The 56,938-nt window shown below is 66.5% G+C and carries 50 protein-coding genes and 1 pseudogene (2 of these 51 cut by a window edge); 31 read left to right on the top strand and 20 right to left on the bottom strand.

What is annotated here, in order from left to right; translation table 11 throughout:
• From BRADO_RS08330 to BRADO_RS08300, 7 genes are all read left to right on the top strand, one after another.
• Window positions 1-426 carry the 3' portion of an amidase family protein gene (locus BRADO_RS08330; RefSeq protein WP_011924871.1) on the top strand. 1,134 nt of this gene lie to the left of the window's left edge, so 426 of the gene's 1,560 nt are visible here — the last part of the coding sequence; its start codon lies beyond the left edge, outside the window; it ends in the stop codon at window positions 424-426.
• A gap of 492 nt (window positions 427-918) precedes the next feature.
• Window positions 919-1,686 (top strand): molybdate ABC transporter substrate-binding protein, encoded by a 768-nt coding sequence (gene modA, locus BRADO_RS08325; protein WP_011924870.1) that lies wholly within the window; start codon window positions 919-921, stop codon window positions 1,684-1,686.
• A 29-nt stretch (window positions 1,687-1,715) separates the two neighbouring features.
• Complete coding sequence (modB, locus tag BRADO_RS08320) at window positions 1,716-2,405, top strand: molybdate ABC transporter permease subunit (protein WP_011924869.1); 690 nt, start codon at window positions 1,716-1,718, stop codon at window positions 2,403-2,405.
• Window positions 2,402-3,490 (top strand): molybdenum ABC transporter ATP-binding protein, encoded by a 1,089-nt coding sequence (gene modC, locus BRADO_RS08315; RefSeq protein WP_011924868.1) that lies wholly within the window; start codon window positions 2,402-2,404, stop codon window positions 3,488-3,490. The genes modB and modC overlap by 4 nt, the downstream gene beginning before the upstream one ends.
• 208 nt (window positions 3,491-3,698) lie before the next feature.
• On the top strand, window positions 3,699-4,562 hold the full coding sequence (locus tag BRADO_RS08310; protein ID WP_011924867.1) for a xanthine dehydrogenase: 864 nt from the start codon (window positions 3,699-3,701) through the stop codon (window positions 4,560-4,562).
• 11 nt (window positions 4,563-4,573) lie between these two features.
• Complete coding sequence (locus BRADO_RS08305) at window positions 4,574-5,164, top strand: DUF2478 domain-containing protein (protein ID WP_011924866.1); 591 nt, start codon at window positions 4,574-4,576, stop codon at window positions 5,162-5,164.
• Complete coding sequence (locus tag BRADO_RS08300) at window positions 5,161-5,583, top strand: winged helix-turn-helix domain-containing protein (protein WP_011924865.1); 423 nt, start codon at window positions 5,161-5,163, stop codon at window positions 5,581-5,583. The genes BRADO_RS08305 and BRADO_RS08300 overlap by 4 nt, the downstream gene beginning before the upstream one ends.
• Here the strand turns inward: BRADO_RS08300 and BRADO_RS08295 are convergent.
• Genes BRADO_RS08295 through BRADO_RS34930 form a run of 3 tightly spaced genes read right to left on the bottom strand, consistent with a single transcriptional unit; the run spans window position 5,492 to window position 7,484 of the window.
• On the bottom strand, window positions 5,492-5,971 hold the full coding sequence (locus BRADO_RS08295; protein WP_011924864.1) for a TOBE domain-containing protein: 480 nt from the start codon (window positions 5,969-5,971) through the stop codon (window positions 5,492-5,494). The two genes, BRADO_RS08300 and BRADO_RS08295, sit on opposite strands and share 92 nt — an antisense overlap.
• Before the next feature lie 19 nt (window positions 5,972-5,990).
• A complete protein-coding gene (gene serA, locus BRADO_RS08290) occupies window positions 5,991-7,238 on the bottom strand; it encodes a phosphoglycerate dehydrogenase (RefSeq protein WP_011924863.1) in 1,248 nt (415 codons plus the stop codon).
• A 45-nt stretch (window positions 7,239-7,283) separates the two neighbouring features.
• Window positions 7,284-7,484 carry a hypothetical protein gene (locus BRADO_RS34930; protein ID WP_157872533.1) on the bottom strand — a complete coding sequence of 67 codons (201 nt, stop codon included), beginning with the start codon at window positions 7,482-7,484 and terminating at the stop codon, window positions 7,284-7,286.
• 41 nt (window positions 7,485-7,525) lie between these two features.
• Between BRADO_RS34930 and BRADO_RS08285 the strand changes: the two genes are divergently transcribed.
• Window positions 7,526-10,180 (top strand): alpha/beta hydrolase fold domain-containing protein, encoded by a 2,655-nt coding sequence (locus BRADO_RS08285; protein ID WP_011924862.1) that lies wholly within the window; start codon window positions 7,526-7,528, stop codon window positions 10,178-10,180.
• A gap of 1 nt (window position 10,181) precedes the next feature.
• Here BRADO_RS08285 and BRADO_RS35710 read toward each other — a convergent pair.
• The 4 genes and pseudogenes from BRADO_RS35710 to BRADO_RS08265 all read right to left on the bottom strand — a co-directional run bounded on the left by BRADO_RS35710 (window position 10,182) and on the right by BRADO_RS08265 (window position 14,316).
• Window positions 10,182-12,007, bottom strand: a pseudogene (locus BRADO_RS35710) (FUSC family protein).
• Between the two features lie 65 nt (window positions 12,008-12,072).
• Entirely contained in the window at window positions 12,073-12,525 is a 453-nt protein-coding gene (locus tag BRADO_RS08275) for a MarR family winged helix-turn-helix transcriptional regulator (protein ID WP_041756249.1), read from the bottom strand.
• A gap of 224 nt (window positions 12,526-12,749) precedes the next feature.
• On the bottom strand, window positions 12,750-13,388 hold the full coding sequence (locus BRADO_RS08270) for a 2-dehydro-3-deoxy-6-phosphogalactonate aldolase (RefSeq protein ID WP_011924859.1): 639 nt from the start codon (window positions 13,386-13,388) through the stop codon (window positions 12,750-12,752).
• A 1-nt stretch (window position 13,389) separates the two neighbouring features.
• Entirely contained in the window at window positions 13,390-14,316 is a 927-nt protein-coding gene (locus tag BRADO_RS08265) for a 2-dehydro-3-deoxygalactonokinase (protein WP_041756248.1), read from the bottom strand.
• 213 nt (window positions 14,317-14,529) lie between these two features.
• Here BRADO_RS08265 and BRADO_RS08260 point away from each other — a divergent pair, with 213 nt between their 5' ends.
• Both BRADO_RS08260 and BRADO_RS08255 read left to right on the top strand, forming a co-directional pair.
• Complete coding sequence (locus BRADO_RS08260) at window positions 14,530-15,669, top strand: MFS transporter (protein WP_011924857.1); 1,140 nt, start codon at window positions 14,530-14,532, stop codon at window positions 15,667-15,669.
• Between the two features lie 61 nt (window positions 15,670-15,730).
• Window positions 15,731-15,970, top strand: a complete 240-nt coding sequence (locus BRADO_RS08255; RefSeq protein ID WP_011924856.1) for a DUF378 domain-containing protein — start codon at window positions 15,731-15,733, stop codon at window positions 15,968-15,970.
• A 7-nt stretch (window positions 15,971-15,977) separates the two neighbouring features.
• On the opposite strand, the gene BRADO_RS08250 is transcribed toward BRADO_RS08255, so the two are convergent.
• Window positions 15,978-16,937: a cation diffusion facilitator family transporter gene (locus BRADO_RS08250; protein WP_011924855.1), complete on the bottom strand. Its 960-nt coding sequence runs from the start codon at window positions 16,935-16,937 to the stop codon at window positions 15,978-15,980.
• A 112-nt stretch (window positions 16,938-17,049) separates the two neighbouring features.
• Here BRADO_RS08250 and BRADO_RS08245 point away from each other — a divergent pair, with 112 nt between their 5' ends.
• Complete coding sequence (locus tag BRADO_RS08245) at window positions 17,050-17,571, top strand: nucleoside deaminase (RefSeq protein ID WP_083794837.1); 522 nt, start codon at window positions 17,050-17,052, stop codon at window positions 17,569-17,571.
• Window positions 17,572-17,632: 61 nt separating this feature from the next.
• Here BRADO_RS08245 and BRADO_RS08240 read toward each other — a convergent pair whose 3' ends face one another.
• Window positions 17,633-18,754, bottom strand: a complete 1,122-nt coding sequence (locus BRADO_RS08240; protein ID WP_041756247.1) for a hypothetical protein — start codon at window positions 18,752-18,754, stop codon at window positions 17,633-17,635.
• A gap of 576 nt (window positions 18,755-19,330) precedes the next feature.
• On the opposite strand from BRADO_RS08240, the gene BRADO_RS08235 reads away from it, so the two are divergent.
• From BRADO_RS08235 to BRADO_RS08195, 9 genes are all read left to right on the top strand, one after another.
• Window positions 19,331-20,899 carry an ABC transporter ATP-binding protein gene (locus BRADO_RS08235; RefSeq protein WP_011924852.1) on the top strand — a complete coding sequence of 523 codons (1,569 nt, stop codon included), beginning with the start codon at window positions 19,331-19,333 and terminating at the stop codon, window positions 20,897-20,899.
• Window positions 20,883-21,971: an ABC transporter permease gene (locus BRADO_RS08230; RefSeq protein ID WP_011924851.1), complete on the top strand. Its 1,089-nt coding sequence runs from the start codon at window positions 20,883-20,885 to the stop codon at window positions 21,969-21,971. The genes BRADO_RS08235 and BRADO_RS08230 overlap by 17 nt, the downstream gene beginning before the upstream one ends.
• Window positions 21,961-22,875, top strand: coding sequence for an ABC transporter permease (locus BRADO_RS08225; protein WP_011924850.1), 915 nt, complete (start codon window positions 21,961-21,963; stop codon window positions 22,873-22,875). Before BRADO_RS08230 ends, BRADO_RS08225 begins: the two co-directional genes overlap by 11 nt.
• A gap of 81 nt (window positions 22,876-22,956) precedes the next feature.
• Window positions 22,957-24,036, top strand: a complete 1,080-nt coding sequence (locus tag BRADO_RS08220; protein WP_011924849.1) for a BMP family ABC transporter substrate-binding protein — start codon at window positions 22,957-22,959, stop codon at window positions 24,034-24,036.
• Between the two features lie 284 nt (window positions 24,037-24,320).
• Window positions 24,321-25,919: an ABC transporter substrate-binding protein gene (locus BRADO_RS08215; protein WP_011924848.1), complete on the top strand. Its 1,599-nt coding sequence runs from the start codon at window positions 24,321-24,323 to the stop codon at window positions 25,917-25,919.
• A gap of 124 nt (window positions 25,920-26,043) precedes the next feature.
• Window positions 26,044-27,054 (top strand): ABC transporter permease subunit, encoded by a 1,011-nt coding sequence (locus BRADO_RS08210; protein ID WP_011924847.1) that lies wholly within the window; start codon window positions 26,044-26,046, stop codon window positions 27,052-27,054.
• Complete coding sequence (locus tag BRADO_RS08205; protein ID WP_011924846.1) at window positions 27,051-27,962, top strand: ABC transporter permease subunit; 912 nt, start codon at window positions 27,051-27,053, stop codon at window positions 27,960-27,962. Before BRADO_RS08210 ends, BRADO_RS08205 begins: the two co-directional genes overlap by 4 nt.
• Window positions 27,963-27,989: 27 nt before the next feature.
• On the top strand, window positions 27,990-29,024 hold the full coding sequence (locus BRADO_RS08200; RefSeq protein ID WP_011924845.1) for an ABC transporter ATP-binding protein: 1,035 nt from the start codon (window positions 27,990-27,992) through the stop codon (window positions 29,022-29,024).
• On the top strand, window positions 29,021-29,998 hold the full coding sequence (locus BRADO_RS08195) for a peptide ABC transporter ATP-binding protein (protein WP_011924844.1): 978 nt from the start codon (window positions 29,021-29,023) through the stop codon (window positions 29,996-29,998). The genes BRADO_RS08200 and BRADO_RS08195 overlap by 4 nt, the downstream gene beginning before the upstream one ends.
• A gap of 6 nt (window positions 29,999-30,004) precedes the next feature.
• Here BRADO_RS08195 and BRADO_RS08190 read toward each other — a convergent pair whose 3' ends face one another.
• Window positions 30,005-31,354, bottom strand: coding sequence for an 8-oxoguanine deaminase (locus BRADO_RS08190; protein WP_011924843.1), 1,350 nt, complete (start codon window positions 31,352-31,354; stop codon window positions 30,005-30,007).
• A gap of 140 nt (window positions 31,355-31,494) precedes the next feature.
• Between BRADO_RS08190 and BRADO_RS08185 the strand changes: the two genes are divergently transcribed.
• The 3 genes from BRADO_RS08185 to BRADO_RS08175 are packed head-to-tail and all read left to right on the top strand — an operon-like array spanning window position 31,495 to window position 36,465.
• Window positions 31,495-32,322 (top strand): FAD binding domain-containing protein, encoded by an 828-nt coding sequence (locus BRADO_RS08185; RefSeq protein WP_041756246.1) that lies wholly within the window; start codon window positions 31,495-31,497, stop codon window positions 32,320-32,322.
• Window positions 32,319-35,033: a molybdopterin-dependent oxidoreductase gene (locus tag BRADO_RS08180; protein ID WP_011924841.1), complete on the top strand. Its 2,715-nt coding sequence runs from the start codon at window positions 32,319-32,321 to the stop codon at window positions 35,031-35,033. Before BRADO_RS08185 ends, BRADO_RS08180 begins: the two co-directional genes overlap by 4 nt.
• A 34-nt stretch (window positions 35,034-35,067) precedes the next feature.
• Window positions 35,068-36,465: a nucleobase:cation symporter-2 family protein gene (locus tag BRADO_RS08175; RefSeq protein WP_011924840.1), complete on the top strand. Its 1,398-nt coding sequence runs from the start codon at window positions 35,068-35,070 to the stop codon at window positions 36,463-36,465.
• A gap of 17 nt (window positions 36,466-36,482) precedes the next feature.
• On the opposite strand, the gene BRADO_RS08170 is transcribed toward BRADO_RS08175, so the two are convergent.
• Window positions 36,483-36,794 carry a hypothetical protein gene (locus BRADO_RS08170; RefSeq protein WP_083794836.1) on the bottom strand — a complete coding sequence of 104 codons (312 nt, stop codon included), beginning with the start codon at window positions 36,792-36,794 and terminating at the stop codon, window positions 36,483-36,485.
• A gap of 424 nt (window positions 36,795-37,218) precedes the next feature.
• Between BRADO_RS08170 and BRADO_RS08165 the strand changes: the two genes are divergently transcribed.
• From BRADO_RS08165 to BRADO_RS08155, 3 genes are all read left to right on the top strand, one after another.
• The gene (locus BRADO_RS08165; protein WP_011924838.1) at window positions 37,219-38,406 is read left to right on the top strand and encodes a urate hydroxylase PuuD; all 1,188 of its coding nucleotides are present in this window, start codon (window positions 37,219-37,221) and stop codon (window positions 38,404-38,406) included.
• Window positions 38,407-39,618: 1,212 nt separating this feature from the next.
• Entirely contained in the window at window positions 39,619-39,915 is a 297-nt protein-coding gene (locus tag BRADO_RS08160) for a hypothetical protein (protein WP_011924837.1), read from the top strand.
• A complete protein-coding gene (locus tag BRADO_RS08155; RefSeq protein ID WP_041756244.1) occupies window positions 39,915-40,613 on the top strand; it encodes a hypothetical protein in 699 nt (232 codons plus the stop codon). The genes BRADO_RS08160 and BRADO_RS08155 overlap by 1 nt, the downstream gene beginning before the upstream one ends.
• Window positions 40,614-40,646: 33 nt before the next feature.
• On the opposite strand, the gene BRADO_RS08150 is transcribed toward BRADO_RS08155, so the two are convergent.
• On the bottom strand, window positions 40,647-41,282 hold the full coding sequence (locus BRADO_RS08150) for a TetR/AcrR family transcriptional regulator (protein ID WP_011924835.1): 636 nt from the start codon (window positions 41,280-41,282) through the stop codon (window positions 40,647-40,649).
• 318 nt (window positions 41,283-41,600) lie between these two features.
• Between BRADO_RS08150 and BRADO_RS08145 the strand changes: the two genes are divergently transcribed.
• From BRADO_RS08145 to BRADO_RS08130, 4 genes are all read left to right on the top strand, one after another.
• Window positions 41,601-42,722 carry an efflux RND transporter periplasmic adaptor subunit gene (locus tag BRADO_RS08145; RefSeq protein WP_011924834.1) on the top strand — a complete coding sequence of 374 codons (1,122 nt, stop codon included), beginning with the start codon at window positions 41,601-41,603 and terminating at the stop codon, window positions 42,720-42,722.
• The gene (locus BRADO_RS08140; protein ID WP_011924833.1) at window positions 42,719-43,795 is read left to right on the top strand and encodes an efflux RND transporter periplasmic adaptor subunit; all 1,077 of its coding nucleotides are present in this window, start codon (window positions 42,719-42,721) and stop codon (window positions 43,793-43,795) included. The genes BRADO_RS08145 and BRADO_RS08140 overlap by 4 nt, the downstream gene beginning before the upstream one ends.
• A complete protein-coding gene (locus BRADO_RS08135; RefSeq protein WP_011924832.1) occupies window positions 43,792-46,869 on the top strand; it encodes an efflux RND transporter permease subunit in 3,078 nt (1,025 codons plus the stop codon). The genes BRADO_RS08140 and BRADO_RS08135 overlap by 4 nt, the downstream gene beginning before the upstream one ends.
• 92 nt (window positions 46,870-46,961) lie before the next feature.
• Window positions 46,962-48,236, top strand: coding sequence for a DUF2130 domain-containing protein (locus tag BRADO_RS08130; RefSeq protein ID WP_011924831.1), 1,275 nt, complete (start codon window positions 46,962-46,964; stop codon window positions 48,234-48,236).
• 12 nt (window positions 48,237-48,248) lie between these two features.
• Here the strand turns inward: BRADO_RS08130 and BRADO_RS08125 are convergent, their stop codons facing one another.
• Genes BRADO_RS08125 through cyoA form a run of 7 tightly spaced genes read right to left on the bottom strand, consistent with a single transcriptional unit; the run spans window position 48,249 to window position 55,196 of the window.
• Complete coding sequence (locus tag BRADO_RS08125; RefSeq protein ID WP_011924830.1) at window positions 48,249-48,782, bottom strand: response regulator transcription factor; 534 nt, start codon at window positions 48,780-48,782, stop codon at window positions 48,249-48,251.
• Window positions 48,772-50,124 carry an ATP-binding protein gene (locus tag BRADO_RS08120; RefSeq protein ID WP_041757370.1) on the bottom strand — a complete coding sequence of 451 codons (1,353 nt, stop codon included), beginning with the start codon at window positions 50,122-50,124 and terminating at the stop codon, window positions 48,772-48,774. The genes BRADO_RS08125 and BRADO_RS08120 overlap by 11 nt, the downstream gene beginning before the upstream one ends.
• A gap of 46 nt (window positions 50,125-50,170) precedes the next feature.
• Window positions 50,171-51,007 (bottom strand): SURF1 family protein, encoded by an 837-nt coding sequence (locus BRADO_RS08115; RefSeq protein ID WP_011924828.1) that lies wholly within the window; start codon window positions 51,005-51,007, stop codon window positions 50,171-50,173.
• Window positions 51,007-51,378, bottom strand: a complete 372-nt coding sequence (gene cyoD / locus BRADO_RS08110) for a cytochrome o ubiquinol oxidase subunit IV (protein ID WP_011924827.1) — start codon at window positions 51,376-51,378, stop codon at window positions 51,007-51,009. Before cyoD ends, BRADO_RS08115 begins: the two co-directional genes overlap by 1 nt.
• On the bottom strand, window positions 51,375-52,004 hold the full coding sequence (cyoC, locus tag BRADO_RS08105; RefSeq protein WP_011924826.1) for a cytochrome o ubiquinol oxidase subunit III: 630 nt from the start codon (window positions 52,002-52,004) through the stop codon (window positions 51,375-51,377). The genes cyoD and cyoC overlap by 4 nt, the downstream gene beginning before the upstream one ends.
• Window positions 52,001-54,010 (bottom strand): cytochrome o ubiquinol oxidase subunit I, encoded by a 2,010-nt coding sequence (cyoB, locus tag BRADO_RS08100; protein WP_011924825.1) that lies wholly within the window; start codon window positions 54,008-54,010, stop codon window positions 52,001-52,003. Before cyoB ends, cyoC begins: the two co-directional genes overlap by 4 nt.
• A 10-nt stretch (window positions 54,011-54,020) precedes the next feature.
• Window positions 54,021-55,196 carry a ubiquinol oxidase subunit II gene (gene cyoA / locus BRADO_RS08095; protein WP_011924824.1) on the bottom strand — a complete coding sequence of 392 codons (1,176 nt, stop codon included), beginning with the start codon at window positions 55,194-55,196 and terminating at the stop codon, window positions 54,021-54,023.
• Between the two features lie 150 nt (window positions 55,197-55,346).
• Here cyoA and BRADO_RS08090 point away from each other — a divergent pair, with 150 nt between their 5' ends.
• Entirely contained in the window at window positions 55,347-56,654 is a 1,308-nt protein-coding gene (locus tag BRADO_RS08090; protein ID WP_011924823.1) for an MFS transporter, read from the top strand.
• Window positions 56,655-56,667: 13 nt separating this feature from the next.
• Here the strand turns inward: BRADO_RS08090 and BRADO_RS08085 are convergent, their stop codons facing one another.
• Window positions 56,668-56,938, bottom strand: partial view of a thiamine pyrophosphate-binding protein gene (locus BRADO_RS08085; RefSeq protein ID WP_011924822.1) — the 3' end only. It continues 1,442 nt past the right edge of the window; only the last 271 of its 1,713 coding nucleotides appear in the window; its start codon lies beyond the right edge, outside the window — the gene reads right to left on this strand; it ends in the stop codon at window positions 56,668-56,670.

The following is a 56,938-nucleotide window of genomic DNA, read 5'->3' as shown; positions in this document are numbered from 1 at the left end:
ACATCGGAGGACTTCCACAAGGCGTGGGGCGGGATGCGGGCGAAGGCGGAGATCCTCGATCTCGCCGGCTGGATGAACGCGACGGCGCAGCGCTCGACGCATATCCGCGCGTGGCAGCTGTTCTTCGAGGACTATCCGGTCGTGCTGGCGCCGACGACGGTGAAGCCGACGCCGGGTCCGCGCGACGACACCGTCAGCCCGGAGCGCGTGCAGGAGATCTTCTTCAACGAGATCCGCTTCATCTCCGCGATCAACGTGCTCGGCCTGCCGGGCGCCGTCGTCCCAGTCGCCGTTCACGATGGCCATCCGATCGGCGTGCAGCTGATCGCCGGCCGCTACCGCGAGGACCTCGCGCTCGATGCCGCCGCGGCGATCGAGAAGCGGGCAGGGATGCTGGTCAAGCAGCTCTGGCAGAAGATCGGCTAGGCGACCCGGTCCCGGGTCCTGTTGGTGGCCACGAAGACAATTGACCCTCGCTGTTATCGTCGGTCAAGCCGGGCGTTGGCAGCGAGGGTATGGCGCTATCATCCCCCCGCTGTCGTCCCGGACGAGCGCGCATCGCGCGCGAAGATCCGGGATCCATAACCACAGGAAGACGTGCGGGGGCACGGCCTTTTCACCCTTCCTCATACCTCTGCCGGTGGCTATGGGTCCCGGCTCAAGGCCGGGACGACACCGAATGTGTCGTGGGGCCGTCGTGTTTGCGACACGCCGCCGCAGCCCCTTGTCGTAAGTTGTACAGGGACGCGCACCGCGTCGGCACGAGGTTGCCCTCGTGTTGACGGAAACCGATCGAGATGTCTATTCTGATATATACAAGTGGATACAGCACGGCATCGGCGCTGGCCGTTGCGCCGGAACGAGACTTGCAATTTCGCCGCAGCGACCCGTCTTGGTGAATACGACAAGGACAAAATGATGAGATCGATGCGCTTCGCCACCGCCGCCCTGGGCGCGGCCATTGCCCTCTTGACCAGCGCGAATGCGTTTGCCGGCAGCGCGAACGTTGCCGTGGCGGCCAACTTCACCGAGCCGGCCAAGGTGATCGCGGCGCTGTTCAAGGCCAAGACCGGGCATGAGCTGGTGCTGAGCTTCGGCGCGTCCGGACAGTTCTACACGCAGATCAAGGAGAACGCGCCGTTCGCGATCCTGCTCTCCGCCGACGACGAGCGGCCGAAGAAGCTGGTCGACGAAGGTCTTGGCGTCGGCGACAGCCGCTTCACCTATGCGATCGGCAAGCTCGTGCTGTGGAGCAAGGATGCGAATTTGGTGAAGGGCGAGGAAACGCTGAAGGCGAATGCGTTCAACAAGCTCTCGATCGCCAATCCCGCCGCCGCCCCCTATGGCGCCGCTGCTGTCGAGGCGCTGAAGGCGCTGAAGCTCTATGAGACGATCCAGCCCAAGATCGTCCAGGGCAACACGATCTCGCAGGCGTTCCAATTCGTCGACACCGGCAATGCCGAGCTCGGCTTCGTCGCGCTGTCGCAATTGATGCCGAACGCCGGCGGCTCGCGCTGGCTGGTGCCGCAGAATCTCTACAGCGAGATCCGGCAGGACGCCGTGCTGCTGAAGGCCTCCGCCGGCAACGAGGCGGCGACCGCATTCCTCGCTTTCCTCAAGACCCCGGAAGCCCGTGCGGTCATCGAGAAGTTCGGCTATGCTCTGGATCCGAAATCCGGCACCTGAGCGACACCTGCATCGATGAAACTCCGCGGATGAACCTGCACGTCTCGTCCGACATCTGGCAACCGATCCGGCTGACCCTCGAACTCGCGGCGCTCACGACCGTCATCCTGATGCTCGTGGGCACGCCGATCGCGTGGTGGCTGGCCCGGTCGAGGGCGTGGTGGAAGGAGGCCGTCGCGGCGCTGGTGGCGATCCCGCTGGTGCTGCCGCCCACCGTACTCGGCTTCTACCTGCTGGTCGCGCTCGGGCCCAGCGGTCCCGGCGGCGCGCTGGCCTCGCTCTGGGGCGCGCGCACGCTGGCCTTCACCTTTCCCGGACTTATCATCGGCTCGGTGCTGTTCTCGATGCCGTTCGTGGTGCAGCCGATCCGCAATGCCTTCGAGGCGATGGGCGAGAAGCCGCTCGAGGCGGCCGCCACCTTGCGCGCCTCGCCCTGGCGCGCGTTCTGGACCATCGCGGTGCCGCTCGCGAGCCCGGGATTCCTCACCGGCGCGATCCTCGGCTTCGCGCATACCGTCGGCGAGTTCGGCGTCGTGCTGATGATCGGCGGCAGCATCCCCGGCAAGACAAAGGTGCTGTCGGTCGCGATCTACGACTATGTCGAGACCTCGCAATGGGCGGAAGCCTCGGTGCTTGCGCTGGGCATGGTCGTATTCTCGTTCTCCGTCATTCTGACGATGATGCTGATCGAGAAGAAGATGACGACCCGCGCGTCATGAGCACGGTGAAAGTCGACTTCCGCGGCACGCTGGGTCGCTTCGAACTGGACGCGCGCTTCGAGGTCCCGGCGCGCGGCGTGACCGCGATCTTCGGCCCGTCCGGCTGCGGCAAGACCGCTGTGATGCGGTGCATTGCCGGTCTCAATCGCCTGGACGGGCTATGCTCCGTGGCCGGCGACGTCTGGCAGGACGAGAAGCACTTCCGTCCGCCGCACCGGCGTCCGATCGGCTACGTGTTCCAGGAAGCCAACCTGTTTCCGCACCTCTCGGTTCGCCGCAACCTGATGTACGGCCATCCGGGGACGAGCGGTGCCATCGGCTTCGACGAGGTCACAGCCCTGCTCGGCATCGGCAGGCTGCTGGAGCGCTCGCCGCGGCATCTTTCCGGCGGCGAGCGCCAGCGCGTCGCCATCGGCCGGGCGCTGCTCAGCCAGCCCAAACTGCTGCTGATGGACGAGCCGCTATCGGCGCTCGACCAGATGACCAAGGACGAGATCCTGCCCTATCTGGAGCGGCTGCACGCCGCGCTGGATCTACCGATCCTCTACATCAGCCACGACATCGCCGAGGTCGAACGGCTCGCCGATCAGCTGGTGCTGATGCGCCATGGCGCCGTGCTGGCGTCGGGCCCGCTGGCCGCGCTGCAGGCCGATCTGTCGCTGCCGCTCGCGCTGTCGCGCGACGCCGCCGTGAGCCTCGACGCCACCGTCACCGCGCAGGATGCGAGCGACGGCATGGCGACGCTCAGCGTGGCCGGCGGCCAATTTCTGCTGCCCGCCGAGCCACTCTCGCCCGGCACGCGGCGGCGCCTGCGCGTGCTGGCCGACGATGTCAGCCTGGCGGTCGACGCCCCGAGCCGCAGCACGATCGTCAACGTGCTCAGGGCAAAAATCCTCGAGATCCGCGGCCAGGCCGACCACCGCGTCACCGCCCTGCTGGGGCTCGGCGAGACTGGCGACGGCGCGCGGCTGCTGTCGCGCGTGACCCAGCGCTCGTGGAACGAGCTCGGCCTGCAGGCGGGGCTCGCCGTCTACGCCCAGGTCAAGGGCGTCGCCCTCGTCCGTCGCGAAGACCCCGCCGCCTGATCCACGTCCCCTGCGCACTCCCGGCGCGATCGCGCCCTGTTGTATACGCGACAATATAACCTTCCATGTTATATCTTATACAATATAGCTTCGGATCGAACAAAGCGGGCCATGGATCGGTTTCACCAACGGAATGAACACTTTGGCTCGACCTCGACCGTCTGGCCCGGCGCTTGCTCATCCGATCCCGCAACACGAGGTCATCAGCATGAGAGCCGCCGCAATCACCTGGCATCCGAACGCGCCGAAGCCGCTTGCGCTGGTGCTGGGCACCAACGAGATCGCCTCCGCCATCGCGGCGAAGCTCAGCCACGCGCGCTTTGCGATCGTGCTCTGTCATGACGCCTTCCCGCCGGTGATCCGCCGCGGCATGGCGTTCCACGACGTCCTGTTCGGCGAGCCGCGCGATATCGACGGCGTGAGCGGCGCGAAGGCCGAGAGCATCGCCGACGTCGTGCAGATTCACCGCGATCCCGGCCGGGTGGCGGTGACCGGAATGCATCTCACCGACATCATCGCCTATCGCTATCCCTCGGTCATCGTCGATGCGCGCATGCAGAAGCATCTGGTGACGCCGGACCTGCGCGGCGTCGCCGGCATCGCCGTCGGCATCGGTCCCCGCTTTGCGATCGGGCATAATTGCGACATCGCGATCGAGACGCATCCGTGCGAGACCGGCGCCATCGTCGCCGAAGGCCACACCCGCAACGCCGACGGCAAGGCGCGCGATCTCGGCGGCGCCGGGCGCGAGCGTTTCATCTATTCCGACCAGGACGCCGTCTGGTACACGCCGCTCGACATCGGCACCCGCGTCTACAAGGGCCTGCAGCTCGGCTCGCTCGGCGGCACGCCGGTGCTGGCGCCGCTCGACGGCGCACTGCGCGGCATCGCGCGCGACGGCTTGCGCGTGCCGGCCAACGTCAAGCTGCTGGAGATCGATCCGCGCGGCCGTCACGGCGCCTGGACCGGCATGGACGAGCGCGGCCAGTCGATCGCCGCGAGCGTCGTGTCGGCCGTTCACCAGATCATGCAAACCGGCCGGACGGCGGGCCGCGTCTCCGCCAATGTGTGAGGAGGACTGCCATGGCTTCAGTCGATATCGGAACGTGCCGGATCGTGGCGCTGCAGGGCGCGGCATCGCCGGTGATTCAGGACCTGCTCGGCGACTTCGCCGTGCGCCTCGCGGACGCCGGCCTGCGCGTGTCAGGCGTGGTCGAGAGCAGCGCCGACAAGGCCAAGCCGTGCAAGTCCATGATGCTGCGCAGCCTCGATGACAACAGGCTGTTCTCGATCTCGCAAGACCTCGGTCCGGGATCGCTGGCCTGCAACCTCGATCCGGAAGGCCTGGTGCTGGCCTGCGCCGCCGTGCAGCAGTCGATCCTCCGCGGCACCGACGTCGTCATCCTCAGCAAGTTCGGCAAGCAGGAGGCCACCGGCGGCGGCCTCGCCGACGCCTTCGGCTCCGCGATCTCCGCCGGGCTTCCGATCATCACCGCGGTCTCGCCGACGATGGTGGAGGCGTGGACACGGTTTGCCGGCACGTTTGCCGAATGTGTCACCGTCGACGCGGCGCGCGGCCCCGGCTGGATCGAGGCGTGGGCCGGACGCCGGGTGACATCGCGCATCGCCCGTGACATGATCGGCGCCGAACGCGAGCGGATCGGAATGGCATGAAGGGCGCGGCGCAGATCGCATTGACTATCAGCTTCGGCAACGGCGGCAGCCTGTCGCCGGAGGATCTGCAGCTGATCGAGTTCGTTCGCAGGGAGCGCTCGATCCTCGGCGCGGCGCGCGCGAGCGGAATCTCCTATCGCAAATGCTGGCTGATGGTCGATGCGCTGAACCGCACCTTTGAGACGCCGGTGTTCGAGACGCATCCCGGCCGCCGCGGCGGCGGCGCCGAGATCACCGCGTTCGGCGAGCGGCTGATCGCGCTGTACCGCTCGATGGAGCGGCGGACGCGCACGGCGACCACTGCGGCGCTCGGCGAATTGCAGAAGGCTACGGATCCCCACTATCAGAAGCGGGCCAGCGGCGCGGCCGAGGCAGCTCCGAAGGCCGAACCGCGCCGGGCCCGATCGCGACGCTCTTGATCATCGCCCAGGCGGACAATTCCGGTTCCAGCGCCAGCCGCTCGACCGACTCCAGCGTCACCAGCGCGTGCAGCTTCGTTGAACCGAGATCGAAGGTCACACGCACATAGGGCGGGTCGAGCGGCAGAATCTCCTCGATCCGGCCGGGCAGCCGGTTGGTGATCGACACGTCCATCGGCCGCGACAGCGCGATCGAGACGTCGCGCGCCTCGATGGTCACGGAGACGCCGGCATCGACAGCGGCATCGACCATCGGCACGCGCAGCTCACCGTCGGCGAAGAACAAGGTCGACATGCCGTATTGCGGATCATGCCGCAGCACCCGTGCCGGGACGGTCGTGCTGAGCACGATGGAGGAGGCTGACGAGGACGGGGACTGTGCGCTCATCGACGTCAGCCTTTCCCATTCACGGCCTGTCGTGATCGTACAGCACGCGCACGCGGATCGTGCCGTCCACCGCGCGCAGCTCCGACAGCAGCTCCTCACCTTCGCCGCCAACCACGTCGGTTTCCAGCACGACGTAGCCGACTTCCGGATCGGTCTGCAGATATTGCGCGAGGATGTTGATGTTGTGCCGTGACACCGCCTCGTTGACCTGGCGCAGCACGCCCGGCACGTTGCGGTGGACGTGGATGAAGCGCGTGCCGGTCGGGCGCGCCGGCAGCTGCACCTGCGGGAAGTTGACCGCGCCGAAAGTCGAGCCGACGTCGGAGTAATCGATCAGCTTGCGCGCGACCTCGCCGCCGATGCGATCCTGCGCCTCCTCGGTGGAGCCGCCGACATGCGGGGTCAGGATCACGTTGGGCAGGCCCTGCAGCGGCGACACGAACGGATCGGCGTTCGAGGCCGGTTCGACCGGAAACACGTCGACGGCGGCGCCCGACAGCTTGCCCTCGCGCAGCGCGCTCGCCAGCGCGTCGATGTCGACCACCGTGCCGCGCGAATTGTTGATGAGGTAGGCGCCGTCCTTCATGTGCCGGATCTGGCGCTCGCCGATCATGTTGGCGGTCGCCGGCGTCTCCGGCACGTGCAGCGACACGACGTCGCTATTAGCCAGCAGTTCGTCGAGGCTTTCGACCGGCTCGGTGTTGCCGTGGCGGAGCTTGTCGGTGAGGTCGAAGAAGATCACCCGCATGCCCATGGCTTCGGCGAGGTTCGACAGCTGCGAGCCGATATTGCCGTAGCCGATGATGCCGAGCGTCTTGCCGCGCACCTCGCGGCTGCCATTGGCCGACTTGTCCCAGCCGCCGGCATGCGCCGACACCGAGCGCGGGAAGATCCGCCGCATCAGCATCACGACCTCGGCGATGGTCAGCTCGGCGACGCTGCGGGTGTTCGAATAGGGCGCGTTGAAGACGGGGATGCCGAGCCGCCGCGCCGCATCGAGATCGACCTGGTTGGTGCCGACCGAGAAGCAGCCCACGGCCATCAGCCGGTCGGCCGCCTGCAGCACGTCGGCGGTCAGATTCGTCCGCGAGCGGATGCCGAGCATGTGAACGCCGGACAGCATCCGCTTCAATTCCGCCGAGCCGAGCGCCTTGGGCAGCCGTTCGACCTCGGTATAGCCGCTGGCCTCGAACATGCGGACGGCCGAGTCGTTCACGCCCTCGAGGAGCAGAACGCGAATCTTTTGCTTGGGCAGCGAGAGCGGCATGGGCCTGGCCTGGTTGATCGTGGGTGTGGCGTCGTGTTGCAGGTGTTACAGTCGCGATGCGTTGAAACTTGGTGAATGCGCCGCGGCAGGAGCGCTTTCTGTCGCTTTCTCAGCATCTTGTCCACTCCGCAACAGCAATTTGAGCGGCGATGCAAAAACGGCGCCTGGCATACCGGATTCATGCAGCTTCTTGCGGCGCAACAACCGCAGATCGTTACTTTGTGTGCTGACAAACCAGGCGAGCAAGACTAGCCTTCCCGCAATCATAAAATCATCGGGAGGTCAGCATGTCAGACGGTCTGGTCGAGGCGCGTGCGCAGGAATCGACTCACGGCGAATCCCAGACAGTGGACGTCGCCGTCGTCGGCGCCGGATTTGCGGGCTTGTACCTGCTCCACCGGCTGCGCAAGGCCGGTTTCTCGACCGTGGCGCTCGATACCGCCAACGATGTCGGCGGCACCTGGTATTGGAACCGCTATCCCGGCGCCCGCTGCGACATCCAGACCGTCGACTACAGCTACACCTTCGATCCCGAGCTCGAGACCGCCTGGCAGTGGTCGGAGAAATACGCCACTCAGCCGGAGATCCTGCGCTATCTCGGCTTCGTCGCCGACCGCTACGACCTGCGCCGCGACATCCGCTTCGGCACCCGCGTGCTTGGCGCCGCCTGGGATGAATCCCAGGAGCGCTGGCTGCTGACCACCGACAAGGGCCCCGCCGTCTCCTGCCGCCACTACATCATGGCGACCGGCTGCCTGTCGCAGCCGAAGCCGCCGGAGATCGACGGCGTGCATGATTTCAAGGGCGAGATCTACTTCACCAGCCGCTGGCCGCATGACGGCGTCGACCTCCGCGGCAATCGCGTCGCGGTCATCGGCACCGGCTCCTCGGGCATCCAGTCGATCCCGATCATCGCCGAGCAGGCCGCGCAGCTCACCGTATTCCAGCGCACGCCGAACTTCGCGCTTCCGGCGCATAACGGCCCGCTGCCGGCGGATCGCGCCGCCCAGCTGGCGCAGGATCGCAATGCCTTGCGCGAGCAGGCGCGCTGGTCGATGACCGGCGTGCCGATCCCGCCAGCGACGGAATTCAGCTGGGCGCTGAGCGAGGCCGAGCGCCGCGAGCGCTTCGAGAAGATGTGGGCCTCGGGCGACCTCGTCGGCATGCTGACGCAGCTCTGGGCCGACCAGGGCGTCGATGCCGACGGCAACGCCCTTCTCGCCGATCTCATCCGCGAGAAGATCCGCACGATCGTCAAGGATCCCGAGACGGCCGAGGCGCTCACGCCTCACGATCATCCGTTCGGCGCCAAGCGTCCGTGCCTCGACACCAACTACTACGCGACGTTCAACCGTCCGAACGTGACGCTGGTGAACCTGCGCAAGGAGCCGATCGCATCGATCACCGCCGGCGCGATCAAAACCGACAGGCGCAGCTTCGACGTCGACGTCATCGTGTTCGCGACCGGCTTCGACGCCATGACCGGCGCGATCCGCGCCGTGCATCCGATCAAGGGCCGCGGCGGCAAGTCGCTCGACGACAGCTGGGCGAACGGGCCGGAGAGCTATCTCGGACTGACCGTCGCCGGCTTCCCGAATCTGTTCCTGATCACGGGCCCCGGCAGCCCCTCGGTGCTGTCGAACATGGCGGTGTCGATCGAGCAGCATGTCGACTTCGTGGTCGATCGGCTGGCCGCGCTGCGCGACGCGGGCTTCACCACGATCGAACCGACCGAGACGGCGCAGGCCGGCTGGATGCGCCACATGGCGGACTGCTCGACCGTGACGCTGCACCGGCTCGCCAACACCTGGTACACGGGCGCCAACGTACTGGGCAAGCCGCAGACCTTGATGCCCTATACCGGCGGCGTTGGCCCGTATCGCGGCATCTGCAACGAGGTCGTCAGCCGCGGCATGCTCGGCTTCAGGCTGACCGGCCCGGGCGGCGCGACCCAGTGCAACGACGGCGAGATCGTGAAGCTGCAGCCGGATGTCCGGCTGGTGCTGAACATGCTCACCGAGATGAACCTGCCGCCGATCGAATCGATGGGCGCGCAAGGCGCACGCGACTTCGTCGCTGAGTTCAACAAGGCCCGGCCGCCAGGCCGCCCCGTCGGCGAAGTGAAGGACGGCACGCTGCCGGGCGCCGAAGGTCCCCTCGCCTACCGCCTCTACCGTCCGGCGACGCCGGGCCCGCATCCGATCGTCGTGTACTTCCACGGCGGCGGCTGGGTGCTCGGCGACGAGCAGTCGGACGATCCGTTCTGCCGCGACCTGTGCCGCCGCTCCAACATGATCTTCGTCAGCGTGAACTACCGCCACGCGCCGGAGCATCGCTTCCCCGCCGCGGCCGAGGACGGCTATGCCGCGGCGAAGTGGGTGTCCGAGCACGCCGCCGAGCTCGGCGGCCGCGAGGGGCCGGTGCTGGTGGCCGGCTGGAGCGCGGGCGGCAACATCGCCGCCGTCACGTGCCAGTTGGCGCGCGACCGCGGCGGGCCGGCGATCGGGGGCCAGCTGCTGGTCTGTCCGGTCACCGATTGCAGCTTCGATCGTCCGTCCTACGCCGAGAACGCCGCAGGCTACTTCCTGACGCGCGGGCTGATGTTTTGGTTCTGGGACATCTACTGCTCGCCGGCGGACCGCACCGATCCCCGGGTGTCGCCGCTGCGCGGCCAGCTGAAGGGACTGCCGCCGGCCTATATCGTGACCTGCGAGTTCGATCCGCTGCGCGACGAGGGTGTCGCCTATGCGGAAGCGCTCGCCGCGGCCGGCGTGCCGGTCGGTCAGCTCAAGGCGCGCGGCCATTTCCACTCGTCGTTCACAATGGTTGACGTCGTCATCACCGGCGTCGGCGGCCGCGTTCAGATGGCGGAGGCGCTGCAGGCGTTCACGCAATCCGGAGAAGACAGCAGCTCGCCGGAGATCCACGCCGCCGCGAGCTAAATTAACGCGCGTCGGCAGCCGTCTTGCGAAACGCCGTCGGTCGCTCGGCGAGCTTCGCCGCCGCCTGCTCCAGGATGGTCGTGCCGGCCATCTCGGCCGGCAGCCGGCGGACCGTAGCGAGCAATGCGTGCGCCGCGCGCAGCGGGTCCGTGCCGATCCGATGCAGCCGCTCCAGCGTCGCCGCGCAGCGCCGTTTCATGCCCGGCGACGCAGCGCGTGCGGCGAAGTCACCGAGCTGCTCGATCGCCTGTCCGACATACAGCAGCGCCAGCGCATCGTCCGCCAGGCGCGGCGTCGAACAAGACGCGCGCTCGCCCCAATAGGTAGCGAGCAGGACGCGGTGATGCAGCAGTGCGCGCCATTGCTTGCGGCGGTCCGACCGCAGGGCGGTGGCCGCAAGGTGTTCGAGGTCGTCGATCATCGCATGTCTGACCGCCTCATAGCGGCGGCGGCTGTCGACGGGATAGATCAGGCTGAAGGCGATCAGCCCGACGACGGGGCCGGCGACGACCGCGAGACTGGCCATCAGCGAATGCCCGAAGGTCATCGTCTGCGGCCAGTTCGGCTGCAGCATCAGCAGCAGCACCATGTTGACGTCGAACGCCATGCGCTGGGTCAGGCGATGCGCCAGGAGCGGCGCCCCGAGCAGAATGAAGGGCATCATCGCCAGAACCGCACCGAGCGATCCGCCGAGATAGGGCCAGACCAGCCAACGGCAGGCCAATGCGAGACTTGCTCCCAAAACCTGTCCTGCGAGCACGTGAGGCAGGATCGCGGCCGGCTTCTCAAAGGTCGAGAACACGGACAGCATGATCGCCGTGCCCAGCATCATGAAGCCGCCCATCTCCCAGCCGGTTACGAGCCAGACCAGGCCGGTGGCCAGCATTGCTACGAGAGCGCGCAACATCGCACGGCGCGCCAGCATCCAATCGCGATGCAGCAGGGGTTCTGCAGCCGAGGCTGCGTCGAGATCGTCCAGGCTGTTTGTCGAGGCGGCAAGCTCGTTCAGGACGGAAGTCAGAGCGCCCTGAGAAGTCGCGGCGACTGACGCCTCGCGCAGCCGCTGCAGCGCGTTCCCAGAGAGGCCGGTCCCGGACAGCTTCGTGCCCGCGACCAGATCGATTGCCGATGCCTCGATGGCGCGGCTGTCGTCCGAGCGCAGCCACAGCACGGCCGAAACCTGTGCTGCCAGGACCGCGCGGACCCTACGGACCAGTCGCCGTCTGTGGCGCGAGCCGGCGCCATGCAGGTCGAGCAGGCCCTCGAGTGCCGCGATGTCCGAGAGAAGCGAACGCTGCTCATTCTCCGTGACCGGCGCCCGGCGCAGGCGCGCCACGATGTCGGCGACCAGCCGCGCGTTGAGAAGCCGGACCTTTTCCAGCACCGACGCATTGTCGCCGGGCGCGGCGAACAGCCAGCCGACGAGCAGCGCGGCCAGAATTCCGACCGCGACGGTGAGCACACGATCGGCGCCAAGGGCCAGCACATGCTCGGGATGGGGGCGTCCAGCAGCGCCACCATCGCCGCCGAGTAGCCGGACAGGAGCGCGGCATAGGACGCATAGCCCCGGACGAGATTGCCGGCAAAGGCGCAAAGGCCGATCCACAGCGAGATGCCGGCCACGAGCACGATCGGCTCGCCGCGCGCGAGGCGCATCAAGGCCAAGCCGAAGGCCACGCCGATGAGAGTGCCCACGAATCGTGCGACGCTCTTCTCCAGCAGATGTCCGCGGAGCGGCTGTGACGCCGCCCACACCGTCATGGCCGCCCATTGCGGATGCTCCAATCCGCCCAGCCAGGCGAGCAGCAGCGCGAGGCAGGCAGCCATCGCCGTCCGCAAGCCGAAGACCAGCCTGGCCCCATCGAAACCGAGCCGAGAGGCGATTGAGGCATTCATTCGTCGTCGTCTCCTTCGAGCCGCTGCTCGATCCGGGCGAACATGTCCAGCGTGGCCTGCAGGCGTGAATCGTCGATGTCCCGGAGCATCGCGCTCTCGGCCTCTTGCAGGACGCGGTAGACGGAGCTCAGCAGCCGCCTGCCCTTCGTGGTGAGAAACACCAGCCGCGAGCGGCGATCGTCGGGCGAGACCCGCCGCTCGACCAGGCCGCGCTCACCGAGGATGTCGAGCAGACGCACCAGGCTCGATCCGTCGATGCCGCAACGGGCCGCCAGTTCGTTCTGGGTGATGCCGTCGCCCGTGCGGTCGAGATGCACCAGCGGCGGCCACGCCGCATCCGACAAACCGAGCGCGCCCATCCGCTCGTCGAGGGCCCGCCGCCACCGGCGAGCGAGCCCGACAAGCGCGAAGCCGAACCGGAGACGGGCGCTGGATGGAGATGGTGCCATGCCTCCATTCAATTGAACCAAAATGATTTGGATTCAAACTATTTTTTGGACGAGCAGGCGCCGAGCAGCTCCGCGTCCTGCTCATGGTGATTTCGGCCGCGATCGGGACGCGCCCGCCTCCGGCAAGGCCCATGCGGCCAATCCGAGGCGCAGAGCGGCGTGGAGCCTACTAGGCGTTCACGCCTTTCTGGATCTCGACATCTGGCTGAAGATCAACGCCGCATTCAGCCGGCGGCAATGGCCGCGTCATAGGCGTGGACGGAGGCCCATGCCGTTTCCCTGACGTCGCTCGCCGTCATGCCGGGCTTGTACAGGCTCGAACCGAGACCGAACGCGCGCACGCCAGCCGCGACATAGGACGCGAGGTTCTTGTCGGAGACGCCGCCGACGGCACCGACCACGACGCCTTTCGGCAGCACGGCGAGTTGCGCCGCGATGCCCGATGGACCGAGCACCGAGGCAGGAAAATACTTCAACGCCGAGGCGCCGCAGCGCAGCGCGAGGAACGCTTCGGTCGGCGTGAACACACCGGGCATCGTCACCATGTCATAGGCCTGCGCCGTCGCCAGCACCTCGGCATCGACATTCGGGCTGACCATCAGCCGCCCACCGGCCTCCGCGACGCGCACGCAATCCGGCGCGTTGACCACCGTGCCTGCGCCGATCAGGCAGTCCTTGCCGAAACGCCTGGCGAGGCGCTCGATCGATACAAACGGATCCGGCGAGTTGAGCGGCACCTCGATCAGCTCGAAGCCCGCTTCGATCAGGACATCGACGATTCCCTCGGCCTCATCGGGCTTGATGCCGCGCAGGATCGCGACGAGCGCTCGCTTGACGTCGGGCCAGGCAACGGACTGTGTCATGTCAGAAACGCGCTCCCCAGATCTGCCGCGCGGCCTTGATCAGACCACGGCGCGACGCCAGTTCGGCATCGCGATCATTCACTGCGAACCCGCTCGCAGCCAGCGCCGCACGATAGAGGCCGCCGAGCCGGCCCGCTCCGATCAACCGCAGCGGACCATCCCCGCCAAAGCGCATGCGCGCATCGGCGATCTCGCTGCCGATCAGAAGTCCCGAGAGATGCGCGGCTCCCTCGGACCGCTGCCCGAAGCCGAGCAGCTGCGCGGCGCGCAGCCGGAACAGGCTGCTGGTCAAGCTCGCCGACGAGGACAGCGCCGATGCGAGGCCGGCGCGAAACGCACTCCCGTCTGCCGCCGCGGCGCCCGCTTCGATAGCGTGCTTCAGGATGCTGTGCTCGGAGATCACCGCGAACAGCTCGCCCGTCATGTAGGTCGCGAACGCGACCACGGCACCGTTGTCGATCCGGATCCACTTGCTGTGGGTGCCGGGAATGCAGACGATGCCGGTGAAATCCGGCTCGGTCACGCCGAGCAGCTGCGTTTCCTCGCCGCGCATCACGTCGGGCGCGTCGGCGCGCGCCTGCGCGAGCCCGGGCAGGATCCGGACGTCACCGTCGGTGTCGACACGGATCGCGCCGGCGTGCAGCGCATCCAGCCGGGTCGGGGTGTGCAGATACGGCGCTTCCACCCAGCCCTGCCGCGCGCCGGCCATGCCGCAGACCAGCACGGGAGCGTCCGCCGGCGCGGCCAGCCGGCCCAGGTGAGCGTGCAGGACGGGCGCGAAGCCGGAGGTCGCACAATGCAGCATGCCCTCGCTGCCGCGGCTCTCGGCCAGCTCCGTCCCATCGGCCGCAATCAGCCAGGCGCGGAAGCTCGAGGTTCCCCAATCGACGGCGACGAAGGCCGTCTTGGAGAAGGCCGTCTTGGACATGTCTGTCGAGCTCATCGTTCCTCTGCGGCTTTGCTGCGACATCGCAAGAACACACCAAGGGTGGAGCTAGCCCTATAGGCATGATAGAGGCGACCGACAAGCGGGACCTCCAAGCGGGACCTCATTGTCTTGCGGCGTCCGGTTTCGCAATCCCTCGGGCGTCGCGCTCATCCATTCGCCCACCGCAGGGCGCCGCGGCGCCGGACCTCATCCATGACATTCACCGACCATCGCGCGGCGCAGCTCGCGACACGCCTGGCTTTCTTCGTCGCGGGCTTCGGCATCGCCTGCTGGGCGCCGCTGGTGCCGTTCGCCAAGCAGCGGCTCGGCGTCGGTGACGCGACGCTCGGGCTGTTGCTGCTGTCGCTCGGTGTCGGCTCGGTCGCCTCGATGCTGGCTGCCGGTCTCGTGAGCGCGCGCTATGGCAGCAAGCCCGTCGTCATCGTCAGCGGCCTCGCTCTCGGCCTTCTGCTCCCGCTGCTGACCATCGCGTCCACGCCCGCCGCTCTGGCCGTGGCGCTGTTCGCCTTCGGAGCGGCGCTCGGCTCGCTCGACGTGGCTATCAACATCCAGGCGATCGAGGTCGAGCGGCTGGGTGAACGGCCGCTGATGTCCGGCTTCCACGCGCAATTCAGCATCGGCGGCTTTGCCGGCTCCGGCGTCATGACTGCGCTGCTCGCCTTCGACGTGACGCCGCTGCTCGGCACGATGATCTGCAGCGTGCTGGCGGTGGCGGCGATGCTCGTCGCGGCGCCTCGCCTGATGGCGAGCAAGCCGGCCGAGTCAGGTCCACTGCTGGTGCTGCCGCATGGCGCAGTGCTGCTGCTGGCGGCGCTCGCCGCGATCATGTTCCTGGTCGAAGGCGCCATGCTCGACTGGAGCGCCCTGCTGCTGACCGGCTCCGGCCGCCTGCCGGCTGCGCAGGCCGGGCTCGGCTACATCATGTTCTCGATCGCGATGACCGCGGGCCGCCTGGTCGGCGACCGCGTCGTGGCGCGGATCGGCGACCGCGCCACCTTGCTGTGGGGCAGCGTCATCGCGATCGCAGGCTTCGTCGTGCTGCTGGTCATTCCGTCAGTCGTCGCAGCCATCGCGGGATTCGCGCTGATCGGCGCGGGCGCGTCGAACCTCGTCCCGGTGCTGTTCCGCAGGGCCGGTGCTCAGAGCACGATGCCGGTCGGCCTGGCGGTCGCTGCCGTAACGACTGCAGGCTATTCGGGCGTGCTGCTCGGACCTGCCGGCATCGGCTTCGTTGCCGCGGCGACGAACCTCACGACATCTTTCTGGATCCTGGCCGCCCTGCTCGTCATCGTGCTCGTCAGTGCGCCTTTCGTCGCGCGGGCACCGCAATAGGAACGAGACGTCCGCCCCTGCCTTGACCCCGCATCAGATGCCCTAGCCAAGGAGCAGACACATGCGGGCACTCAACATCATCACGCTCATTCTCGTCATCGTCGGTGGATTGAACTGGGGCCTCGTCGGCCTGTTCGACTTTGATCTCGTCACCGCCATCTTCGGCAACGGTGCGGCCGAAACCGCGACGTCATCGCCGATCGCCCGGATCGTCTACATCCTGGTGGCGCTCTCGGCGATCTATCAGATCGGCATGCTGGTGCGGCTGTCGTCGGCCCGCAGCGATGTCGCCTACCGCTGACCCGCCGTCACGCAGGAGCAGAACCTTGCAACTGGCGCGCGCGCGTCTCCCGATAGCGTGCGCCAGTCTGCGGCTTGACGAACAGCGCCGCGATCTCGGGATGGCGACCGCGCAACTCCGTCTCAATTGTGACGACGGCACGCTCGATATCATCGGCGCGGAGATCGTCGGCGAATTCGACGCTGAGCGCTACGACGACCTGCTGCGGCGACAGCTGCACCGTCAGCAGACCATTGGCGGACAGCACGGCCTCCGACGCGCGCGCAATCTCGAGCACCGAGCTCGCCAATTCGGGATCCGCTTGCTCCCCGATCAGGAGACTCTTGCTCTCCCGCGCCAGCACCATTGAGGTCACCGCGAGCAAGAGCCCGATCAGGATCGATCCGATGCCATCCCACGCCGGCTCGTCGAACCCCACGGCTGCGGCGGTCGCGGCGGCTGCGATCATGATTCCGATCAGCGCCGCGCTGTCCTCGAACACGACCATGAAGGCCGGCGGATCCTTGCTGCGCCGGAACGCCTCGATGGTGGAGAGGTCCGGCGCCGCCGCGCGAAAGCGCCGCACGGCGACCCACCAGGAGCCGGCCTCGAACACGAAAGACAGGCCGAGCACGATGTAGTTCACCGTCGGATTCTCGATCGGCTCCGGATGCATCAGGTGCGCGACGCCCTCGTACAGCGAGACGCCCGCGCCGAGCGCGAACAGCAGCAGCGCGACGATGAAGCTCCAGAAGTAGAGCTCGCGGCCGTGGCCGAGCGGATGTCCGCGATCGGGCGGACGGCTCGCGCGGTGGAAGCCGTAGAGCAGCAGGAGCTCGTTGAAGGTGTCCACGACCGAATGGATGGCTTCGCTCATCATCGCCGAACTGCCGGTCCAGACCGCCGCCGCGATCTTTGTGCAGGCGACGAGCAGGTTGCCGGCCAAGGCAGCATAGACGGCAACTCTGGAATCCGTGGTCGCTGCCATGACACCCCGCCTTGATCGTTCATGCGCCGGGCAACGCCGGCTGGCGGGCCCGGTTCCCTTGCGCGGCGTCCCGGGAACGATCAGGATCGCGCAGGCGCAAGGGAGCAAGGCGATGGCAGGCAACGCGGGTCAAACGGACGGGAGCGGCTCTGGCGACGCGCATCCGCGTGACGCCCACTTCCTGCGCCAAAGCTTCGCCGTTGCACGCCGCTCGATGTCACACGGAAATCATCCGTTTGCGGCCATCCTGGTCGACGGCGATGGACGGGTGCTGATCGAGGCAGAGAACGGCTACATGCCCGACCGCGACGCCACGGCGCATGCGGAGCGGCTGGTGGCCACACAGGCATGCAGATCGATCGCGCCAGACATCCGAGCGACCGCGACGCTCTATTCGTCGGCCGAGCCCTGCGCGATGTGCGCCGGCGCGATCTACTGGGCCGGGATCGGCCGCGTGGTCTATGGCTTGAGTGAGCGGCGGCTGCGCGACTTCACCGGCAACCATCCGGAAAACCCGACGCTCGACCTGCCCTGCCGCGACGTGTTCGCGAGCGGTCAGCGGACGACAGAGGTGCTGGGTCCGCTGCTGGAGGACGAGGCGGCTGCGCTGCATGCCGGCGTCTGGGAAAAATAAAGCCTCGCAAAATCAAAAGGCGCCGCAACCTCAGCTGCGGCGCCTCGATGTGCTCAATCGATCAGAACTTGACGGTCACGCCCGAATACAGGGAGGACTCGGTGCACGCGCCGGTGCTGACGCGGGTGCCGCCGGCTCCGGCGACGGAGCAGCCGACCGCGTTGTTGTGATCGAGGCCGAACTTGTTCTGCCAGTAACGGTAGGCGACCCAGACGTCGATCATGTGGCTCTGCTTCTCACCCCAAATCGCCTTCGAGGCGTCGAAGGTCAGACGGATCGGCTCCGAGTTGAACTCGATCTTGGTCGGATAGACGCCATTCGCGACGCTGGCCGGGAGCGGCTCGGTGTCGGTGCCTTTCTTGCCGTACCAGCCGGCACGACCCGAGATCGAGAAGAACTGCATGTTCTCGGGCAGGAAGCCGAGGTCCATGTAGTAGTTGGTCTCGACCGCCCAGGTCGGCTTGAACGAGGTGTTGCCGTCGGCGATACAGGGAGCCGACCAGCCGGCGCCGCACTGCGAGAACGAGTTGTGGTTGGCGAACTCCCAGTACATCAAGGGAGCAACGTTGAAATAGCCCTTGTAGGGCAGGTTGAACGCGAACTGCAGACCGGCAACGACGTCACGCTTCGCGGCGCCGAAGTAACGGTTCTCGGTGTTCGCATCCATGCCCACCTCGAACGAGATGTTCTGCAACGGGCCCATCGTGAAGGCCTTGGTGTTGAAGATCTGGTTCCAGCCGAAGGTCGAGCGGAACAGACCATAGATCTCGGTCGCGCCCGCGCAGCTCGCTGGCGTGAAGGCGAACCCGGCGTTCGGCGACACGATGCCGCCGGTCTGCGTGCACGGACCGGCCGGGTCGTTGTGGTCCGACTTGAACAGCGAGATGGTGAAGAAGTTGGTGCCGTAGCCCCAGACATCGAAGTGGGTGAACGAATACACCTGCTTCGCGGTGTTGGCGTTGAACCCGGCCGCGGCGTTGCCGGACCAGGCGCCAGGCTGGCGGGCATTGAAGATGTAGGAGAAGCTGACGCGGTTGTCGACGACGAGGAAGAACGGCAGGTCCGCCGGCGCCTTCTTCGCGATCGCCTTGGCCTGCAGATCAGCCGCGCCGGCTGTGCCAACCGACGTCAGCGCTGCCGCGCCGAGCGCGATGGCAGCCGCAATGGACTTGTAGAACGACATTTCAAACACCCCCAGTTAACAAGCGCCGATTCCCGACTTGCATGCACAGTTGCGCCGTTCCCTGGACGCTGGAAGCCTCAACTTTCTCCAGGCATTGCCCGCAGTTTCATCAAGCTTCCGCCCCATTGCCGCGGCCGGGCGCGCGCAGAGTTTCCCGCGAGGGGACGAGCGGGCGCAGCGCCCCGCGCCGTGGAAACGCTGTTGCCACTTCACATCATTGAGGTTTTTCGGAACTGCGGGACATGAGAAGCAGCGCGCTTGCAGGCTCGATCCGCCGCAGCCGACGGGGTCATCGGACGCATTGCATGACGCTGCTCATCCAACGGGCAGAGTGCTCGGTTCCGCTGATTTCCAGGAACTGTCGCAAAAGTGCCACATCTCGAAACGCCATTCTCGCGGGCCTCGGTGTTGCAGTGCGAGCCATCTACAACCAGGTTCAGGCGAGCGAGTGCGTTCACGCGCTCGGAGCCAATTGAGCAAGAGTTGAGCAGAGGATGACGCTTTTCGCCTCTTACGCGCCGCCGTAAATTAGCTCACAATTGAGGCAGTTCCATTCACTGCTCATGACGCAGCACGATGCTCAGTCCCGGCCCTGCCGATCCTCATCACGCTCACCCGCTCCTGCAGACGGTCGGATTGACGAAGCGCTATGGCGACTTCCTTGCCAACGACGCGATCGATATCGAGATTTTCCCGCGCGAGATCCACGCCCTGCTCGGCGAGAACGGCGCGGGCAAGTCGACCCTGGTGAAGACGATCTACGGACTGGTGCAGCCGAGCGCTGGCGAACTGCGCTGGCAGGGGGCGCCGGTCAAGCTGTCGGGACCGGCCGAGGCGCGATCTCTCGGCATCGGCATGGTGTTCCAGCATTTCTCGCTGTTCGACAATCTGACCGTCGCCGAGAATGTTGCGCTCGGCCTCGACGGCAAGGAGCCGTTCAAGGCGATCTCGGCGCGACTCGCCGACGTCGCGCGCGACTATGGCCTGCCGCTCGATCCGAAGCGCGAGGTCTGGCAATTGTCGGTCGGCGAGCGGCAGCGCATCGAGATCGTGCGCGCGCTGATGCAGAATCCGAAATTCCTGATCCTCGACGAGCCGACCGCCGTGCTCACGCCGCAGGAAGCCGATCAGCTGTTCGTGGTGCTGGAGCGTCTGAAGGCGGAAGGCCGCGCCATCCTCTACATCAGCCACAAGCTCGATGAGGTGAAGCGGCTGTGCGACACCGCCACCATCCTGCGCGGCGGCAGGAAGGTCGCGACCTGCAATCCGAAGAGCGAGACCGCGGCGTCGCTGGCGCGCATGATGGTCGGCGCGGAGATCAAGGAGGTGAAGCCTCCGGCCGAGCGGCGCACAACGGTGCCTCGCCTCGTCGTCAATGATCTCACGCTTGCGCCCGCGGAATTGCATGGCGTCCGGCTGCAGAACATCTCACTCGAGTTGAAGGGCGGTGAGATCCTGGGCATCGCAGGCGTGGCCGGGAACGGGCAGGACGAGTTGTTCGCCGCGCTCTCGGGCGAGCGTCTGGTCAAGGAGCCCGGCACGATCATCATCGACGGCCTTGCCTGCGGCAACCTGTCGATCACCCAGCGCCGCAAGATGGGCGCCGCGTTCGTCCCGGAAGAGCGATTGGGGCACGGCACCGCGCCACGCATGAAGCTGTCGGAGAATGCGCTGCTGACCGGCCACGCCGCCAGCGACATGGTGCGGCACGGCTTCATCAACGCAGCCGCGACGCTGCGCACGGTGGATCGGACCACCGAGACCTTCGACGTCCGCAAGGCCAAGCGTGATCCGGAAGCCGCGAGCCTGTCCGGCGGCAATCTGCAGAAATTCGTGGTCGGCCGCGAGATCCTGCGCACGCCGGCGGTGCTGATCGTCAACCAGCCGACCTGGGGCGTCGACGCCGGCGCGGCCGCGATCATCCGCCAGGCGCTGATCGATCTCGCCAGCGCGGGCGCCGCGGTGCTGGTCACGAGCCAGGATCTGGACGAACTGATGGAGATCGCCGACCGCATCGCCGTGATGTTCCACGGCCATCTCTCCGCGGCACTGCCACGCGCCGAGGCGAGCCGCGAGAAGCTTGGTCTCTTGATGGGCGGCGCAAGTCTCGACCAGAAGGAGGCCGCGCATGCAGCTGGTGCTTGAGAAGCGTGCCGAGCGCTCGCGGACCATCGCCCTGGTCTCGCCGCTGATCGCGATCGGGCTGACGCTTGTCACCATGAGCGTACTATTCGCCGTGCTCGGCAAGAACCCGATCACCGCGCTCAGCGTCTACTTCGTCGCGCCGCTGACCGACGGCTATTCGCTGCAGGAGATCGCGGTCAAGGCGACGCCGCTGGTCATGATCGCGATCGGCCTGTCGCTGTGCTACCTCGCCAATGCCTGGAACATCGGCGCCGAGGGCCAATTCCTGATCGGCGCGGTCGCCGGTAGTTGGATTGCGGTGAGCACGCAGGGGAGCGAGGCCGGGCATTGGGTGCTACCCGCGATGCTGGTCGCCGGCGCCTTGGCCGGCGCGCTCTATGCGCTGATCCCGGCGCTGTGCCGCGTCAAGTTCGGCGCCAGCGAGATCCTCACCAGCCTTATGCTGGTCTATGTCGCCGACCTCCTGCTCGACTATCTCGTCCGCGGTCCGTGGCGCGATCCCGCCGGCTTCAACTTCCCGACCACTGCGGAGTTCGATCCGGTCGCGACCGTGCCGGTGCTGATCGAGGGCGGTCGGCTGCATCTCGGCAGCGTCATCGCGCTCATAGTCGTCGCCGCCGCCTTTGTGCTGCTCGACCGCACGATCAAGGGCTTCGAGATCCGCGTCGTCGGCGTCGCGCCGCGCGCCGCGCGGTTCGGCGGCTTCAACGCTAATCAGCTGGTGCTGCTCACCTTCGCCGTCTCGGGCGCGCTGGCGGGCCTCGCCGGCATCATCGAGGTGGCCGGGCCGATCGGCCATCTGCAACCGGGCATTTCCCCGGGCTACGGCTTCACCGCCATCATCGTCGCCTTTCTCGGACGGCTCAATCCGGTTGGAATACTAATTGCAGGACTGTTCCTCGCGCTGACATTCATTGGGGGCGAGCAGGCCCAGATCACGATGAAGATTCCGCTCGATGTCACCAAAGTGTTCCAGGGCATCCTGCTGTTCTACGTGCTCGCCTGCGACTCCCTGATCCTCTACCGTTTCAAGCTCGTCCTCGCCGCGCGGCAGGTGCAAAGTGCTGGTTGAAGCCATCATCCTGTCGGTGCTCGCCGCATCGACCCCGCTGCTGCTGGCGGCGACCGGTGAGCTCGTCACCGAGCGCGCGGGCGTTCTCAACCTCGGCGTCGAGGGCATGATGATCGTCGGTGCCGCCTGCGGCTTCGGCGGCGCCTGGCTGTCCGGCTCGATCATCGTCGGCGCGCTGTGCGGCATCGTGGCCGGCATGCTGATGTCGCTGATCTTCGCGTTCATGACGCTCGGTCTGGCGGTGAACCAGGTCGCGACCGGGCTGGCTCTGACCATCCTCGGCATCGGCCTGTCCGGCCTGATCGGCGCGCGCTTCGTCGGCGAGCGCATCACCACCGCGCCCAAGCTCGCCATTCCCGGTCTCAGCGACATCCCGCTGGTCGGCCGCATCCTGTTCGGCGAGGACGCTTTCGTCTACCTGTCGGTCGCCTTGATCATCGCCGTCTGGTGGTTCCTCTACCGCACCCGCGCCGGCCTGGTGCTGCGCGCCTGCGGCGACAATCACGTCTCGGCGCATGCGCTCGGTTATCCGGTGTTGCGGATCCGTATGCTCGCCGTGCTGTTCGGCGGCGCCTGCGCGGGACTGGCCGGCGCCTATCTGCCGCTCGCCTACACGCCGTTCTTCATTCCCGGCATGACCGCCGGGCGCGGCTGGATCGCGCTGGCGCTGGTCGTGTTCGCCTCCTGGCGGCCGGGCCGTCTCGTCATCGGCGCCTATCTGTTCGGCGCAGTGACGATCCTGCAACTGCATGCGCAGGGGGCCGGCGTCGGCATTCCCTCGCAATTCATGTCGGCGCTGCCCTACCTCGCCACCGTGATCGTGCTGGTGCTGCTGTCGCGCGCCCGCACCGGGGGGTCGACGGCACCGGCGGCGCTGGGCACGGTGTTCGTGCCGGATCGCTGAGTCTTTCATCCCGAGCGTCTGCGATGGGGCGCGACGCTTGGGATCATCGTGTTTTCCCCTGACTGTTTGGAGAGATCGACAATGATGAAAAGGCTTCTGGGCGCTGCCGCCGCGCTGGTGCTGGCGGGGAGCATCGCCAGCGTGGCGCATGCCGCCGACAAGCTGAAGGTCGGCTTCATCTATCTCGGCCCGATCGGCGATCTCGGCTGGACCTATCAGCACGAGCTCGCACGGCAGGCGCTGGTGAAAGAGTTCGGCGACAAGATCGAGACGACCTATCTGGAGAACGTGCCTGAAGGTCCCGACTCCGAGCGCGCCATCGAGCAGCTGGTCCGCGCCGGCAACAAGCTGATCTTCACCACCTCGTTCGGCTACATGGATCCGACCCTGAAGGTCGCCAAGAAGTATCCGAACGTGCATTTCGAGCACGCCACCGGCTACAAGCGCGACAAGAACATGTCGACCTATTCGTCGCGCTGGTACCAGGGCCGCTACATCCAGGGCATCATTGCCGGCAAGATGTCGAAGGCCGGCGTGCTCGGCTATATCGGCTCGTTCCCGATCCCGGAGGTCATCTCCGGCATCAACGCCACCATCCTCGGCGCGCAGACGGTCAATCCGAACATCAAGATCAAGATCATCTGGGCCAACACCTGGTTCGATCCGGGCAAGGAAGCCGACGCCGCCAAGGCGCTGATCGACCAGGGCGCCGACATCATCATGCAGCACACCGACAGTCCGGCGGCGATGCAGATCGCCAGCGAGCGCGGCAAGCTCGCCTTCGGCCAGGACTCGGAAATGATCAAGTTCGGCCCGAAGACGCAACTGACCTCGATCCTCGATACCTGGGCGCCCTACTACATCTCCCGCGTCAAGGCCGAGCTCGACGGCACCTGGAAGTCGGAGGACACTTGGGGCGGCCTCGACTCCAAGATGTTCGAGATGGCGCCCTACACCAACATGCCCGACGACGTGAAGAAGATGGCCGAGGAGACCCAGGCCGCGATCACCGCCGGCAAGCTGCATCCGTTCAAGTGCCCGGTCGTCGGGCAGGACGGCAAGGAGGTCGAGTGCAAGGGCGGCGACCACCTCGCCGACGGCCAAATCCTCGGCATGAACTTCTACGTCAAGGGCGTCGACGACAAGCTGCCGGGCAAGTAGGCGCGGCAAGCCGCCAGCAGGTCCCGTCGCCCCCCTAGCGGGGGGGTGACGGTGACGACCTTCGATCTGGAGCCCTGCTGCGAGGGGTGGCGACGCAGCAGGGCTCCCCTTCCGGCCTCCTCGGAATCCCGGCATGCGGCAGCGCAGCCAACGCGCGGCCCAGGTGCGGGCGCGGCCATCTTCCGGTGCGTTGACAGCGGCAATACCCGATAGCAAGGTCGGCCAGACGCGGCGATGCAGCCCGTGGCGCATGCGCGTTGCCGTTCTCACCTGGAGTTCCAACCGTGAACAGATATCACCTGCTCGTTGCCGTCTGCGCCTCGGCGCTGCTGGCAAGTCCGTCGGCCTTTGCGAAGACCCTCGTGTTCTGCTCGGAAGGCAGCCCGGAGAACTTTTATCCCGGCGTGAACACGACCGGAACGTCTTTCGACGGCAACGAGCCGATCTACAACCGGATCGTCGAGTTCGAGCGCGGCGGCACCCAGGTGGTGCCGGGCCTTGCCGAAAGCTGGACGATCTCGCCGGACGGAACCACCTATACGTTCAATCTGCGCAAGGGCGTGAAGTGGCATTCGACCTCGAAATCGTTCAAGCCGACGCGCGACTTCAACGCCGACGACATTCTGTTCTCGATCGAGCGGCAGTGGAAGGAGGACAATCCCTACTTCAAGGTGACCAGCCCAAACCATTCCTACTTCGGCGACATGGCGATGCCGAAACTGCTCAAGTCGGTCGAGAAGGTCGACGACTACACGATCAGGATCACCCTTAACCAGCCGGAAGCCCCGTTCCTCGCGGATCTCGCGATGCCCTTCGCGGCGATCCAGTCGAAGGAATATGCCGACGCGATGTTGAAGGCCGGCACGCCCGAGAAGATCGACCAGGATCCGATCGGCACCGGTCCGTTCTACCTGGTGCAGTACCAAAAGGACGCGGTCATCCGCTACAAGGCGTTCCCGCAATTCTGGGGCGGCAAGGCCAAGATCGACGACCTCGTCTATGCCATCACGCCGGATTCCTCGGTTCGCTGGGCCAAGCTGCAGAAGGGCGAATGCGATGTGATGCCTTATCCGAACCCCGCCGACATCGATGCCATCCGCAAGGATCCGAACGTGACGGTGCTCGAGCAGCCCGGCCTCAACGTCGGCTACCTCGCCTTCAACACCCAGAAGAAGCCGTTTGACGACGTGCGCGTACGCAAGGCGTTGAGCATGGCGATCGACAAGAAGGCGATCATCGACGCCGTCTATCTGTCGACCGGCATCGCGGCGAAGAACCCGATCCCGCCGTCGATGTGGTCCTACAACGACTCCGTCAAGGACGATCCGTATGATCCCGAGGCGGCCAAGAAACTGCTCGCGGAGGCCGGATTTCCGAATGGCCTCGAGACCGATCTGTGGGCCATGCCGGTGCAGCGTCCCTACAATCCGAACGCCAAGCGCATCGCGGAGCTGATGCAGGCCGACCTCGCCAAGATCGGCGTCAAGGCCGAGATCAAGTCGTTCGAATGGGGCGAATACCGCAAGCGCATGCAGGCCGGCGAGCACCAGATGGGCATGCTCGGCTGGACCGGCGACAATGGCGACCCGGATAATTTCCTGCACACCCTGCTCGGCTGCGCGTCGGCCCAATCCGGCGGATCCAACGTCGCCAAGTTCTGCTACAAGCCGTTCGATGATCTGGTCTTGAAGGCCAAGACGGTCAGCGACCAGACCGAGCGCGCCAAGCTTTACGGCGAGGCGCAGGTGGTGTTCAAGGAACAGGCGCCATGGTTCACTATCGCGCATGCGGTGCAGTTGAAGCCGGTCAGCAAGCGCGTGATCGACTTCAAGCTGTCGCCGTTCGGACGGCACAGCTTCTATGGCGTCGACGTCAAGGACTAGCGGACGACCCGCGAGGAGTGCCAGGAGCCGCTCTTGGCGTTCCGCCGTCGCGCGGCTTCCCGGCATGGCCACTTGACGACCTCCGACTAACTTCTTCTTGCTATCGAGGACCACAGAGCAAGGCATGCTTCGCTTCGCTTTGACCCGGTTGAGTCTGGTGGCTCCGACCTTCATCGGTCTGACCCTGCTCGTGTTCGTGCTGATCCGGCTCATCCCGGGCGATCCGATCGAGACGATGGCGGGCGAGCGCGGCATCGATCCGGCGCGCCTGGCGCAGCTGCGCAAGGAGTACGGCTTCGATCAGCCGGTCATGGTGCAATACGGGTTCTATCTGGCGCGACTGGTGCACGGCGATCTCGGGCGCTCGATCGTCACCCACGAGCCTGTGATCTCCGAATTCCAGAGCCTGTTCCCCGCCACCGTCGAACTGTCGGTCTGCGCCATCCTGTTCGCGCTCTGCTTCGGGCTACCAGCCGGCATCATTGCAGCGGTGCGGCGCAACTCGATCTTCGATCACGGCGTGATGGGCATCTCGCTGACCGGCTATTCGATGCCGATCTTCTGGTGGGGACTGCTGCTGATCCTCTTGTTCTCGGTGCAACTCGGATGGACGCCGGTGTCCGGCCGGATCGCCGTGCAGTATTTCGTCGAACCGGTCACCGGCTTCCTGCTCATCGATACGCTGCTCGACGGCGATGTCGGCGCGTTCGGGTCGGCACTGTCGCATCTGGTGTTGCCCACGATCGTGCTCGGCACGGTGCCGCTCGCGGTGATTGCCCGCATGACACGCTCGGCGATGCTGGAGGTGCTGGGCGAGGACTACATCCGCACCGCCCGCGCCAAGGGCCTGCCGGCGTTCCGCGTGATCGCGATCCATGCCCTGCGCAATGCGCTGATCCCGGTGGTGACGGTGATCGGGCTTCAGATCGGCGTGCTGTTCACCGGCGCCATTCTCACCGAGACCATCTTCTCCTGGCCCGGCGTCGGCAAATGGCTGATCGAGGGCATCAACCGCCGCGACTATCCGGTGCTGCAGGGCGGCACGCTGCTGATCGGCGCGATCGTCATGATTGTCAATCTGCTGGTCGATCTCGCCTACGGGCTGATCAATCCCCGCATCCGGTACACACGATGAGCAGCGAGAGCCTTCAGGCCCCCAGCATGGCGACGCCGGCCGGCGAGCCGCCGTCTCCGCTCGTGGAGTTCTGGTTCGACTTCCGGAAGAATGCCGGCGCGGTGACCGGGCTCGTGGTCATCGCAGTCCTCGTGCTGCTCGCGCTGTCGGCCGATGTCGTCGCTCCCCATTCGCCCGTGCTCACCAACAATGCGGCGTTCCTGAAGCCGCCATTCTGGCAGCAGGGCGGCTCGCTCGCTTATCCGCTCGGCACCGACGCGATCGGGCGCGACATTCTCTCTCGTCTCATCCATGGCGCGCGACTGTCGCTGCTGATCGGGATCGCGGTCGTGGCGCTGTCGGTGCTCACGGGAACGATCCTCGGATTGGTCGCAGGCTTCTTTCGCGGCGTGACCGAGATCGCGATCATGCGCCTGATGGACATCACCCTGACCTTGCCGAGCCTGCTGCTGGCGATCGTGATCGTGGCGATCCTCGGGCCTGGCCTGATGAATGCGATGCTGGCCGTCGCGATCGTACTGCTGCCGCACTACGTGCGGATCGCGCGCGCCGCCGTGATCGGCGAGGTCTCCAAGGACTACGTCACCGCGGCCAGGGTCGCCGGCGCCGGCCGGCTGCGGCTGATGGTCAAGGAGGTGCTGCCGAACTGCGCGGCGCCGCTGATCGTGCAGGCGACGCTCGGCATCTCCACTGCGATCCTGGACGCGGCCGCGCTTGGCTTCCTCGGTCTCGGCGCGCAGCCGCCGTCGCCCGAATGGGGCACCATGCTGGCCGATGCGCGCGAATTCGTGCTGCGCGCCTGGTGGGTCGTGACGCTGCCGGGCCTCGCCATTCTCCTCACCGTGCTGGCCTTCAACCTGCTCGGCGACGGGCTGCGCGACGCGCTCGATCCCAAGCTCAAGCGATGACGCCGACAGGGAGCTGAGGACGTTGCGATGCCGCTTCTCGAGATCGAAAATCTGTCGGTCGCGTTCCCGTCACGCAACGGCCTGCTGCGCGCGGTGGACGGGGTCAGCCTCGCGCTCGACGAGGGCGAGGTGCTGGGAATCGTCGGCGAATCCGGTTCCGGCAAGAGCGTCGGCATGCTCGCTCTGATGGGCCTCGTGCCGCATCCGGGACAGGTGCGGGCCGACAAGCTGCTGTTCGGGGGACGGGACCTGCAGCGTCTGTCCGCGCGCGAGCGGCGGGCGCTCACGGGCAAGGACATCGCGATGATCTTTCAGGAGCCGACGACGGCGCTCAACCCGTCCTTCACGATCGGCTATCAGCTGGCCGAGACGTTGCGGATCCATGAGGGCATGGATCGCAAGGCTGCGCGGCGGCGCGTGATCGAGCTCTTGGAGCAGGTCGGCATTCCCGCCCCGGAGAGCCGGCTGTCGGCCTATCCGCATCAGCTCTCGGGCGGCATGAACCAACGTGTGATGATCGCGATGGCGATTGCCTGCAATCCGAAGCTGCTGATCGCCGACGAGCCGACGACCGCGCTCGATGTCACCATCCAGGCCCAGATCCTCGATCTGCTGCTGTCGCTGCAGCGTGACCGCCGCATGGCGCTGATCCTGATCACGCACAACATGGGCGTGGTGGCCGACACCACCGAGCGCGTCGCCGTGATGTATGCGGGCCAGATCATGGAGCAGCGGCCGACCGAAAGCCTGCTCGACGCGCCGCAGCATCCCTACACGGCCGCGCTGCTGGCGGCGCGCCCGGAGGTCAGCGAAGGCGGACGGCTCGCCACCATCCCGGGCGTGGTGCCCGGCGCGCATGATCGGCCTCGCGGCTGCCTGTTCAGCCCGCGCTGCGCCGATGCGACGCCGCTGGCCAACGACATCCGCCCCGATCTGCGTCCCTGGCGCGACGGCCTGATCCGTTGCCATTATCCGCTGGGCGACCCGGGCCGTGAGCAGCACATCGCGACCGATCGGGGCAGCGCCGGCGCGACGAACAGCGCGCGCGAGGCCTCGTCATGACCGCGCTCGTCAGCGCCCGCGGCCTCACCCAGAGCTACGAGATCAAGCAGGGCCTGCTCCGCGCCCCTGCCCGCCTGCAGGCCGTCGGCGGCGTGTCGTTCGCCATCGAGGCCGGCAAGACGCTTGCGATCGTCGGCGAATCCGGATGCGGCAAGTCGACGCTCGCGCGCCTCGTCACCCTGATCGAGAAGCCCACTGCCGGCACGCTCACCCTCGACGGGCTCGATGCCCTGAATCCGCCGGCCGGCGCCGCCAAGACCTTGCGCCGCACCGTGCAGATCGTGTTTCAGAATCCCTACGGCTCGCTCAATCCGCGCAAGCGCATCGGCGCCATCCTCGAGGAGCCGCTGATCATCAACACCAGCCTCGACCGGCAGCAGCGGCGGGCGCAGGCGCTCGACATGATGGCCAAGGTCGGGTTGCGCCCGGAGCAGTCAAATCGCTATCCGCACATGTTCTCCGGCGGCCAGCGGCAGCGCATCGCGATCGCGCGCGCGCTGATGCTGCGGCCGAAGCTGCTGGTGGCCGACGAGCCCGTCTCGGCGCTCGACATGTCGGTGCAGGCGCAGGTGCTCAACCTGCTCGCCGATCTGCAGCGCGAGCTCGGCCTCGCTTATCTGTTCATCTCGCACGACCTCGGCGTGGTCAGGCACATCGCCGACGACGTGCTGATCATGTATCTCGGACTGGCGATGGAGCATGGGCCGAAGCGACGCATCTTTGCCCGGCCACTGCACCCTTATGCGCGCGCGCTGGTCGATGCCACGCCCGGCCTCGGCCGCAACCGCCGGCGCATCGTGCCCAAGGGCGAGCTGCCATCGCCGCTCGCGCCGCCGGCCGGCTGCGTGTTCTCGACCCGCTGCCCTGATGTCACCGACCTCTGCCGCGCGCAGCGCCCGGCGCTGCGGCCGCTCGACGGCCGTCTGGTCGCCTGCCATTACGCCGAGCGCTTCCTCACCACGCAGGACACCTGACCGTGCTCACGCCCCCGCCCGCATCGCCTTCGCCGCCGCGCTGTGCCGGCCGATCAGGCCGGCGACATCGAGCCCGGGAATCGCGCCGTCGAGCACCGTCCAGCGGCCGCCAACCATGACGCGATCGGCGCGGTGCGCGCCGCACAAGACCAGCGCCGCGATCGGATCGCCGGCGCCCGAGAAGCGCAGCTCGTCCAGCTTGAACAGCGCCAGGTCGGCTGCATGGCCGACTGCGATCACGCCGAGCTCGGGCCGGCCGACACAGGCGGCCGAGCCCTTCGTCGCCCAGCGCAGCGCATCCTTGTGGCTGATGCGGCTGACGCCGTAGCGCGCCCGCTGCAAGAGGAACGCGGCGCGCACCTCCTGCATCAGATTGGAGCCGTCGTTCGACGCCGAGCCGTCGACGCCGAGGCCGATGCCGACGCCGGCCTCCTCCATCTCGCAGACCGGGCAGCAGCCGGACGCGAGCAGCTGGTTGGAACAGGCGCAATGGCTGATCGTGGTCTTGGCCTTGCCGAGCCGCTTCATTTCGTCAGCGTTGAAGAAGATGCCGTGCGCGAGCCAGGTGCGCGGGCCGAGCCAGCCGTTCTGCTCGAGGTAATCCAGCGGACGGCAGCCGAACATCTGCTCGCAGAAGCGGTTCTCGTCCTCGGTCTCCGCCAGATGCGTGTGCAGCCGCACGTCGAGCTTGTCGGCGAGCGCGGCGGTCTTCTGCATCAGCGAGCCCGTCACCGAGAACGGCGAACATGGCGCCAGCGCGATCTGCACCATCGCATCGGGCCCGCGCTCGTGATAGGTCGCGACCACGCGCGCGCTGTCGGCGAGGATCGTGTCCTCGTCCTGCACCACGCTGTCCGGCGGCAGCCCGCCATCGCGCTCCGACAGGTTCATCGAGCCACGCGTCAGCAGCACGCGGATGCCGAGCCGCTTCGCCGCGGCGACTTCGATGCCGACGGCATCCTCGAGGCCGGCCGGGAAGACGTAGTGATGATCGGTCGTGGTGGTGCAGCCCGACAGCATCAGCTCGGCCATCGCGAGCGTCACCGCCGCATCCAGCGACTCCGGCGTCAGCTTTGCCCAGATCGGATACAGCGCCTTCAGCCACGGGAACAGCTCACGGTCCATCGCCGCGGGCAGCGCGCGGGTCAGCGTCTGGTAGAAATGATGATGCGTGTTGATCAACCCGGGGATGACGACATGGGCGCTGGCATCGAACGCGACGGCGCCCTCGGTCGCCGGCTCCTTCCCCGCGGCCACCAGCTCGACGATGCGGCCGTCCTTGACGACGATGCCGCGCGCGGCGTCTTCGGCCAGGAGGGCGAGCGGGTCCTTGATCCAGATCGGCGTCGTGCTCATGGCGGTCTCGTCTCGCTGCTGGGGGCTTTCGCGCTTGCGGATGGCTTGCAAGCCAAAGGCCAACGCATCCTATTGCCAGTTGGCGCCGGTCTTGCAAGGATTTCACCGGCGACCGGCGTCGTCATTGAGCTTGCGTGACCATGGACCTGAACACCATTACCGAGGTCGTGCGCCCGAGAACGCGGGCGGAGCTGCCCAGCTGGAAGGCAGGCGATGCCTGGCTGGCTGGCGGCACCTGGCTGTTCTCCGAGCCGCAGACGCAGCTGTCGCGGCTGATCGATCTCAGCGATCTCGCCTGGCCTGCACTCGCAATCGGCGATCACGGCCTGACCATCGCCGCGACCTGCAGCGTCGCCGAGCTCGATGAGCTGCCATGCCCGGCCGACTGGATCGCGGCGCCGCTGATCGACCAATGCTGCCGCGCGTTCCTGGCGTCGTTCAAGATCTGGAAGACGGCGACCGTCGGCGGCAATCTCTGCATGTCGCTGCCGGCCGGGCCGATGATCTCGCTGCTCGCCGCGCTCGAAGGCGTCTGCACGATCTGGAAAACTGACGGCAGCGAGCAGCGCGTCGCAGTTGCCGACTTCGTCACCGGCAACAACCGCAACGTGCTCGCGCCCGGCGACCTGCTGCGGCAGATCGACGTGCCGCTCGCCGCTTTGAGGCGCCGCACCGCCTTTCGCCAGATCGCGCTGACGCCGGTCGGCCGCTCCGGCGCGCTGCTGATCGGCACGGCCGGCCGCGACGGCGACCTGCTGCTCACGGTTACCGGATCAACGGTGAAGCCGTTGCAGCTCCGCTTTGCCACGATGGTCGACGCGGTCGCGCTGCGCGCGGGCGTCCTCAGCGATATTCCAGATGCGCTCTATCATGACGACGTCCATGGCAAGCCTGCCTGGCGCAAAGCGATGACCTTGCGTCTCGCCGAGGAGATCCGCGCCGAGCTCGCAGGCGGCATCAGGCCATGAGCGTGATCGTCGATGGCAAGGCGGTCGATGCCGCGCCCCGCCCGGGGCAGTGCCTGCGCACGTTCCTGCGCGACACCGGCCATTTCGGCGTCAAGAAGGGCTGCGACGCCGGCGATTGCGGCGCCTGCACCGTGCTGCTCGACGGCGAGCCGGTGCACAGCTGCCTGATCCCGGCGTTCCGCGCCGACGGCAAGGCGGTCACGACCATCGAAGGCCTCGCGAGTGACGACGGCCTGCACCCCATGCAGCAGGCGTTTCTCGACGCGCAGGCGTTTCAATGCGGCTTCTGCACCGCCGGCATGATCGTCACCTGCGCCTCGCTGAACCAGGCGCAGAAGAAGGATCTCGGCGCGGCGCTCAAGGGCAATCTGTGCCGCTGCACCGGCTATCGCGCGATCGAGGACGCGCTGCTCGGCCGTTCTCATGTCGAGGACGTGGCGGCCGGCGAAGCCTTCGGCCGCAGCCTGCCAGCACCCGCGGGCCCCGAATTGGTGCGCGGCCAGGCGCGCTACACGTTCGATACGGCGATCGAGGGCCTGCTTCATGTCAAGCTCGTCCGCTCGCCGCATGCCCATGCGCGCATCAGGAGCATCGACAAGACGGCGGCGCTCGCCGTGCCCGGCGTGCATGCGGTGCTGACGCATGAGGACGCGCCGGCCGTGCTGTTCTCGACCGCGCGCCACGAGCAGGCCTGGATGGATCCGGCCGACATCCGCGTGCTCGACGACACCGTCCGCTTCATCGGCCAGAAGGTCGCCGCTGTCGTCGCCGAGAGCGAAGCCGCGGCCGAGGAAGCCTGCCGGAGCCTCGTCGTCGACTACGAGATCCTGCCTGCCGTGGTCGATCCGGCCGAGGCGATCGCCGAAGGCGCGCCGGTCATTCATGCCGGCCGCGGCAGCGAGCATCGCATCGCCAACGTCAGCCGCAACATCGTCGCCGAGACCCATGGCGAGTTCGGCGACGTCGCCGCCGCCCTCGCCACCGCCGCCGTGACCTATGAAGGCACGTTCACGACGCAGCGCGTTCAGCACGCGGCGCTCGAGACGCATGGCGGCCTCGCCTGGCTGGATGATGACGGCGTGCTCACGGTCCGCTCGAGCACGCAGGTGCCGTTCCTGACGCGGCGCGCGCTCGCCGAGATCTTCGACCTCGCGTCCGACAAGGTGCGCGTGTTCTGCGAGCGCGTCGGCGGCGGCTTCGGCGGCAAGCAGGAGATGTTCGTCGAGGACATCCTGGCGCTCGCGGCGCTGAAGACGAAGCGGCCGGTGAAGCTCGAATTCACCCGCGAGGAGCAGTTCATCGCCACCTCGACGCGGCATCCGATGCGCGTCACCGTCAAGGCCGGCGCCGACAAGGACGGCAGACTGACGGCGCTGCAGCTCGACGTGCTCTCCAACACCGGCGCCTATGGCAACCACGCCGGTCCCGTGCTGTTCCATGCCTGCGGCGAGTCGATCTCGGTCTACAATTGCCCGAACAAGAAGGTCGACGCGGTCGCAGCCTACACCAACACGGTGCCCGCGGGCGCCTTCCGCGGCTACGGCCTGCCGCAGACCACCTTCGCCGTGGAGGCGGCGATCGACGAGCTCGCGAGCCAGCTCGGCATCGATCCGTTCGAGATACGCCGCCGCAACATCGTCAGGCCCGGCGATCCGATGCTGGCGCCGCCGGGCGCGGAGCACAGCGACGTGCTGTACGGCTCCTACGGGCTTGACCAGTGCCTCGATCTTGTCGAGCGCGCGATGGCCGAGCCGACGCCGACGCCGGATCTGCCGGCCGAATGGCGCACCGGCGACGGCATCGCGCTGACGATGATCGACACCGTGCCGCCCGACGGCCATTTCGCCGATGCGACCATCACCTTGCGCGACGATGGCGGCTTCACGCTGACGGTCGGCACCGCCGAGTTCGGCAACGGCACCAGCACCGTCCACCTCCAGATCGCCGCGACCGTGCTGGGGACCACCGTCGACCGCATCACCCTCAAACAGTCCGACACCGCGCATGGCGGACACGACACCGGCGCCTACGGCTCGACCGGCACCTTCGTCGCCGGCCGCGCGACTCAGGCCGCGGCCGAGGCGCTCTCCGATAGGCTCAAGCGCTTTGCGGCAGATCGCTGGAACGTGGATGCAGGCGCGTGCCGGATCGCCGATGATGCGATCAGTTGCGGCGCGCAGCGGCTCTCCTTCGCCAGCATCGCCAGCGTCAGCGCAGCACCGCTGACGGCGACCGGCAGCTCGCAGGGCACACCGCGCTCGGTCGCGTTCAACGTGCAGGGCTTTCGCGTCGCCGTGAACACGCACACCGGCGTGGTCAGGATCCTCAAGAGCGTGCAGGCCGCGGATGCCGGCCGCGTCGCCAATCCGATGCAGTGCCGTGGCCAGATCGAAGGCGGCGTCGCGCAATCGCTCGGCGCCGCGCTGTACGAGGAGGTCGTGATCGACGAGGACGGCCGGGTGATCAATCCGCGCTTCCGCGACTATCATCTGCCGTCCTATGCCGACGTGCCGCGCACCGAGGTTCTGTTCGCGGAGACCACCGACGCCATCGGCCCGCTGGGGGCGAAGTCGATGAGCGAGAGCCCCTATAATCCGGTGGCCGCCGCGCTTGGCAATGCACTGCGCGCCGCGACCGGCATCCGCTTCACGGCGGTGCCGTTCAAGCCGGACCGGCTGTTTCCACAGCTGCAGGAGAGGTTCGGGGCGTGAGATCATTGTGGGGACCGTGCGGGGGGGACATGAAATGAGCAACGACGTTCATCCGGTCGACGAGATGCTGCCCGTGCCGAAGCTGCTGGCGCTCGGGCTGCAGCACGTGCTGGTGATGTATGCGGGCGCGGTTGCCGTGCCGCTGATCATCGGCCGCGCCCTGAAGCTGCCGCCGGAAGATGTCGCCTTCCTGATCAGCGCCGACCTGTTCGCCTGCGGCCTCGCCACGCTGGTGCAATGTATCGGCTTCCCCGGCGTCGGCATCCGCCTGCCGGTCATGATGGGCGTCACCTTCGCCTCCGTTGGCCCGATGCTGTCGATGGCCGCCTCGCCCGAAATCGGCCTGCTCGGCATCTATGGCTCGGTGATCGCCGCTGGCCTCTTCGGCATCATCGTCGCCCCCTTCATCAGCCGGCTGCTGCCGCTGTTTCCGCCTGTCGTGACCGGCACCATCATCCTGATCATCGGCATCTCGCTGATGCGCGTCGGCATCAACTGGGCCGGCGGCGGCCTGCCGACGATCACCAAGGTCGTCGACGGCGCGCGTGGCGCGTTTCCCAATCCCGACTATGGCCAGCTGCAGGGCCTCGGCATCGCGCTGTTCGTGCTGCTGTTCATCCTCGGCCTGATCAAATGGGGCACCGGCTTCGTCGCCAACGTCTCGGTGCTGCTCGGCATTATCGCCGGCGCGGTGGTCGCGACCGTGCTCGGCGTGATGCATTTCGACAAGGTCGCCGCGGCGCCGTGGGGCGCGCTGGTGTTTCCCTTCAAGTTCGGCATCCCGCAATTCTCGCCGGTGCCGATCGCGACGATGTGCATCGTCATGATCGTGGTGATGATCGAGTCGCTCGGCATGTTCCTCGCCCTCGGCGAGATGACCGGCAAGACCGTCGATCGCGAGGCGCTGTCGCGCGGCCTGCGCGCCGACGGCGTCGGCACGCTGCTCGGCGGCCTCTTCAACACCTTTCCCTATACGTCGTTCTCGCAGAATGTCGGCCTTGTCTCGGTCACCGGCGTGCGCACGCGCTGGGTCACGATCACCGGCGGCGCCATCATGCTGCTGCTCGGCCTGCTGCCGAAGATGGCCGCGCTGGTCGAAGCCGTGCCGCAGGTCGTGCTCGGCGGCGCCGGCCTCGTGATGTTCGGCATGGTGGCGGCGACCGGCGCGCGCATCCTCGCCACCGTCGACTTCAAGACCAACCGCTTCAACTTGTTCATCGTCGCGATCGCAGTCGGCTTCGGCATGATTCCGCTCGCGGCGCCCGGCTTCTTCCACAACCTGCCGAAGGACCTGCAGCCGCTGCTCGAGTCCGGCATCCTGCTCTGCGCCGTCGTCGCGGTGCTGCTGAACGCGTTCTTCAACGGGCTCGGCAGCGGTAAGACCGCGGAGGCCGACGCTGCGGCCGCGGCGTCCTCCGCGCAGCACGTGTGACGATGCGGAGGTCTGCGCTACGGCTTGGGCCGGCGATCGTAGGACCAGCCGAACAGGCCGCTCCGCTCGGTCTCGGGCTCCGGCTCGGCCGCCGGAGCGGACGGCGCCGGCTGCGCCGCCGCCTGCGGCGCGACGGGCGCGACCGGCTTCGGGATGCTCTCGCACGTCATCGAATAGACCAGCTTGCCGTCCTCGGTCCGCCCGATCGGCACGCAGGCATCGCCGCGCTTGATGGCTCCCGGCTTCGGCGCGGGCGACGTCTGCGCCATGGCGACTTGCATCAGAGCAGACTGAGCCGCTACCACGATGATCAGACTCAATCTCTTCATCACAACCGCCTCGCTTTGCTGTCGCTCCCATTGAACGCAATCACATGCCGGATGTCCATCGCATCGGACGAGGGTCCAACCGCGCGGACGCTGCGCTCCCTCTCCCCGTTCCTACGGGGAGAGGGCTGGGGTGAGGGGCAGCGGCACGGGAAGTGTTCGTGGCTGGAGCTGTCCTCCGCGCGAATCGCCGCAGATGACATCCGGGCGAGACGAGTTCTCCGCTCGGTCGGTGCGTGTGGCTGCCCCTCACCCCGACCCTCTCCCCGTAAGAACGGGGAGAAGGAGCGCACCGTCTTCCGCAGCGACACGACACGAACGCCACTGTTACCCAGTAACGACTGTGACTCGCCCTGCTGTTGGAATTGGCACTGCGCGGACTGCGCGTTCTGTGCTCAGATGAGACATCTTAGGAGTTGACCGCGCGATGTGGGCTTCGATCATATCCGAATGGCTGAGCCTGATGTTCCGCTGGCTGCACGTGATCGCGGCGGTGGCATGGATCGGCAGCTCGTTCTACTTCATCGCGCTCGATCTCAGCCTGAAGCCGCGCGACGGCCTGCCGAAGGGCGTGATGGGCGAGGCCTGGCAGGTGCATGGCGGCGGCTTTTACCACATCGTCAAATATCTGGTGGCGCCGGCGCAGATGCCGAGCGAATTGACCTGGTTCAAATGGGAGGCCTACACCACCTGGCTGTCCGGCTTCGTGCTGATGATCGTGGTGTATTATCTCAATGCCGACCTGTTCCTGGTCGACAAGTCGATCCTCGATCTCACGCCGCTGCAGGCCGGCCTGTTCAGCTTCGGCTCGCTGGCGCTGGCCTGGCTGCTCTACGAGGCGGCCTGCCGCGGCGGACTCGCCAAGCACGAGCTGCCCTTCGCGATCGGCGGCTACGTCTTCCTCGTTGCGCTCACCTTCGCCTTCACCCACGTGCTGAGCGGCCGGGGCGCCTTCAACCAGATCGGCGCGATCATCGGCACCATCATGGTCGCCAACGTGTTTACGGTGATCATTCCCAACCAGAAGAAGATCGTGGCCGCGCTGCTGGCGAACGAAGCGCCGGATCCCAAGCTCGGCAAGGCCGGCAAGGAGCGCTCGGTCCACAACAATTATCTCACGCTGCCGGTCGTGGTGCTGATGATCAGCAATCACTATCCGCTCCTGTTCGGCACCCGCTACAACTGGGCCATCGTTGCCATCGTGCTGGCGCTCGGTCCCGTGATCCGCCACTTCTTCAACGAGCGCCACAAGGGCAACCCGTCGCCATGGTGGGTCTGGGGCGTCGCTGGCGCCGGCATGATCGCGATCCTTTTGTTGTCCGCCGCGGGGCCCCGCGACGCCAAGACAGCCGCTGGCGGCGCACCGCCGAGCTTCGCACAGGTCGAGGAGATCGTGACCTCCCGCTGCAGCATGTGCCACGCCGCCGAACCCGTCTGGGACGGCATCGTCACCGCGCCCAAGGGCGTGCTGCTCGACAATGCCGAGCACATCCAGCGCAACGCGCGGCTGATCGCACGCAACGCCGCATGGTCCAGCGCCATGCCGCCCGGCAACATCACCGAGATCACCGCTGACGAACGTGCGGTGCTCGCTGCCTGGGCGGGTGGGCAGTAGAGTAGTCTGCCCTCCAGTTGCTCTGCCGTATGGTTGCGCCAGGGCGCGTCGCGGCTTGCCCGGGACGACGACGGAGTCCGTAGGGTGGGCAAAGGCGCGCCGTAAGGTCAGCGTGACGCGCCGCTTTATCCCGCGCCGTGCCCACCATTCTCACCGACGATGCGGATGCACGGCGGGCACGCCGCCGCCCTGCGGGCGTCCGCTTTGCCCACCCTACGACAGCGGAGCGCGCAAGGTGGTTCCGATTATGAAAATATACTTGCTTTTTTTCAGAATTCATGGTCTTCTCCCCACATCCCGCCTCACTCGGAGGGGCGTTGCGCGCGATCGTCACGACACGCGAGGCGGGGATGCGGTGGCCGCGTAATTGTCGCAGCATGCTTGCCGCGTGCGGACGAACGGCAAGGCGCGGACGTGAAGTCGCGTGGTCCTGGCGCCCCGAAGCTGGCGCCAAGCCGGCGGGTGAGGATGATCCCGCTGGCGACGGTGGCTACGAGCCGGACACCGGGGAGATCGCGTATAAGCGTGAAGACCATCGCGCAGGGAATGCCGGTTGAACCGGCTTTGCCTGTGGTGACTGCCGCCTGCTTTTCTTGTTGCAGGCGGGCCATGGGTGGGGCCTTCACCCGGCATTCCCTGCGCCCTCCTCTTGCGAGGGACGAACTGATTGCAGAGCTCGGGCGACATCCGCCGCGAGGCTGCAATGTCATGTCATCCTGATAGCCCGACCACGCTGTTTGAGATGTGAATCGGATGTTTACTCATCGTCGTCCCGGACAAGCCGTGACATGCGTCAGCGCGGTGCGGCGCCGATCCGGGACCCACACGCCGCAGCGGATGTGATGAGCAGAAAGCCAGTCATTAGCCTGCCTCAAGCTGCTCCCTGGGGATATGGGTCCCGGCTCAAGGCCGGGACGACGGCGGAATGTGCCAACGGACGTCGGCGCTTTCAGCGCAACGACCACGTCGAGACAGTTCTATTCAAACTTCTCTCCAGCTGTCGCGACCGTGGCGAGAGCTGACCGACGTGACAACCGGATTTTCCGCAACGCTTAGTTGTTAGCAGATCCGCGCCACGACGATTCATCTCTGGCGCGTTCGATTGTCGGAAAGGGTTTGCGGCAAAATTTACCACCCATATGCACGCCACTTGGCACCAAGCGTGTTCACGCTAGAGTGATCTGACAAACAGCTCTCAGCGAAACGCCCATCATGTCGATCTCCGTCAAAGGCCGGCTGGCCATTGTCGCGCTCATTGCGCTTGCCTGTTTCGCAAGCTCGGTTCTGAAGCTTTATCTCGGGCTGCTCTGCATCTCGCTGCTCGCGAGCTTTGCCGTCGTCGGATTGTTGTCCTGGATGGTGGACAGGCTCGCCAGCCCGCGGCATCGCGGCCCGGAGCGACGGCGCCGGCACCGCCGCCGTTACGGAGGGCTCGTCGATCAGTCTCAGCCGCTGTCAGAAACGCGAGCAGATCGTGTCGAGACCCCTTCGACCGCGGAGCGACTGTGATGAGCTGGAAGCACGTGATTGGGCCGGCGCTGCTCCTCGCCATGAGCGGCAACCTGGCCATAGGCGGCGAGCGTCCGGCCTTCTCCGTCGTCGATCATCCGTCCCCGGACGGCCGCTGCGTCGATGACACCGGACGCGGCGATCTGGATCGATCGGAGACGGCCTGTCTCGCCCAGATTCCGGAGCTCGCGCAGCGCAGCGGATCGGGCCTGAAATTAACCTTCCGCAACGGACGCACACGCATCTATCGCAACCAAGATGCCAAATGCAGCGACAGCGACGGCCAAGGCTGCGTCAAATACCAGCTGACAGGATACTTCACCGATCACGGCCTGCTGCTGATCGAGCGCGGCCGGCCGGAGGGCATCGACTGGCTGCTGGTGCGCGCCGAGAGCGGCGATGAGATCGGCCTGGTCGCGCCGCCGCATTATTCGCCGGAACGGCGCTGGCTGGCGGCAGTGACATCCCGCCTCGGCACGTCGGGACCGCCTGACGGCATCGACATCGTTCCCGCCAAACGTGAGCGGACGCTGAAGGATTGGCACTACCGCACGCCGGAGGACAGCAAATGGCGTTACGAGTTCGAACGCTGGGACGGCGAGGACCAGATCATCCTCTCGGCGAAGCCCGTCGAGGACACGGCGACGCCACGGCCGGTGGCGATCCAGCGGAAGAAGGGCGAGTGGCACTTCAAATAGCCGCGCTGATCGCGTCGATCCGCCGCTCCTATGTCAGCGCCGCGGCCGCTTCGCCTCGAGGGCCGTCAGATAGGCCGCCATCATCTCAGGCAGCGCGGAAACCACCAGGTCGCGGCTGCGCGGGTCCTGCTCGCGCGTGAACAACAGCGTCCCGAGCACGACGGCGTCGAAGGTGGTGGCGGCTTGCGCGCCGAGCTCCGCGCCGAGCCGCGCGCGCATCACCCGGTCGATCACGGCCTTGAACTCGGCATGCGTGGTCTGATCGTGCAGATCGAGCGTGGCCAGCGCATCGGGATGACGGACGAAGTAGCGGAGCGCCCAGCCGATCAGCTGCTCGAACACGTCTGACGGCGACAGCGCCACCCATTCCGCATCGCTCCGCTGCCGCATGCGATGGAAGGCCGGCTGCAATTCAACGTCGTGACGCTCGGCCAGCGCATCGAGCATCTGCGCCTTGTCGCGAAAGAAGTGATAGACCGAGCCGATCGATGCGCCGGCGCGCTCGGCCGCAGCGTGCATGCTGACGGCGGCGAGGCCCGACTCGGCGATCAGCGCGGCCGCCGCGTCGAGCAGTTGCTCGCGACGCTCACGGCCGCGCGCTTGCCGTGGCGCGCGCGGCGACGTGCGGGCCGAAGCCGCCTCCGACCTGGTCACATCTTTCCGTCGCACGATTCGATCAAGCTCATGTTGCGGCCATCAGCAGCAGCGGCCTCGTCCTGTCGACGCGCGCCCGTGGCATACCGTCTTCTAAACCCTCCAACAGGAAATTTACTAGACAATTTTTTCTAGACCTGATTGTCTAATTCACGCACTGTCAATGGGAACCTGTTCTCGTGTTCCCACACGCCTCTTCCATCTGGACGGGAACCGGAAGGGCCGGCGGCTGAACAGACGACCACCGTCCGCGAATTCCGGGCGAAACAGACGACCGCGTCCCGGTCGGATCAACGCTCCGTCAACCATTGCTTTGGGCCCGAACGTGCAACCATGACCTCAGTTCTGCGATCCCCACCTCCTCCTCTTCCGCGCCGGCGTCGGCTGGCGGCGGCGGGCTGTGCCGCGATCGGGCTGCTGCTTGCGGGCTGCGACCAAAAGGCGGCCGTCACCGCGCAACCGGTTCGGCTGGTGCAGACCCAGATCGTCAAGCTGTCGGAGCGGCGGCAGTCGATCACGCTCACAGGCGACGTGCAGGCGCGCGTGCTGGCCGAGCTGTCGTTCCGGGTGAGCGGCCGGGTCACCGAGCGGCTTGTCGAGGTCGGTGCGCAGGTCAAGGCCGGCCAGTTGCTCGCCCGGATCGATCCCGCGGAGCAGCAGGCCGATCTCGACTCGGCACAGGCTGCGGTTGCTGCGGCGGAGTCGCAGGTCAAGGTAGCGACCTCCAACTTCAACCGGCAGCAGACCTTGATCACGAGCGGGTTCACGACCCGCGCGACCTTCGACCAGGCGCAGGAGACGCTGCGCACGGCGGAAGGCTCGCTGGAATCCGCGAAAGCACAACTCGGCACCGCGAAGGACGCGCTGACCTACACAGAGCTTCGCGCCGATGCCGACGGCACCATCACCGCGCGCAATATCGAGGTGGGCCAGGTCGCGCAAGCCGGGCAATCGGTGTTCACGCTCGCGCATGACGGCAACCGCGACGCCGTGATCGACGTCTACGAAGCGGCGCTGTCGCTCAAGTTCGACGACAGCAAGGTTGCGCTGGCGCTGCTGTCGGACCCCTCCGTGACCGCGAAGGGCACCGTGCGCGAGGTCTCGCCGACCATCGACGCAAAATCCGGCACCGTCCGCATCAAGATCGCGATCGAGAATCCATCGCCGGAGATGACCCTCGGCAGCGCCGTGTCGGCCACCGGCTTCATCAAGCCGGAGCAGCGCATCGTGCTGCCGTGGAGCGCGCTGACCGCGGCGAGCAAGACGCCGGCGGTCTGGCTCGTCAATGCCACCGACAAGACGGTGTCCCTGAAACCGATCAAGATCGAGGATTACGAGACCGGCACGATCGTCGTTTCGGCCGGGCTTGAACCTGGCGACCGCGTCGTGACCGACGGCGGCAAGCTCTTGAGCATCGGCCAGCAGATCACGTTCAACGAGGAGAAGCGGTCGTGATGACGCCGATGCGTTGTGTTGTTTCGCTTGGTGCGCTCGCCGTGCTCGCCGGCTGCAACGAGAAGGCCGCGGCGCCGGAGCCGGTCCGGCCGGTGCTGTCGCTGAAGGTCGAGCCGCAAGCCGCCAACGGATCCGCGGTCACCGGCACCATCGAGCCGCGCTACAAGGCCGATCTCAGCTTTCGCGTGCTCGGCCGCCTGATCGCGCGCCCCGTCTATGTCGGCGACATGATCAGGCAGGATCAGGTGGTGGCGGCGATCGATCCCGCCGCGCTCGAATTCGCGGTGCGCGCCTCCGCGGCCGAAGTGTCGCGCAGCCAGGCGCAACTGACCAACGCAACCGGCACCGAAGGCCGCCAGCGCACTCTGCTGGAAACCGACGCCACGACAAAAGCGACATTGGAGAACGCCGAGCAGTCGCGCGCCGCCGCGCAGGCCTCGGTGATCAAGGCGCAGTCCAACCTCGCAAAGGCGCGCGAGCAGCTCGGCTATGCGCAGCTGAAGGCCGATTTCGCCGGCATCGTCACCGCCGTCAACGCCGAGGTCGGCCAGGTCGTGTCGCCCGGCCAGAGCGTGGTCACGGTGGCGCGGCCGGATATTCGCGAAGCCGTCATCGACGTCGGCGACGATATCGCAGGTGGCCTGCAGGCCGGTACGTCGTTCACGGTGCGGTCGCAAGTCGATCCGAGCGTAAGCACGACCGGCACGGTGCGCGAGATCGCGCCGCGCGCCGACGCGACGACGCGGACCCGCCGTATCCGCATCACGCTCGACAATCCGCCTGACATCATGCGTCTCGGGACCACCGTGACCGCCGCGCTCAACACCGAGCAGAAGACCATCATCAAGCTGCCGCGCTCGGCGATCCTCGCCGAGAACGACAAGAGCTTCGTCTGGCTCGTCGACGCCGCCAGCAAGACGGTCAAGCGACAGCAGATCACGATCGCGACCAACGAGGACGGTGGCATCCGCGTCACCAGCGGTCTCGAAGCCGGGCAGCGTGTCGTCACCGCCGGCGTGAACAGTCTGAAGGATGGCCAGGCCGTCCGCATCGATCAGGAAACTCAGCCGTGAAGTCCTTCAATCTCTCCGACTGGGCGCTCGAGCACCGCTCGCTGGTCTGGTACTTCATGATCGCCTTCATGGCGGCGGGCCTGTTCTCCTACCTCCATCTGGGACGCGAGGAGGATCCGTCGTTCACCATCAAGACGATGCTGATCCAGGCCAAATGGCCGGGCGCATCCGCCGAAGAGATGACGCGGCAGGTCACCGAGCGCATCGAGAAGAAGCTCGAGGAGCTGCCGGCGCTCGACTACACCAAGAGCCTGACCGTGCCCGGCCAGACCACCGTGTTCGTCAATCTCCTGGCGACCACGAAAGCCCGCGACGTGGTGCCGACCTGGCTGCAGGTGCGTAACCTTATCAACGACATCAAGGGCGACTTCCCCTCCGGCGTCGTCGGCCCCGGCTTCAACGACCGCTTCGGCGACGTATTCGGCAACATCTATGCCTTCACCAGCGACGGATTGAGCCAGCGCCAGCTGCGCGACCGCGTCGAGGAGGTCCGCGCCAAGGTGCTGACGGTGCCGAATGTCGGCCGCGTCGACATCGTCGGCGCGCAGAACGAGGTGATCTATCTCGAATTCTCGCCGCGCAAGGTCGCCGCCCTCGGCATCGACCAGCGCACCATCCTCAACGCCTTGCAGGCGCAGAACGCGGTGTCACCCTCCGGCGTGCTGCAGGCGGGACCGGAGCGGATCGCGGTGCGCGTCTCCGGGCAATTCACCTCGGAAGAGAGCCTGAAGCAGATCAACCTGCGCATCAACGACCGCTTCTTCCCGCTCACCGACGTCGCCACCATCACCCGCGGCTATGAGGATCCGCCGACATCGCTGTTCCGCTTCAACGGCCAGCCCGCGATCGGGCTCGCCATCGGCATGAAGGCTGGCGCCAACCTGCTCGATTTCGGCGAGGCGCTGAAGGAGGAAATGACCAAGGTCATCGCCGACCTGCCCGTCGGCGTCGGCGTGCATCTGGTCTCGGACCAGCCCAAAATCGTCGAGGAAGCGGTCGGCGGCTTCACCAAGGCCTTGTATGAAGCCGTGATCATCGTGCTTGCGATTTCTTTCGTCAGCCTCGGCGTGCGCGCCGGTCTGGTCGTCGCGATCTCGATCCCGCTGGTGCTCGCCATCACCTTCCTGTTCATGGCCTATACCGGCATCTCGCTGCAGCGCATCTCGCTGGGCGCGCTGATCATCGCGCTCGGCCTGCTCGTCGACGACGCGATGATCGCGGTCGAGATGATGGTGGCGCGGCTGGAGGTGGGCGACAGCCTGCGCAAGGCGGCGACCTATGTCTACACCTCCACCGCGTTCCCGATGCTGACGGGTACGCTGGTCACTGTCGCCGGCTTCATTCCGATCGGCCTCAACAACAGCGCCGCGGGCGAGTTCACCTTCACGCTGTTCGTGGTGATCGCGGTGTCGCTGGTGGTGTCGTGGATCGTGGCGGTGCTGTTCACGCCGCTGCTCGGCGTCACCATCCTGCCCGCATCGCTGCCGTCCCATCACGCCGAAGGTGGTCGGCTGACGCGGATGTTCCGGGTCATGCTGAACGCCTGCATGCGGTATCGCTGGACCACGATCATCGTAACGGTCCTGGTTTTCGGGCTGTCGGTGTTCGGCATGCGCTTCGTGCAGCAGCAGTTCTTTCCCTCCTCCGACCGCAACGAGCTGGTGATCGACTTCAACCTGCCACAGAACTCCTCGATCGCCGAGACCAATGCGCAGATGGCGAAGTTCGAGCAGGAGGCGCTCAAGGGCGATCCCGATATCGACCATTGGTCGACCTATGTCGGCACCGGCGCGCAGCGCTTCGTGCTGTCCTTCGACGTGCAGCCGGCGGACGTGTCGTTCGGCCAGGTCATCATCGTGACCAAGAGCCTCGAGGCCCGCGACCGGGCCCGCGCCAAGCTGCAGGCCTATCTGACCAAGACCTTTCCGGGCACCGACGCCTATGTGCATCTGCTCGACATCGGTCCACCGGTCGGCCGTCCCGTGCAGTACCGCGTCAGCGGGCCCGATGTGGCCAAGGTGCGCGAGATCGCCCAGGAGTATGCCGGCGTGATGCGCGGCAACAGCCATCTCGGCGCTGTCATCTTCGACTGGATGGAGCCGTCGCGGGTCGTGAAGGTCGACGTCCTCCAGGACAAGGCGCGCCAGCTCGGCGTCACCTCCTCCGACATCGCCAATGCGCTGAATGGCGTGCTCGACGGCACCTCCATCACCCAGGTGCGCGACGACATCTATCTGATCGACGTCCGCGGCCGCGCACAGGCCAAGGAGCGGCAATCGCTGGAGACCCTGCGCGATCTGCAGCTCTCGGGCTCCAACGGCCAGTCGATCCCGCTCGCCGCGCTCGCGACCCTGCGCTACCAGATCGAGCAGCCGGAGATCTGGCGCCGCTCGCGGCTGCCGACGCTGACCCTGAAGGCCAGCGTGATCGACCAGGTGCAGCCGAACACGGTGGTCGATCAGCTCAAGCCGGCGCTGGCCGCGTTCAACGCCAAGCTTCCGGCCGGCTACAAGGTCGTCACCGGCGGCAGCGTCGAGGAGAGCGCCAAGAGCCAGGCGCCGATCATCGCGGTCGTGCCGATCATGCTGTTCACGATGGCCACGATCCTGATGCTGCAGCTGCAGAGCTTCCAGCGGCTGTTCCTGGTGTTCGCGGTGGCGCCGCTGGCCTTGATCGGCGTCGTGGCGGCGCTGCTGCCGAGCGGCGCGCCGCTGGGCTTCGTCGCCATCCTCGGCGTGCTCGCGCTGATCGGCATCCTGATCCGCAACTCCGTCATCTTGATCGTGCAGATCGAGCATCTGCGCGACGAGGGCCGCCCGCCCTGGGAGGCCGTGATGGAGGCGACCGAGCACCGCATGCGGCCGATCATGCTGACGGCGGCGGCGGCCTCGCTCGCGTTGATCCCGATCGCGCGCGAGGTGTTCTGGGGCCCGATGGCTTATGCGATGATGGGCGGCATCATCGTCGGCACGGTGCTGACCCTGCTGTTCCTGCCGGCGCTGTATGTCGCCTGGTTCCGCATCAAGACGCCGGAGAAGACGGCGGCACAGGAGGCCAAGCCGCACAACGCGTGAATCGCGGATAATTGCTCGGGATAAGCCGTCCGCGCAGGTTAAACACCGCGCGGCGGCCGGTTAGATTGCATGTCCATGGAGAGATGCGAATCATGACCGATCCCCAGATCGTCTGCCCCTCCTGCCGTACCGAGATCAGGCTCACCGAGCAGCTCGCAGCGCCCCTGATCGCGGAGACGCGCCGGCAGTTCGAGAAGCAGCTCGCAGCGAAGGAAGCCGATTTCGGCCGCCGCGAAGCGCAACTCAAGGCCGCGCAGGAGCAGATCGCGCAGGCCAGGGCCGCGATCGACCAGCAGGTCGCCGCCAAGCTGAAGGCCGAGCGCGCCGCGATCGCGCAGGCCGAGGCCGAGCGGGCGCGGCAGGCCGTCGCCGACGAGATCGGCAACCGCGACCGCCAGCTAGCGGAATTGCACCAGGCGATCGTCAGCAAGGACGCCAAGCTCGCGGATGCGCAGAAGGCGCAGGCCGAGATGCTGCGCAAGCAGCGCGAGCTCGACGAGGCCCGCCGCGAGCTCGACCTCACCATCGAGACCAAGGTGCAGGAGAACCTCGTCGCGGTCCGCGACAAGGCGCGGCTGGAGGCCGAGGAGGCGCTGAGGGCCAAGGTCGCGGAGAAGGAGACCCAGATCGCCGGCATGCAGCGGCAGATCGAAGAGCTCCGCCGCAAGGCCGAGCAGGGCTCGCAGCAGCTGCAGGGCGAGGCGCTGGAGATCGAGCTGGAATCGCAATTGCGCGCGCGCTTTCCCCGCGACCTCGTCGAGCCGGTGCCGAAAGGCGAGTTCGGCGGCGACGTCATCCATCGCGTGGTCGGCCCCGGCGGCCAGGCCTGCGGCGCCATCCTGTGGGAATCCAAGCGCACCAAGAACTGGAGCGATGGCTGGCTCGTGAAGCTGCGCGACGACCAGCGCACGGCCAAGGCGGACATCGCGCTGATCGTCTCGACCGCGCTGCCCAAAGGCGTCGACGGCTTCGACCTGATCGACGGCGTCTGGGTCGCCGAGCCGCGCTTCGCGCTGCCGCTGTCCCAGGCGCTCAGGCAGTCGCTGATCGACGTCGCCTGCAGCAAGCTCGCCCAGGAGGGCCAGCAGACCAAGATGGAAATGGTCTACGCGTACCTCACCGGCCCCCGCTTCCGCCACCGCATCGACGCCATCGTCGAACGCTTCACTGAAATGCAGTCGGATCTCGATCGCGAGCGCAAGACCATGATGCGGCTCTGGGCCAAGCGCGAGGAGCAGCTGCGCGGCGTGCTGGATTCCACGGCGGGGCTGTACGGGGACCTGCAGGGCATCGCCGGGCGCGCGATGCAGGAGATCGAAAGCCTCGACGTGCTCCTGATCGAGGGCAAGAGCGAGGCAGCGGAGTAGCGCGGCGGCTCGTCACTTCACCGGCCGTTTCTCGAGCTTTCGCGCCAAGGTGCGGCGGTGCATGCCCAGCCGACGCGCGGCTTCTGAGATGTTGAAATCGGTGTCGATCAGGGTCTGGTGGATGCGCTCCCATTCGAGCGTCTTGATCGAGGTGGAGCGCTCGGGCAGCGCGACCTGAGCGTTGCCCTCGGCCTTGCGGAAAGCTTCTTCGATGTCATCGGTGTTCGACGGCTTCGCCAGATAATGGCAGGCGCCGAGCTTGATCGCCTCGACCGCGGTGGCGATGCTGGCAAAGCCGGTGAGCACCACGATCAGCATCTCCGGATCATGGGCGTGAAGCTTCTCGACGCAGACGAGGCCGGAGGCGCCGCCGAGCTTGAGGTCGACGACGGCGTAGCCGAACGTCTTGTCCTTGATGATCTCGTCGACGTCTTCGAGCGACGCTGCGATCACCGCCTCATAGCCGCGCCGCTCGAACGAGCGCTTCAAGGTGCGCGCAAAGCCGTCGTCGTCCTCGACAATCAGGAGAGAGCGTTCAATCTCCACTGGGCTCTCCAATCGCAAGCATCGAGAGCGGCAAGGATAGCCGCACGGTTGCCCCGCGTCCCCGGTGGTTCCATGCCGAAACGCCGCCGCCGAGCTTGCGGATCACATTGACCACCAGGAACAGGCCGAGGCCGCGCCCGGGCCTGCCCTTGCTCGACTGATACGGCCGGCCGAGCTGCGCCAGCATGGCGGGGTCGAAGCCGGGGCCGCGATCGCTGACGCTGAGCAGCAGCTGATCGCCGTCGCGCTCGGCGACGAGCTCCACCCACTCGCGCGACACTTCGAAGGCGTTGTCGAGCACGTTGACGATCGCCTGCTTCAGCGCGACGTCGGAGACGATCGTGGGATCGGAGCCGAACTCGTTGCGGACCATCAGGTTGCGCGCCGAGCGCGCAGCGGTCCATTCGGACACCAGCGTCGCCAGGAACGTCTTCAATGTCGTCGGCGCTGAGCCCTCGCCGCGCGCCTGTCCGGCAGACACCAGAATGTCCGTCACGATCGACTTGCAGCGCTGCACTGCGGCTTCCATCTCGGTAAAGTCCTCCGCCAGTGCAGGATCGGCCGAGATCGCGGTCATGCGCCGCCAGTCGTTGAGGATCACCGAGATCGACGCCAGCGGCGTGCCGAGCTCGTGCGCGGCGCCCGAGGCCAAAAGGCCCATGCGGATGATGTGGTCCTGCTCGGCGGCATGCTGGCGCAGATCAGCGAGCTTGGCGTCGCGCTCGCGCAGGTTCCGATTGATGCGGGTCACGAACACGACGAGCAGCACCGCGTCGAGCACGAAGCCGACGAACATGCCGGTGATGTGCAGGCTGAAGGGATCGCTGACGTGATGCTGCGGCAACGCGAGCGGCCGATACTCGATGGTGAGCCAGACGAAACTGAGCACGGTCAGCGCGACCAGCGACCACGACGAGCGCGCATCGAGCAGCACGGCGCCGAGCGTCACTTGCAGCAGATAGAGACAGGTGAACGGATTCGACGCGCCGCCGGTGAGATAGAGCTCCGACGTCAGCGCCACGACGTCGAGCATCAGCGCGATCAGCAGGTCGCGGTTGCCGACGTCGTCGCGGGTGCGCAGCCAGATGTGGCTGGCGATGTTCAGCACCACCAGCGCACAGATGATCGCGGCCATCGGTACGACCGGCAGCGCGATGCCGAACCAAGCGGTGACGAAGGCGATAGTGACGATCTGCCCGACCACCGCGATCCAGCGCAGCTGGATCAGCAGCACCATGTTCTTGCGGTTGGTCGCGTCCTTGGTCGGGACGGGCGCGTGGATCTCGGGCGTAGCGAGCGCGGCGACCGCTCCGATCGGAAGGTTCGGCGCTTCGTTCCTCATGCGGCGGCGTCCGAGATCAGCGCTGATATCGCCAAGGCGCATTCGCTCACAATGGCGACGCCTCCTGCCTGCGCATGTCCTGCTGCCGATGATCCCATTCCACGTCCTGCCCTGCCGCCGGGTCGCCCTCGCCGCGCGCGCGGCGGAGCCGCTGCACGCCGGCGCCGGCCAGCATCAGCGCCAATGTAAACCAGGTCAGCGCGTAAACCAGATGGTTGTTCGGAAACGCGATCACGGTCAGGCCACCGACCGGGTAGCCGCCCGGATTGGGCGTCGCATCGGCATCGACGAAAAAGGGCGCGACGTCGGACAGGCCACGCGCCGCCGCGATGGCTGCGACGTCACGTGAATACCAGCGATTGGCCTGTGGATCGTTGTGGCGCAGGAAGCCCCCGCCGGGCTCGGAGATCCGCAGCAAGCCGGTCACGCTGACGATGCCGTCCGGGTTCCCGGCGCTCCGGCTCGCAGGCTCGCGGCGCTCCGACGGCACGAAGCCGCGGTTGACCAGCACCAGGCCGTCGGACGTCTGCAGCGGCGTCACGACCCAATAGCCAGGCCCCTCGACAGTCAGCGCCTGGACCAGCGTCTCGCAGTCGTTGAGGAAGCGGCCGCTCAAGGTCACCCGCTTGTATTCGTCGTCGTTGCGATTGATCGCCGGCCACGCGGTCCGATCGGGCACGGACACCGGCGCGGCGTGCACGCGGCGATCGACGCGGTCGATCAGATCGAGCTTCCAGGCGCGGCGCTCGACCTGCCAAACGCCGAGTGCCAGCAGGATCGCGACGCAAGCGACCCAGGCCGTGCCGATCGCGAACCGCAGCGCGCCGGATCGCTTGAGGCCCGGCGCGTCACTCTTCCCTGCCCCCTTGGCAGGGTCCGGCATCACGGCGTCGACCCCATCTCGTGCACCGGCATCATGTTGGTGGTCAGATGATGCATGACCCACAGCGAGCCGGAGAGCGCGATCACCACCATGATGATGGTGAAGATCAGCGCCATCATGGTCCAGCCGCCCTCGGCCTTGGTGTTCATATGCAGGAAGAAGATCATGTGGACGACGACCTGCACGGCCGCGAACGCCATGATGATCAGCGCCGAGACCTGCTTGTCGAGCGAGCCGTTCATGACCAGCAGGAACGGGATCGCAGTCAGCACGACCGAAAGGCCGAAGCCGATCAGCTGGCCCTGCCGCGTGCCGGCATGATCATCGGCCGAGTGGTGCGCGTCCGCGTGGGCGTGGACATCGGAGCTCATCGCAGCATTCCCATCAGATAGACAAAGGTGAAGACACCGATCCAGATCACATCCAGGAAGTGCCAGAACATGCTGAGGCAGACCAGTCGGCGGCGGTTCGCCTCGATCAGGCCGAAGCGCTTGACCTGCACCATCAGGGTGACCAGCCAGACCAGACCGAACGTCACGTGCAGGCCGTGTGTTCCAACCAGGGTGAAGAACGACGACAGGAAGGCGCTGCGCTGCGGCGTCGCGCCCTCATGGATCATGTGCGCGAACTCGGTCAGCTCGATGCCGAGGAAGGCGAGGCCGAACAGGCCGGTGACCACGAGCCAGCCCTGCATCGCGCCGACGCGATTCTGCTGCATCGACAGCATCGCAAAGCCGTAGGTGAGCGACGACAGCAGCAGGAACGAGGTGTTGAGCGCGACCAGCGAGAGGTCGAACAGATCCTTCGGCGCCGGGCCCGCGGCGTATTTGGTGCCGAGCACGCCATAGACGGCGAACAGGATCGCAAAGATGAGACAGTCGCTCATCAGATAGATCCAGAAGCCGAGCTGCGTGCTGCTGCCTTCCGGGTGGTCGTGCTCGTCGACGACGTAGAAGACCGGCTCGCCGGCCTTCATGGTGCCTGCTGCGATCGTCATGACTTGGCTCCTGCCGCGAGCAGCTCGGTGCGGGCGCGCTCGGTGCCGACGACCTCATCAGCGGGGATGTGGAAGCTGCGGTGATAGTTGAAGGTGTGGCCGATCGCGACCGCCAGCAGCGCGACGAAGCTGCCGGCCGCCATCCACCACATGTACCAGATCAGGCCGAACGCCATGGTCGTGCTGAGCCCCGCCAGGATCACGCCGGTGCCGGTGTTGCTCGGCATGTGGATCGCCTTGAAGCCGGTGAGCGGACGGACGTAGCCGCGGCGCTTCATGTCCCACCACGCGTCATTGTCGTGAATGACGGGTGTGAAGGCGAAATTATAGGCCGGCGGCGGCGACGACGTCGCCCACTCCAGGGTGCGCGCATCCCAGGGATCGCCGGTGGTGTCGGCGAGCTGCTCGCGGCGAAGCACGCTGACGGCGATCTGGATCAGGAAGCTGGCGATGCCCAGCAGGATCAGGAACGCGCCGATGCCGGCGATGATGAACCAGATCTGCAGGCTCGGATCATCGAAGGTACGCAGGCGTCGCGTCACGCCCATCAGGCCGAGCACGTAGAGCGGCATGAAGGCGAAGTAAAAGCCCACGGTCCAAAACCAGAACGACATCTTGCCCCAGAACGGATCGAGCTTGAAGCCGAACGCCTTCGGGAACCAGTAGGCGATGCCGGCGAACAGGCCGAATAGCACGCCGCCGATGATCACGTTGTGGAAGTGCGCGACCAGGAACAGGCTGTTGTGCAGCACGAAGTCGGCCGGCGGCACCGCGAGCAGCACGCCGGTCATGCCGCCGATCACGAAGGTCAGCATGAAGGCCACGGTCCACATCATCGGCAGCTCGAAGCGGATGCGGCCGCGATACATCGTGAACAGCCAGTTGAACATCTTCGCGCCCGTCGGGATCGAGATGATCATCGTGGTGATGCCGAAGAACGAGTTCACGCTGGCGCCGGAGCCCATGGTGAAGAAATGGTGCAGCCAGACCAGGTAGGACAGGATGGTGATGACGACGGTGGCGTAGACCATCGAGGTGTAGCCGAACAGCCGCTTGCCCGAGAAGGTCGAGGTGACCTCGGAGAAGATGCCGAACGCCGGCAGAATCAGGATGTAGACCTCCGGATGGCCCCAGATCCAGATGAGGTTGACATACATCATCGGATCGCCGCCGAAATCATTGGTAAAGAAGTTGGTGCCGACGTAGCGGTCGAGCGACAGCAGCGCCAGTACCGCCGTCAGCACCGGGAAGGAGGCGACGATCAGCACGTTGGTGCACAGCGAGGTCCAGGTGAAGACCGGCATCTTCATCATGGTCATGCCGGGCGCACGCATCTTGACAATGGTGCAGATCAAATTGACGCCGGACAATAGCGTACCGACGCCGGCGACCTGCAGCGCCCAGATGTAATAATCGACGCCCACATCCGGACTGTAAGACAGGTTCGACAGCGGCGGATAGGCCAGCCAGCCGGTACGCGCGAACTCGCCGACGAACAGCGAGCACATCACCAGCACGGCGCCGGCCGTGGTCATCCAGAAGCTGAAATTGTTCAGGAACGGAAACGACACGTCGCGGGCGCCGATCTGCAGCGGCACGACATAGTTCATCAGGCCGGTGACCAGCGGCATCGCGACGAAGAAGATCATGATCACGCCGTGCGCCGTGAACACCTGATCATAGTGATGCGAGTTGAGATAGCCCTCGGAGCCGTTGAAGGCGATCGCCTGCTGCAACCGCATCATCAGCGCATCGGCGAAGCCGCGCAGCAGCATGACGATGCCGAGCACCATGTACATGATGCCGATGCGCTTGTGGTCGACGGTGGTGAACCACTCCTTCCAGAGATAGCCCCAGAGACGGAAGTAGGTGATCGCGCCGAGCAGCGCGAGGCCGCCGAGCGCAACCAAGGTGAAGGTGCCGACGATGATCGGCTCGTGCAACGGCAGCGACTCCAGGGTCAGCCGGCCGAAGATGATTTTTGTGAGATTGGTTGTATCGAACATGGTGTGATCCTCACGAATCCGACTTCGAGGAGGGCCTCGTGATGAAGGAAGCCTTGGACGGCCGCATCAGGCCGGGCCGCTCCAGCCCGCGTCCTTGCAGCGGCGTCCAGTCGAGCGGCGCCAGCACGGTGGGCGAGGTGTCCTCGGCCATGCGCGTGACCTGATCGCCCGGCAGGCAGACGCCGCCGGAGACGAAGCTCGGGTCGGCGCCAAACACGGCGCCGCGTCCGGCGAACTTGTCATAGGCGAGCGGCAGCGTGTTGCGGACGCCGGCCATGCCCATGCCCCCCTTGGCGTCGATCGCCATCATCTCGCTCATGCACATCTTGCCGGTCTCGACGCACATGTTGAGGATCGCGCGGAACAGGTCGCCGTCGACGGAGGCGTAGTAGCGCACCGGCTCGTTGACACTCGGGCGCTCCAGGGTCAGATATTCGGGCTTGCCGAGCGCATTGCCGCCGGCCTTGGCCTTCTCGATCCAGCCCGCGAACTCCGCATCCGACAGGCCATGGAAGGCAAAGCGCATATGGGAGAAGCCGGCGCCGCTGTAGTTCGCCGAGAAGCCGCGATATACGCCGGGCTTGTTGATGACGGCGTGCAGCCGGCTCTGCATGCCCGGCATCGCATAGATCTGGCCGGCGAGTGCCGGAATATAGAACGAGTTCATCACCGAGGACGAGGTGATCCGGAAATCGAGCGGCCGGTTCACGGGAGCGGCGAGCTCGTTGAGGCTGGCGATGCCGTATTCGGGATAGATGAACAGCCACTTCCAGTCGAGCGCGACGACATTGACCTCGAGCGGCTTGTCCTGCGGCGTCACCGCGCGATCGGCCGAGATGCGCCCCAGCGTACGGTAGGGATCGAGCAGATGGGTGCCCATCCACGTCACTGCGCCGAGGCAGATGATGATCAGCAGTGGGGCCGCCCAGATCAGGAGCTCGAGCTGGGTCGAGTGGTCCCAGTCCGGCGTGTAGGTCGCGGACTGGTTGGACTGGCGGTAGCGCCATGCGATCATGGCGGTGGCCACCATCACCGGGACCACGATGAGCAGCATCAGCACGGTGGCGATGATCACGAGATCGCGCTGCTGGGCCGCGACGTCGCCGGAGGGCGAAAGCACCACCAGATTGCAGCCCCCGAGCGCGAGCCCCAGGGGTAGCAAAGCCAACGTTTTCCAGTAACGCACGATTAACCTCGTCGAAGGCGGATCTCTGAACGACGCCTCACGTAGCGACCGGAGGTCACGCCCAACATTGGACAATTTGTCCAATACCGGACCGACGCCCGGCCAGACATCTACGGTTCGAGATAGAGTGCGAGAGGACTGCGAGCAGCGATGACACAGGCAGCGGCCATGGACGGCGAGACCGATCTCTCCCGCAGGCATGAAGCGAACCCGGGCGAGATCGCGATCGGGGTCATCATCGGGCGTACGTCGGAGTTCTTCGACTTCTTCGTCTACGCCATCGCCTCCGTGATCGTGTTTCCGCGCCTGGTGTTCCCGTTCGCCGACGAGCTGACGCAGACGCTGTATTCCTTCGGCCTGTTCGCCCTCGCCTTCATTGCGCGCCCGTTCGGCAGCGTCATCTTCATGGCGATCGACCGCCGCTACGGCAAGAGCGCCAAGCTGATCATCGCGCTTTTCCTGCTCGGCACCTCCACCGTCGCGATCGCCTTCCTGCCGAGCTACTACACCGTCGGCGCCGGAGCGATCTGGCTGCTGGCGCTGGCGCGCATCGGCCAGGGCCTCGCCTGGGGCGGCGCCTGGGACGGGTTGGCGTCGCTGCTCGCGATGAACGCGCCGGAGCATCAGCGCGGGTGGTATGCGATGATCCCGCAACTCGGCGCGCCGCTCGGTCTGATCGTCGCCAGCACGCTGTTCGCCTTCTTCGTCGGCCATCTCTCGGCGGCGGACTTCTTCGACTGGGGCTGGCGCTATCCGTTCTTCGTGGCATTTGCCATCAATGTGGTGGCGCTGTTCGCGCGGCTGCGCATGGTGGTCACCCCCGAATATGACGAGCTGTTCCAGTCGCGTGAATTGCAGCCGGCCAGCGTCGCCAACACCATCCGCCACGAGGGCCGCAACATCGTGATCGGCGCCTTCGCCCCGCTGGCGAGCTTCGCCCTCTTCCACATGGTGACGGTGTTTCCGCTGTCCTGGGTGTTCCTGTTCACCAAGGAGACGCCGGCACGCTTCCTGATCATCGAGGCCGTCGGCGCCGTATTCGGCGTGATCGCGATCGTCGCCTCGGGCATGCTCGCCGACCGCATCGGCCGCAAGTCGCTGCTGATCGGCTCGGCAATTGCGATCGCCGTATTCTCCGGCTTCGCGCCGCAGCTGCTCGACGCCGGCCCGGTCGGCGAGACCATCTACATGGTCCTCGGCTTCATCCTGCTCGGCCTGTCGTTCGGCCAGTCGTCAGGTGCGATCGCCGCCAACTTCGCCCGCACCTATCGCTACACGGCGTCCGCACTGACGGCCGATTTGGCGTGGCTGTTCGGCGCAGGATTTGCGCCACTCGCGGCGCTGCTGCTGGCGTCTTATTTCGGCCTGCTGTCGGCCGGCGGCTATCTGCTGTCAGGCGCGGTGTGCACGTTGCTGGCGCTGTGGCTGAGTGCACCAAGGCAGTTGGAGCAGACGTAAAGACGCGAGCGGTTCACGAGCCGCGCCACTTCCGCTCCGCCTCGTCCCACGCCGCCAGCGGCTGCAGGTCCGGCACCCACGCAAGTCCCGTCTTGGCATCCGACGACACCGCCTCCGGCGTCACCACCACGTCGAGCAGCGCCGGACGGTTGGCCAGTGCGCGCTGGACCGCAGGCCCCAGCTGTTCCTCGGTCTCGACCCTCTCGGCATGCATGCCGAAGGCGCGCGCCATGGCGGCGTGATCGGCGAATTGCAGCTTCGTGCCGACCACCTTGCCGTGCGTG

Origin of the sequence: Bradyrhizobium sp. ORS 278 (assembly GCF_000026145.1) — a bacterium.
Lineage (GTDB): Bacteria > Pseudomonadota > Alphaproteobacteria > Rhizobiales > Xanthobacteraceae > Bradyrhizobium.
The sequence above is the reverse complement of the archived record's forward strand: the minus strand, read 5'-3'. Positions and strand labels throughout refer to the sequence as shown.

Excerpts from the sequence above, each read along its gene's own strand:
- modA (WP_011924870.1), top strand. The coding sequence starts at position 919 with ATGAGATCGATGCGCTTCGCCACCGCCGCCCTGGGCGCGGCCATTGCC.
- modB (WP_011924869.1), top strand. The coding sequence starts at position 1,716 with ATGAACCTGCACGTCTCGTCCGACATCTGGCAACCGATCCGGCTGACC.
- modC (WP_011924868.1), top strand. The coding sequence starts at position 2,402 with ATGAGCACGGTGAAAGTCGACTTCCGCGGCACGCTGGGTCGCTTCGAA.
- BRADO_RS08310 (WP_011924867.1), top strand. The coding sequence starts at position 3,699 with ATGAGAGCCGCCGCAATCACCTGGCATCCGAACGCGCCGAAGCCGCTT.
- BRADO_RS08305 (WP_011924866.1), top strand. The coding sequence starts at position 4,574 with ATGGCTTCAGTCGATATCGGAACGTGCCGGATCGTGGCGCTGCAGGGC.
- BRADO_RS08300 (WP_011924865.1), top strand. The coding sequence starts at position 5,161 with ATGAAGGGCGCGGCGCAGATCGCATTGACTATCAGCTTCGGCAACGGC.
- BRADO_RS08295 (WP_011924864.1), bottom strand. The coding sequence starts at position 5,971 with ATGAGCGCACAGTCCCCGTCCTCGTCAGCCTCCTCCATCGTGCTCAGC.
- serA (WP_011924863.1), bottom strand. The coding sequence starts at position 7,238 with ATGCCGCTCTCGCTGCCCAAGCAAAAGATTCGCGTTCTGCTCCTCGAG.
- BRADO_RS08285 (WP_011924862.1), top strand. The coding sequence starts at position 7,526 with ATGTCAGACGGTCTGGTCGAGGCGCGTGCGCAGGAATCGACTCACGGC.
- BRADO_RS08275 (WP_041756249.1), bottom strand. The coding sequence starts at position 12,525 with ATGGCACCATCTCCATCCAGCGCCCGTCTCCGGTTCGGCTTCGCGCTT.
- BRADO_RS08270 (WP_011924859.1), bottom strand. The coding sequence starts at position 13,388 with ATGACACAGTCCGTTGCCTGGCCCGACGTCAAGCGAGCGCTCGTCGCG.
- BRADO_RS08265 (WP_041756248.1), bottom strand. The coding sequence starts at position 14,316 with ATGTCCAAGACGGCCTTCTCCAAGACGGCCTTCGTCGCCGTCGATTGG.
- BRADO_RS08260 (WP_011924857.1), top strand. The coding sequence starts at position 14,530 with ATGACATTCACCGACCATCGCGCGGCGCAGCTCGCGACACGCCTGGCT.
- BRADO_RS08255 (WP_011924856.1), top strand. The coding sequence starts at position 15,731 with ATGCGGGCACTCAACATCATCACGCTCATTCTCGTCATCGTCGGTGGA.
- BRADO_RS08250 (WP_011924855.1), bottom strand. The coding sequence starts at position 16,937 with ATGGCAGCGACCACGGATTCCAGAGTTGCCGTCTATGCTGCCTTGGCC.
- BRADO_RS08245 (WP_083794837.1), top strand. The coding sequence starts at position 17,050 with ATGGCAGGCAACGCGGGTCAAACGGACGGGAGCGGCTCTGGCGACGCG.
- BRADO_RS08240 (WP_041756247.1), bottom strand. The coding sequence starts at position 18,754 with ATGTCGTTCTACAAGTCCATTGCGGCTGCCATCGCGCTCGGCGCGGCA.
- BRADO_RS08235 (WP_011924852.1), top strand. The coding sequence starts at position 19,331 with ATGCTCAGTCCCGGCCCTGCCGATCCTCATCACGCTCACCCGCTCCTG.
- BRADO_RS08230 (WP_011924851.1), top strand. The coding sequence starts at position 20,883 with ATGCAGCTGGTGCTTGAGAAGCGTGCCGAGCGCTCGCGGACCATCGCC.
- BRADO_RS08220 (WP_011924849.1), top strand. The coding sequence starts at position 22,957 with ATGATGAAAAGGCTTCTGGGCGCTGCCGCCGCGCTGGTGCTGGCGGGG.
- BRADO_RS08210 (WP_011924847.1), top strand. The coding sequence starts at position 26,044 with ATGCTTCGCTTCGCTTTGACCCGGTTGAGTCTGGTGGCTCCGACCTTC.
- BRADO_RS08205 (WP_011924846.1), top strand. The coding sequence starts at position 27,051 with ATGAGCAGCGAGAGCCTTCAGGCCCCCAGCATGGCGACGCCGGCCGGC.
- BRADO_RS08200 (WP_011924845.1), top strand. The coding sequence starts at position 27,990 with ATGCCGCTTCTCGAGATCGAAAATCTGTCGGTCGCGTTCCCGTCACGC.
- BRADO_RS08195 (WP_011924844.1), top strand. The coding sequence starts at position 29,021 with ATGACCGCGCTCGTCAGCGCCCGCGGCCTCACCCAGAGCTACGAGATC.
- BRADO_RS08190 (WP_011924843.1), bottom strand. The coding sequence starts at position 31,354 with ATGAGCACGACGCCGATCTGGATCAAGGACCCGCTCGCCCTCCTGGCC.
- BRADO_RS08185 (WP_041756246.1), top strand. The coding sequence starts at position 31,495 with ATGGACCTGAACACCATTACCGAGGTCGTGCGCCCGAGAACGCGGGCG.
- BRADO_RS08180 (WP_011924841.1), top strand. The coding sequence starts at position 32,319 with ATGAGCGTGATCGTCGATGGCAAGGCGGTCGATGCCGCGCCCCGCCCG.
- BRADO_RS08175 (WP_011924840.1), top strand. The coding sequence starts at position 35,068 with ATGAGCAACGACGTTCATCCGGTCGACGAGATGCTGCCCGTGCCGAAG.
- BRADO_RS08170 (WP_083794836.1), bottom strand. The coding sequence starts at position 36,794 with ATGAAGAGATTGAGTCTGATCATCGTGGTAGCGGCTCAGTCTGCTCTG.
- BRADO_RS08165 (WP_011924838.1), top strand. The coding sequence starts at position 37,219 with ATGTGGGCTTCGATCATATCCGAATGGCTGAGCCTGATGTTCCGCTGG.
- BRADO_RS08160 (WP_011924837.1), top strand. The coding sequence starts at position 39,619 with ATGTCGATCTCCGTCAAAGGCCGGCTGGCCATTGTCGCGCTCATTGCG.
- BRADO_RS08155 (WP_041756244.1), top strand. The coding sequence starts at position 39,915 with ATGAGCTGGAAGCACGTGATTGGGCCGGCGCTGCTCCTCGCCATGAGC.
- BRADO_RS08145 (WP_011924834.1), top strand. The coding sequence starts at position 41,601 with ATGACCTCAGTTCTGCGATCCCCACCTCCTCCTCTTCCGCGCCGGCGT.
- BRADO_RS08130 (WP_011924831.1), top strand. The coding sequence starts at position 46,962 with ATGACCGATCCCCAGATCGTCTGCCCCTCCTGCCGTACCGAGATCAGG.
- BRADO_RS08120 (WP_041757370.1), bottom strand. The coding sequence starts at position 50,124 with ATGAGGAACGAAGCGCCGAACCTTCCGATCGGAGCGGTCGCCGCGCTC.
- BRADO_RS08115 (WP_011924828.1), bottom strand. The coding sequence starts at position 51,007 with ATGCCGGACCCTGCCAAGGGGGCAGGGAAGAGTGACGCGCCGGGCCTC.
- cyoD (WP_011924827.1), bottom strand. The coding sequence starts at position 51,378 with ATGAGCTCCGATGTCCACGCCCACGCGGACGCGCACCACTCGGCCGAT.
- cyoC (WP_011924826.1), bottom strand. The coding sequence starts at position 52,004 with ATGACGATCGCAGCAGGCACCATGAAGGCCGGCGAGCCGGTCTTCTAC.
- cyoB (WP_011924825.1), bottom strand. The coding sequence starts at position 54,010 with ATGTTCGATACAACCAATCTCACAAAAATCATCTTCGGCCGGCTGACC.
- BRADO_RS08090 (WP_011924823.1), top strand. The coding sequence starts at position 55,347 with ATGACACAGGCAGCGGCCATGGACGGCGAGACCGATCTCTCCCGCAGG.